Genomic DNA, 44167 nt, shown 5'->3' on the forward strand with positions numbered 1-44167 from the left:
CACCATGCGCCTGAGTTTGCTGAGGGTTCCCACGTCTATCACTCCTAATCACCCCTGCTCAAAAATGAAGCAAGAATTGTGGATAACGTGGCTCAGTTTTCGACTGGAATTCCTACTTTTTTGGCCCAACCTTCATTTGGAATCAACACACAGGCTCAATATACCGTGCAAATCGACAATGAACGCGTGGTCGTGACCGAATGGCGTTTTGCGCCGGGCGCCGAGACCGGCTGGCATCGCCATGGATACGACTATGTCGTTGTGCCTTTGAGGGACGGAAAATTACAGCTCGAAACCTCTGAAGGCCAGCGCATCAGCGAGTTGAAAACTGGCCAGTCTTACAGCCGCCTTGCTGGGGTGGAGCATAACGTGATCAATGTCAACGATTACGAGTTCGTATTCGTTGAGATTGAACTCAAACAAGCTACGTCTGACGTGCATGGAGTGCAGGCATGAGTACGAGTTGGCAATTTGAACGTAACGGCGGAATAAACCTGATTCAGCAATTGCGTAATCTCGGCGCCACATTAGTGTTTCTGGCACGGGGCAACAACAGCTACCCGCACTGCATCGACGTCCGCTGTGACCATCAGGATGACCTGAAACCCATCGTGTGCCGGCAGGTAAGCGGGCCGCCTACATGGCTGAAGCCTATGGCAAATCACCCGGTCTCAATCTGACTTGCAGATGTCACTTGGCACCCAGCAGATGTACCCCGAAACACTGAACATACCCCCGTCCATCCCTCCTGAAGGATCGCAGCAGACCCTCTGGTTCCAAGCGTGCGGCATTTTCATGTGTGCCCTGCTGGCGTTGGCCACCCTGGACGTGTTGGCCAAGGATCTGGTGCGGCGCAACCCCGCGCCGCTGGTCAACCTGTTTCGTTACGGTGTGGTGTTGATCATGGCCATGGGACTCATGCAGATCAAGCGTTGTCTATGGGTTTTGCAGCGTCAGCATCGGCGACTGGTGCTGTGGCGTAGCGTCATGCTGGGCGCGGTCGGCCTGAGCTTTATGCAGGCCTTGCACTCGATGCCCCTCGCGGAAGCCACCGCTATTTATTTCCTGTCGCCGCTGATCATCGTCGCACTTTCGCCCTGGCTGCTGGGGGAGCACTTCCGTCTGCGGCAAGGGATGGCCGTGGTGGCAGGATTCATCGGCATGCTGCTGATCGTACGTCCGGGCAGCCAGTTGCCCCTGACGGGTACCGTGCTGATGCTAGTTGCGGCCAGCTCCTACGCGATGCTGCAGATTCTCACGCGCAAACTGGCCGGGAAGGTGCAAATGGAGCAGCAGTTTTTCTGGGCAGCAGGGGTCTGCACTTTGATGACACTGATGTCACTACCGACCGCATGGCCCATATCGTGGCCCTCAGCAACCGACATGGCCTTGATGGTACTGGTGGGGATATTGAGTGGTTTGGGTCAGTACCTGCTGATCCAGGCATTTCAGAAAGTGCCGGCATCGTCGCTGGCGCCTTTCAATTACTTTCATCTCCTGCTGGCCGTGATGTTCAGCGTGGTGGTGTTTGGGCAGCGGCCCGACAATATCGCTTTGACTGGTATGGCCATCATTGCCTGTTCAGGATTGGCGCTGACGCTGCCGGTGTTCTGGACGTATTTTGCGGCGTTGGTGGCCAGGCGCAACTCGTCAGGTCTGCAAGGTAAGTAGGACGGAAACATGTCAACACTCATCGACGGGCTGGTACAGGTTTTGGGGAGCGCGCATGTCCTGACGGGCGCCGATATTCCCGACAAATACCAGACCGACTGGTTCAAGGCGCATGTGATCACGCCATTGGCCGTGGCGCGACCTGCCACGCCTGAACAGGTAGCGCAGGTGCTGACCATTTGCCATCAGCACCGACAAAGCGTAACCATCCAAGGCGGCATGACCGGGCTGGTCGGCGGTGGCATACCTCAGGCGAGCGATGTGGTTTTGTCCCTGGAGCGCTTGGTCGGCATCGAAGAAATCGACACCGCAGCGGCGACCATGACCGTGCTGGCCGGCACCCCCCTGCAAACGGTGCAGGAGGCCGCTCGCGAGGCTGGCTTGCTGTTTGCCGTAGACCTGGGAGCGCGCGGATCTTGCCAGATTGGCGGGAACATCGCCACCAATGCCGGTGGCAATCGGGTCATACGTTACGGCATGATGCGCGAGCAGGTGCTGGGCCTGGAGGTCGTGCTGGCCGATGGTACGCGGGTCAGCAGCCTGAACAAGATGCTGAAGAACAATGCCGGCTATGACCTCAAGCATCTGTTCATCGGATCCGAGGGTACGCTCGGGGTCGTGACCCGTGCGGTATTGCGCTTGCATCCATTGCCCGTTAGCACCTGCACAGCCTGGTGCACACTGCCTGGCTACGATGCGGTGGTTGCCTTCCTGCGGCACGCCCAGACGCAATTGGGGGGCATGTTGTCAGCCTTCGAGGTCATGTGGCCGGATTTCTACGATCTGGTTACCCAGCGCGTACCCGATAGACGTGCACCGATTCCACACGGCTCCAGTCTTTATGTTCTGCTGGAAGCCGAGGGCAATGACCAACAGGGGGACATGGAAAGATTTTCGGCCATGCTGGAGTCTGCGCTGGAGCGCGGCTGGGTTGAAGATGCCTCTATCGCGCAGTCCCTGAAGGAGCGGGAAGAATTCTGGCGCGTTCGGGACGCCGTATCCGAATTCCCGCTCATGTGGTCGCCCTATTGCGGGTACGACGTGAGTTTACCGATTGGACGGATCGGTGAGTTCGTTGAGCGACTGCAAGAGAAATTGCGCGCACGATTCCCCGGGTGCGAACATGTGCACTTTGGCCATATTGGCGACAGCAATCTCCATGTCGGCGTCCACCTGGCCGCAAAATGGGGACCTTTTCCCGAGCCTGAGTTCGATGCTTGTGTCTACACGTTGTTGCGTGAATACGGCGGCTCGGTATCGGCCGAGCATGGCATCGGCACGCACAAGATGGCCTACCTCGGATATTCGCGTACACCAGAGGAAATGGCGGTGATGACTAGCCTTAAGAATGCGTTGGATCCGCTGAAGCTTCTGAATCCCGGGAAGGTGTTGCCATGACCCCAAGCTGCGATCAACCGGGATATGCCGAACCAGCCACTGTTTACTTCCACAGCGAGCTCGACGACCCGCTTCAATGGCAGGCCACACTGAAAAATGCACTGCCAGACGTGCGCTTTGTGACGGGGTCTACATGCGACGCACCCGAAAGCGTGGACATCGCCCTAGTGTGGACGCCACCACCACAGGGCCTGAATGCCTTTCCAAACCTGAAAGCCGTGCTATCGCTGGGTGCTGGGGTGGATCAGTTGCAACTCGAAAAGCTCGATCCCCGGATTCCAGTGGCCCGCCTGATTGACCTAACTTTGACCGCACGCATGGTGGAATACTGCAAAGCGGCTGTTTTCTACTTCCACCGGAACTTCCACTTGCACCAGCGGCTTCAGGTTAGCCGGATATGGGAATTTATTCCACCCATGAGTGCGGCCGAGCGACATATTCTGGTGCTTGGGCAGGGCGAGTTGGGCGCAGCGGTCGCTGTGGGCCTGGCTGGCGAGGGCTTCGGTGTATCGGGCTGGAGCCGATCGATCAAGAGTCTGCCTGGCGTCAAGAGCCTGAGCGGTGCAGACCGGCTGGAGTCGGCCGTGGCCGCCAGCGACATCGTCATCAACCTGCTGCCTCTGACGTCACAAACGCGAGGCATCCTCAACCGGGAATTTTTTTCATGGTTCAAAACCGGCACCTGCCTGATCAACGTCGGTCGAGGTGCCCATCTGAACGAAGCAGACTTGCTGGACGCGCTACACCGGGGCAAGATTGATGCAGCTTTTCTTGACGTATTTGGACAAGAACCTTTGCCAGCAGAGCATCCGTTTTGGTCGCACACTCAGTTGCACCTGACGCCTCATGTGGCCTCGTTGAGCGATCCGGTGCACTCTGCCACAACAGTAATCGAGAACATCCGTCGCGCCATGCATGGAGTTCCTTTGCTTAACGCTGTAGACCGGTCTTGTGGATATTGATGGCGAAACAGGTAGCGAAATTATTTTTTAAGGCCCCAACGATGAAAACTTTTTTTCACCCCGAACAACTCTTGCATCATCCAAAAACTTATCTGTCACGTGGGCAGATGCGAGTTCCCCAGGAGGTTCCAGAAAGAGCGGTAAAAATTCTGCGCGCAGTCGAAAAACTGAAATTTCCTGTCTGTGAACCTGCGGACTTCGGTATGCAGCCGCTTAAGGATGTACATGGAGGCCCTTATCTGCATTTCCTTGAAGCGGCATTTGCGCGCTGGAAGGAGATGCCTGCCGACTGGGGCGATGAGGTTATGTCAAACATCTTCGTGCGCGAACCCAACGCCCTGCGCGGCATATTGGCAGAGGCCGCCCGTTATCTGGCGGATGGTAGTTGCCCGGTCGGAGAGTTCACATGGCGTTCCGCCTATTGGTCTGCGCAAAGTGCACTCGCGGGTGCGCACGAGCTTCTGGCGGGAAATCAACATGCCTATGCCTTATGCCGACCGCCAGGTCACCATGCCCGGCGAGAGGCTGCTGGTGGGTTCTGCTACCTGAACAACTCAGCGATCGCGGCCCAAGCCTTGCGCAAGCAGATGAAGCGCGTCGTGGTGCTGGATACGGACATGCACCATGGACAGGGCGTTCAGGAAATTTTCTACGACAGGTCGGATGTTTTCTATATTTCGATTCATGGGGACCCGACAAATTTTTATCCCGCGGTAGCTGGATTTGATGATGAGCAAGGGACTGGCGCTGGGGAGGGCTTCAACCTGAATCTGCCCATGCCCCATGGGTCTGATGAAGTAGCTTTTTTTGCGCGTCTGGACGAGGCTATTTTTGCGATTCGGAAATTCAATCCTGATGCCTTGGTTCTATCGTTGGGCTTTGATATTTACAAAGACGATCCGCAATCAAAAGTGGGGGTTTCCAATGAAGGATTTCGGCTTCTTGGCCGCAAGATACGAGAAATTGACTTGCCAACCTTGGTGGTACAGGAGGGTGGCTATCACCTGGAAAGCCTGGAATTGAACGTCAAGAGTTTCTTTGAAGGTATGCTGAGGACTGCATGACGTCAGGGGTTGATGCAGCCCCTGGTTTCGGCCATTCGAAGTGCAGCTTGTCAATTCAGGAGATGCCTACGCCGCATTCTGCGCTCGCAGGCATTCGACCAGAATCTCAAAAGGCGCACGCATTTCTTGCTCAGAAACGCACGCAAAACCCATCAACAAGCCAGATTCAGTCGGTTGGCCTGCGTAATACTTGGATAAGGGCCGCACAGCCACGGCGCGCTCAAGAGCTGCACGCGCTACCTGAACATCATTCATCTCGTTGGGCAAAGACAGGACCAGGTGCAAGCCCGCGTTGCTGTCATAGGGATGGAGCCAGCCAGAACCAAGCCATTTTTCGATGAAAGCGATCAGGGCTGTTCGACGCGACGCATAAATCAGTCGCATTCGTCTGATATGGGCGGCGTAATAACCTGCCTTGATGAATTCGGCCAGTGTGGCCTGCGTAAGCAGGTGCCCTTCACGGTACAACTCCGAATGAGCCTTGGAAAAAGAGGCCGCGAGCCCCTTGGGAAGCACCATGTAGGCGCTGCGCATACCGGGGTAAAGAGTCTTGCTGAAGGTACCGACATAAATCACGGGAGCGTCTGGCACGAGCCCCTGCAACGAGGGAATCGGATGGCCTGAAAAGCGAAATTCGCTGTCGTAGTCGTCCTCCACGATCCAGCTTGAATGCTGACTGGCATATTCCAGCAGCGCGAGTCGGCGGCGCAGACTCATTACCGATCCCAGTGGATATTGATGAGACGGCGTCACAAAGATCAGTTTGGGCGGGCGTCCATGGTGTCGGGCTTCAGGCGCCAGTCCTTCCTCATCCACTGGAACCGACTCAACACGCAAGCCGTTAATAGTAAGCACACTGCGTATTCCCCAGTAGCCTGGCTCCTCTACCCAAACCTTATCCTGGGGGTCGCCTAACAGGCGGGCAATCAAATCCACCGCCTGGTGAACCCCCTCAGTGATCACAATCTGATCGGGGTCGCAATTGACGGATCTGGCCTGACGAAGGTGAATGGCCAGCTCATGTCTAAGCTCGTAATATCCGCCGCCCGATGAATAACTCAGCAGTTCGGGTGGTGGCCTGCGCCACAATCGTGCCGAAATCTGCGTAAATTTGCGGTATGGGAACTCAGTCACATCCGGCACGCCAGGCACAAAGGCCCCCCATTGAATGCTTGAGGCGGATGCATCTTTTACTAATCCACGACCGCGCCCGGACAAGGGGATCGGAGGAGCCTGATCATCTCCTGTCTTAAGTCGTGACGCTGCCCCTGTTCGGGTCCAAAGAATATTGTCCGGCACCACATCCGCCACGAACGTGCCACTTCCAGTGAGTGTTCGCAGATAGCCTTCAGCCAGCAATTGTTCATAGGCATGCATCACCGTGTTGCGAGAGAGTTTGAGTTCGCTCGCCAGATCACGCGACGGTGGAAGTCTGGAGGATGCAGGCAAACTGCCATCCAGGATGGCCTGTCGCAAGCAGCCATAAAGTGCCCGATTGGCCGGCTGGCGAGGATCTGCTTTTCGCAGATCCATCCAGCGTTGCATTAAGAGGTCGCCAGTAATTGATCGCAAATTGGACCTATTAAATATGCAGGTGTGGCTCTATATTATAGGTCCGCCTCAAAGTGTAATCAGGACTTCTATTTACCACCAGCTTGAGGTCTCTATGAAGAATGTCGAAATCAACCAACGCCGAATTGACGCTGCGCCCCGCGGAGTCGGTGTGATGTGCAACTTTTACGCCGACCGTGCTGAGAACGCGACGCTGTGGGATGTGGAAGGCCGGATGTACACCGACTTTGCAGCCGGGATCGCGGTACTCAACACCGGGCACCGCCATCCTGCCGTGATTGCCGCAATCACCAAACAGCTTGAACGATTCACCCACACAGCCTACCAAATTGTTCCTTACGAAAGTTCTGTGGCCCTCGCAGAACGCATTAATGAGATGGCCCCCATTGCAGGCCCCAAAAAAACGGCCTTCTTCACCACAGGCGCGGAGGCGGTTGAAAACGCCATCAAGATTGCTCGGGCCTTTACCGGGCGTCCGGGCGTCATCGCGTTTTCCGGTGGCTTCCACGGACGGACCATGATGGGCATGGCTCTCACGGGCAAGGTCTCTCCCTACAAGATCGGGTTTGGTCCTTTTCCCGGCGATGTTCACCATATACCCTTCCCGAGCGAACTGCAGCACATCACTGTTGACGACAGCGTCAAGACGCTCGAGCGTTTGTTCAAGGCGGATATAGACCCACAGCGCGTCGCGGCAATCATCATTGAACCGGTGCAAGGAGAGGGTGGATTCAATGCCGCGCCGAATAAGTTGATGGTGCAGTTGCGCGACATCTGCGACAAACACGGTATCCTGCTGATCGCAGATGAGGTGCAAACCGGATTTGGCCGCACAGGCAAGATGTTTGCGATGGAGCACCACCCGGTCCAGGCCGACATCATCACCATGGCCAAGAGCCTGGCGGGAGGCATGCCGCTTTCTGCTGTATGTGGCCGTGCCAAGGTGATGGACGCGCCCGCACCCGGTGGTTTGGGGGGCACTTATGCCGGCAATCCGCTTGCGGTGGCCGCTGCCCATGCAGTGATCGATACGATTCAGAAAGAATCATTGCTTGATCGCTCGATCAGCCTGGGTGCCAAATTGCGCAAGTTTCTGGAAGCTGCCCGAACAGGCAACGCTTCAATCGCAGAGGTGCGCGGTGTCGGCTCCATGAACGCAGTGGAGTTTGTCGATCCGGCAAACGGCTGCCCTAGTCCCGAGATCGCCCAACGGGTTCAGCAACGTGCACTCGAAAAGGGCCTGGTGCTGCTGACCTGTGGGATGTACGGTAATGTGATCCGATTCCTTCATCCATTGACGATTCCAGATGCTCAGTTTGACCAAGCCCTCGCTACGATCGGGCAAGCCCTCAAAGAGGCTATCGAGTTTCCTGTTTCCGCCTGATTGGAGCTCAATATGAACATGAAAACCACAGGTTTCGATGAAACCTCCCCTCTTTTATTGCTCAAAGATCCCAGCCTCTTCAAAACCGACGCCCTGATCAATGGCCAGTGGGTCGCGGGTAAGGCGCGCTTTGACGTCAACAACCCTGCCAATGGCCGCAAACTCGCCGACGTCGCCAACCTGGGGCCGCAGGATGCCGATGTCGCGATTGCCGCCGCCAATGTTGCTTGGCCTGCTTGGCGCAGCAAGACTGGTAAGGAGCGCCATGCCATCTTGCTCAAGTGGTACCAGTTGCTCATGGCCAACCAGGAAGACTTGGGCCGCATCATGACGGCCGAACAAGGTAAACCATTTGCCGAAGCCAAGGGTGAAGTTGCCTACGGCGCCAGTTTTGTCGAGTGGTTCGCAGAGGAAGCCAAGCGCGTCAACGGCGAGACCCTACCTCAGTTTGACAACAACCGCCGCCTGATAGTACTCAAGCAACCGATCGGCGTGTGCGCAGCTATCACGCCCTGGAACTTCCCGCTGGCCATGATCACCCGCAAGGTCGCCCCTGCCCTCGCGGCGGGCTGCCCGGTGGTGATCAAACCAGCCGAACTCACGCCGCTGACCGCGTTGGCTGTGGCCGAACTGGCCATCCGCGCCGGCATTCCCGCTGGTGTGCTCAACGTGCTGACGGCCGACAGCGCCAACAGCATTGCCGTCGGCAAGGTGTTTTGCGCCAGCGATGTGGTGCGCCACATCAGCTTCACCGGCTCCACCGAAGTCGGTCGGATCCTGATGGCGCAAAGCGCCCCCTCAGTAAAGAAGCTGTCGCTGGAACTCGGCGGCAACGCCCCCTTCATCGTGTTCGACGATGCCGACATCGACTCAGCTGTCGAAGGCGCCATGGCCAGCAAGTACCGCAACGCCGGCCAGACCTGCGTCTGCGCCAACCGCATTTATGTGCAGGACGGCGTGTATGACCAGTTTCTTGAAAAGTTCGCAGCCAAAGTCAAAACCCTCAAAGTTGGCAACGGTTTTGAAGACGGTGTAATGCAAGGGCCAATGATTGAAAGCGCTGCCGTGGATAAGGTGCGGCGCCATGTGGCTGACGCCATTGCCAAGGGGGGCCAACTGGTGGTCGGCGGCCACCAGTTGGAGGGCCAGTTCTTCGAGCCGACGGTTATCTCCGAAGCCAGCGCCGACATGCTGTGCGCCAAAGAAGAAACCTTCGGTCCCTTTGCGCCGGTGTTCCGCTTCCAGACCGAGCAGGAAGCCATTGACGCTGCCAACAACACCGAGTTCGGCCTGGCCAGCTACTTCTACAGTCGCGACATCGGTCGCATCTACCGCGTGGCTGAGGCGCTGGAGTACGGCATGGTGGGCATCAACGCCGGTATCATCGCCACAGAGCATGTTCCCTTTGGCGGCGTCAAGCAGTCTGGTCTGGGCCGGGAAGGCTCTAGCCATGGCATGGAAGAGTATGTGGAGATGAAATACCTCTGCCTAGGTGATATCCAGAAATGAATCGTCGCAGGGACAGAAATCCGCAAGAAATCTCGTTTGCAGAACCGCGAAAACGGTTCCAACGGGGCACCCAAGGACGCCCCGTTTCTCAAATGGGAACCATCGATATAAATTTACTCAGCTGACTACGGGTTGATCATGTCGCCTAATGTTCGGCCGCCTAGACTCTCTGGACACTGCTTTGCCGGCAACGCCGTGGTCGAGCGAATCGTGGCTCTGATTGAACAACGCTGCGCCCTGACGATTCGACGGCTCAGCGGGCCTGCTGCCGATGCTGAGGATGTAGCCGAGCTATCCGTTTGCACCACTGGACGGACGCGGGTTCGATTCCGGATTGGGGTAATTGAACTGATCTTTCCAGGTCCTTCGTCACACGACCAGCGCGACTTCCACCAGACAGTCATAAAACGTCGGGCCACGACCCAGGTCGGTCAGATTCTGGCTGGTGAGCTGGTTCACATTGGTGCCATTGAGTCCCAGTTTGCGCCACCAGACTCCCAGGCCGTTGACCACGCCTGCCCTGGCCCGCGCACTGATGCGGGCGCGACACTGGTAGTCGCCGCGGCTGTTGAAAACACGTACCGTGTCACCGTCGGCAATGTGGCGCGCAGCGGCATCGTCCGGGTGTATTTCCAGCAGCGGCTCGCCTTCGCTGTCCTGCAGGCTCTTGACGTTGACGAAGCTCGAATTCAAGAAATTGCGCGCCGGCGGCGAGATCATGGCCAGCGGGTAGGCGCTGGAGCTGTGCGCGGCCTCGTGGTTGGGCACATGGTCGGGCAGGCCGTCCAGGCCTCGCGCGGCCAGCCGTTCACTGAAAAATTCGCATTTGCCGGACGGCGTCGGGAAGTGGCCTTGGGCAAATGGCGCGTCTGGCGTGGGCAGGGTGGCAAAACCCTGGGCGAGCAGCGTCTCGAAGTCCACCGCATCGCCATAGGCTTGGCGGCACAGGGCTTCGTCACTGTCCTGCAAGCAGGGATCGGTCAGGCCCATGTGTCGGGCCAGTTCCCGGAAAATCTGTGTGTTGGGTTTGGCTTTGCCAAGCGGTGCAATGGCCGGGCGGTTGAGCAGCGCGTCGGTGTGGCCATAAGCGCTGTGCACATCCCAATGCTCCAGTTGCGTGGTGGCGGGCAGGATGTAGTCGGCGTAGTCGGCCGTGTCGGTCTGAAAATGCTCCAGCACCACGGTAAACAAATCCTCGCGGGCGAAGCCCTGTACCACTTTGGCCGATTCGGGCGCGATGGCCACCGGGTTGCTGTTGTAAACCACCAGCGCTGCGATGGCCGGGCCAAAGTCGGGGCTGGCCGGTTGCAGCAGGGCGTTGCCGATGGTGGCCATGTTGATACTGCGTGGCTTGCGCCCGGCCAGCAGGTCTGGGCGCTGCAGGGCCGCGCGCTGCACCGGGAAAGCCCCCGAGCTTGACAGCAGCACGCCACCAGCCCGATGCCGCCAGGCGCCGATGAGCGCGGGCAGGCTGGCGATCAGGCGTACTGCGTTGCCGCCGCCGTGCACGCGTTGCAGGCCGTAGTTCATGCGGATGGCGGCCGCTTGGCCCTTGCGGGCGCAGGCGCCGTAGTCCCGGGCCAGGGCGCGGATCTGCTCAGGGCTGATGCCGCACACCGCTGCTGCGCGCTCGGGCGGCCATTGCAGGGCGCGCTCGCGCAAAGCCGCCCAGCCCAGCGTGTAGCGGGCCAGGTAGTCGTGGTCGAGCCAGTCGTTCTGGATCAATTCGTGCATCAGGCCCAGCGCCAGCGCGCCGTCGGTGCCGGGGAGCAGGGCGATGTGCTCGTGGCACTTGTCAGCCGTCTCACTCTTGCGCGGGTCGATGCAGACGAGTTTGGCGCCGCGCCCTTTGGCTTGGTTGGCATAGCGCCAGAAGTGCAGGTTGCTGCTGATCGAGTTGCTGCCCCAGATCAAAATGAGATCGGACTCGGCAAAAAACTCCACCCGCATGCCGACCTTGCCACCCAGCGTGTGCACCAGGCCTTCGCCACCCGCGGCGGCGCAAATGGTGCGCTCCAGCTGCGAGGCGCCGAGCGTGTTGAAAAACCGTGCCGCAATGCTTTCTCCCTGCACCAGGCCCATGGTGCCGGCGTAGCTGTAGGGCAGGATGGCCTGCGGGTCGCGTGCGGCTATGGCCGACAGGCGTGCGGCAATGTCGCTCAGCGCAGCGTCCCAGCTGACGCGTTCAAACTGCCTGCTGCCCTTGGGGCCAATGCGTTTGAGTGGATGCAGGATGCGCTCGGGGTGGTAAGTGCGCTCGGGGTAGCGCGACACCTTGGCGCACAGGCTGCCGGCAGTGTGCGGGTGCGCCGGGTTGCCCTGTACCTTGATGGCGACGCCGTTTTGCACCGTGGTCAGCAGCGAGCAGGTGTCGGGGCAGTCGTGCGGGCAGGCGCCCAGAATCTGGCTGCTGGGGGCCGGGTCAGATAAAGTTGTAGCGGTCATGGTGGCATTGCGAGTTGAGGCATGATTGTCACCCAGTCAGACCCGCAGGAGCAGCCATGCATTTGATCCCTGAAATTGTCCAGCAGCGCTCTGGTCTTGAAGCCTTGCGTCGCGATCTGCACGCCCACCCTGAGCTGTGCTTCAACGAGTTCCGCACCGCCGACCGGGTGGCCGACAAGCTTGCCGAATGGGGCATTCCGGTGCACCGTGGCCTGGGTACGACCGGTGTGGTGGGTATTGTCAAAAACGGCACGTCGGGCCGTGCCATTGGGTTGCGCGCCGATATGGATGCGCTGCCGATGCAGGAGGCCAATACCTTTGCCCACGCCAGCAGCCAACCCGGCAAGATGCACGCCTGCGGTCACGACGGCCACACCGCCATGCTGCTGGCCGCCGCCCAGTACCTCGCCACGCACCGCCATTTCGATGGCACGGTGTATCTGATTTTTCAGCCCGCCGAAGAAGGCGGCGGCGGTGCCCGCGAGATGATCAAGGACGGCCTGTTTGACAAGTTTCCGCTGGAAGCGGTGTTTGGCATGCACAACTGGCCTGGTTTGCCGTTCGGCCAGTTTGCCGCCAGCGCTGGCCCGGTGATGGCATCGAGCAACGAGTTCAGGATCACGGTTCACGGCAAGGGAGGGCATGCCGCCATGCCGCATAACGCACTGGATCCGGTGCCGGTGGCCTGCCAGCTGGTGCAGTCGTTCCAGACCATCATCAGCCGCAACCTGAAGCCGATCGATGCGGGCGTGATTTCTGTCACCATGATCCATGCCGGTGAGGCCACCAACGTCATACCCAATCGGTGTGAGTTGCAGGGCACGGTGCGCACCTTTTCTTTTGATGTGCTCGACCAGATCGAGCAGCGCATGCGCGTGATGACCGAGCACATTTGTGCGGCATCAGGCTTGCGTGCCGACTTTGAATTCAAGCGTAACTACCCGCCCACCATCAACAGCGCCGCCGAGGCCGAGTTTGCGCGCCAGGTGATGGCGGCGATTGTGGGCGCGGACAACGTCCAGGTGCAGGAACCCACCATGGGTGCAGAAGATTTTTCCTTCATGCTGCAAGCCAAGCCTGGTTGTTATGCCTTCATTGCCAATGGCGACGGCGACCACCGCGACTTCGGCCACGGTGGCGGGCCGTGCACCTTGCACAACCCCAGTTACGATTTCAACGACGATCTGTTGCCGATCGGCGCGACGTATTGGGTGCGTTTGGCCGAGGCCTGGCTAAAGCCCTTGTAGGCGTGGCGCCTTGTGGGAGCGGCGCCCTCACCACGATTGCCTCCGACCTTCAGGCCGCTCAGCCAAACCGGTGTGCCGCCATCTCCAGCAGCCCATCAAACAGCAGGTTGTCCACCAGCTCGAACGGTACCGACATGCTGGGCGCCATTTTCCAGCCAGCGCCTCCGGTCATGATGCAATGCGGTTCCATGCCGCAGTGCCGGCGCAGGTGCTGCACCATGCGCTCGACCGCACCCGCAATGGCGTAGGTGCCGCCGCTGGTCAGGGCGTCGCTGGTGTTGGTCGGAAATTCGCAGACGTTGCCGGTGGGCACATGCAGGCCGGCGGTGCCGGATTCGAGTGCGCGCAACATGATGCCGTGACCGGGCAGAATCAAGCCTCCCAAAAACTTGCCCTGAGGGTCGATGGCATCGACGGTCACCGCGGTGCCCACCATCACCACCACCAGCGGACGCGCCGGCCCCTGCGCCAGGCTGCGGTGCCAGGCCCCGATCATGGCCACCCAGCGGTCGGCCCCGAGACGTGCGGGGTAGTCGTAGCCATTGCTCACGCCGGCCTCGGCACTGCTGGCGACCACCCAGTTGGCGGACACGTCCCACAATTCCATTTGCTCTTCGACCCGCCGCTTGACGGCGTCGCCGGCCACGGTACAGCCCAGCATGCGCATCGGGTGGGGCAGGCCGCCCCAGTCGCCATTGGCCAGGCGGTCGATGTTTTCCAGAAACTCGACACCTCGTGCCAACAAAGGCGCGTTGCGCTGGGGTGCAGTGTGCAGCGCCCATTTCAAACGGGTATTGCCGACATCAATGGCCAGAAAAGTCATGGCGGTATTATCAGCTCTGACGCCATGGTAGGCCGTTCAGGCGCCAGCCGCCAAGGTGGCCGCGCTGGGCATGGCTGTCGGGGTCGCCTTCAAAACCTTCCAGAATGTTGTAAGCCTCCAGCTCGAGCTCGGTCGCTCGTTTGGCGGCAGCGATGGAGCGCACGCCGCTGCGGCACAGCAGCACCACTTTCTTGCCGGCCGGCACGGCGGCGCGCAGTTCGGCATCAAAACTGGGGTTGCTCACCATGCCGGGCCACTGTTTCCAGGCTACGGCCGGGGCTTCGGGCACAAAGCCAACCCAGGCGCGTTCGGCATCCGAGCGCACATCCACCAGCACGGCTTCGCCACTTTGCACCCAGCGCCAGGCCAGTGCGCCGCTGATGTCGCCTGCGTAGCCACTGGCAGGCTGCACCTGCAAACTGTTGGTGGCGTGCGCATCCTGGCGCAGGCCGCCATGCAGATTGGCGGGCACGGCCTCGGCGATGCGTTTGGGCGGCGGCAAATGGAGCGCGTCCATGATGGCGACAAATTCTTCCAGCGTTTTGCCTGCCACCCGGGCATTGCCGGCTTTCTCGATGCCGACGGTGGAGCTGGTTTTGCCGTTGTAGTCATGGCACGGCCACACCGTGGTGTCATCCGGCAGTTTGAACAGGACCTCGGTCAGACTGCGGAACATGGCCTCGGCGCTGCCACTTTGAAAATCGGTACGGCCACAGCCGTTGATCAGCAGCGTGTCGCCTGTGAAAACATGGTCGCGCCAAACAAAACACATGCTGCCCGCTGTGTGGCCGGGGGTGTGCAGGGCACGGATCTGCTCGGCCCCAAAGCGCAGGGTGTCACCGTCCTTGAGTTGCAGCGCTGCGGTGCTGATGCCGCAACCCGCCGGCGCTGTGGTTTGGGCGCCGGCCAGTTCGGCCAGTTGCCCGGCGCTGGTGATGTGGTCGGCGTGGGCATGGGTTTCCAGCGCCCACACCAGTTTCAGACCGTAGTCGCGCAACACCTGAAGATCGCGTTCAAGTTGCGTGTCCACCGGGTCGATGATGATGGCTTCCCGTGTGGCTGTGTCAAACAGCACGTAGGTGAAAGTGCTGGAGGCAGTGTCGAACAGTTGAATCGGCTTCATGGCGTGTGGTGGTCGAAATGAGTGTGGCGCCCTGGCTGACAGATCAAGGCTGAACTGTAACTGCTTGGCATGCCGTCCATGAAAATCCATGAAATCGGCGCAACATTTGTCATATCGGAGGCAGCGCACAAGTGCTTTTTATTTGTCATACAAGTTAAAAAAGTAAAAAGTCTTTTGTGAAGGTGACGCAATGAGACGGGTGAAAACCCTAATCTTTTGGCAGGACATCTGTGCTCAAAATAAGGGGCCCATTATTTATAACAGGAGACTCCCTTGACCGATAGCAAAACCCCCCGTCGTCGCAGTTTGCTCAAAGGCGCTGCCATTGCTGCAGGCGCCATGTCTGCACCCATGATTGCCAAGGCGCAAACCGGTCCTATTTCCATGCGCTGGCAGAGTACCTGGCCCGCCAAGGATATATTCCACGAATACGCGCTGGACTATGCCAAGAAGGTCAACGACATGACGGGTGGCGACCTCAAGATCGAGGTGTTGCCCGCCGGCTCTGTGGTGCCCGCATTTGGTTTGCTGGAAGCCGTGTCGAAAGGCACGCTGGACGGCGGTCATGGCGTGCTGGGTTACCACTATGGCAAACAAAACGCATTGGCCCTGTGGAACTCTGGCCCGGCCTTCGGCATGGATGCCAACATGATCCTGGCCTGGCACAAGTACGGCGGTGGCGCTGAGCTGTTGGCCAAACTTTATGCCTCCATTGGCGGCAACGTGCAGTCCTTCCTGTACGGCCCCATGGCCACGCAACCACTGGGCTGGTTCAAGAAGCCGATCACCAAGTCGGCCGATTTCAAGGGGTTGAAGTTCCGCACCAATGGTTTGGCCATTGACCTGTTCACCGCCATGGGTGCTGCTGTGAATGCTTTGCCCGGTGGCGAGATCGTGCCGGCCATGGACCGCGGCCTGCTCGACGGTGCCGAGTTCAACAACGCAACTTCCGACCGTCTGTTGGGCTTTCCGGATGTCTCCAAAGTTTGTATGCTGCAAAGCTATCACCAGAGCGCCGAGACCTTTGAGATCATGTTCAACAAGACCAAGTACGATGCCCTGCCCGCCAAGCTGAAAGCGATCATCGCCGGTGCCACCGAAGCTGCTTCGGCTGACATGTCGTGGAAGGCGATTGACCGCTATTCCAAGGACTACATTGAGCTGCAGGCCAAGGACAAGGTCAAGTTCTACAAGACGCCTGATTCCGTGCTGCAAGACCAGCTCAAGCTGTGGACGGAGATTGTCGAGAAGAAGTCCGCCGAAAACCCCTTGTTCAAGGAAATCGTTGCCTCCCAAAAGGCCTTTGCTGCCCGTGCAGTGAAGTGGGACCAGGACACCTATGTGAACCGCCGCATGGCAGTGAACCACTTCTTCGGAGCCAAGAAGGCATAAGCTTTTTTTGTGCCAGCTTTCAGCCATTCAGACCGAGTCTGAATGGCTGATTTACTTTGACGGTATAAAAATGCAAAAACTATTGCTTGCAGTTGACAAGCTCAGTACCTGGGTCGGGAAGGCGTTTTCCTGGCTGATTGTGGTGCTCACTCTGTTGATTACCTGGGAGGTGTTCTCGCGTTACGCGCTGGACAATCCGCACCCCTGGGCTTTTGATGTGATGAGCATGATGTACGGCACGCTGTTCATGACGGCGGGTGCCTATACGCTGTCACAAAACGGCCATGTGCGGGGTGACGTGCTTTACGGATTTTTCCCGCCACGCCTGCAAGCCGGGCTTGATCTGACCCTGTACATCCTGTTCTTTATTCCGGGGGTGGTGGCCCTGGCCTGGGCTGGTTATAACTTTGCCGCCGAATCCTGGGTCATCAATGAGCACTCCAACATCACCGCCAACGGCCCACCGGTGTACCCATTCAAAACGGTCATCCCCATTGCGGGTGCAATTTTGTTGGCTCAGGGGCTGGTTGAAATCGTGCGCTGCATCGTGTGTCTGAAAGAGGGCGATTGGCCCCCGCGCAGTGCTGACGTGGCAGAGGTGGACATCGCAAAACTGAAGGAAATGGTTCACGTGAAAGACGAAGATATTGCCAAGCTGGACGCGTTTGTGACCAAGCCCAACTGGAGTCATAAGTGAGAAAAGAAGTCTGGTTTGGTCTGACCATCATGGCCATGGTCGTGTTGGCCGCGTTTATCTTGTTACCCTCGCCCTCCCAAATGACCAACGGTCATCTGGGTTTGCTGATGCTTGCACTCGTGGTGGTGGCCATCATGCTGGGGTTTCCCACCGCCTTTACCCTGATGGGCATGGGCATGGTGTTTGCCTGGATTGCCTACCGAAGTCAAAACCCGGACCTGGCGGTGCAGCAGACGCTTGATCTGATGGTACAGCGCACCTATTCGGTGATGTCCAACGACGTGCTGATCTCCATCCCGCTGTTCGTGTTCATGGGTTATCTGATCGAGCGCGCCAACCTGATCGAGAAGCTGTTCAAGAGCCTGCACCTGGCGACCTCGCGCATTCCGGGGTCACTGGCCGTGGCGACCATCATCACCTGCGCCATCTTTGCCACGGCCACCGGCATTGTCGGTGCCGTGGTCACTCTGATGGGTTTGCTGGCTTTGCCGGCCATGTTGCGCGCCGGTTACAGCGTACAACTTTCGGCCGGTGCCATCACAGCGGGCGGCTGCCTGGGTATTCTGATCCCACCTTCGGTCATGTTGATCGTGTACGGTGCAACGGCGGGTGTCTCTGTGGTCAAGCTCTACGCGGGTGCCTTTTTTCCAGGCCTGATGCTGGCAGGGCTGTACATCGGCTACGTGATCATTCTGGCCAAGCTCAAGCCGCATATGGCGCCGCCCATGTCGGAAGAAGACCGGCGCGTGCCGCTGCCAGAATTTGCAGAAATTGTGTCCACCAGCGTGAGCAACAGGGCATTGCCTGGCCTGATTGGTGCCATCAAGGGCAAGCGCAATGCGGCGGTGCCGATGAAGACACTGCTGAACCATTTGCTGATCGCGCTGTTGCCAGCCATCATCGTGGTGCTTGTCATGGGTGGTGTTTACTTGAATGTGACGGCGCCGATTCAGCAGGAAGTGGCCGGCGAAGTCGTGGCCATGGGCGGCTCAACGTTTGATGCCCCTGCTGAAGAAGGTGATGGGGGTCTGGCTGAACCCGAGTCGGAAGACGGTTTGCAGCCGCCCCCGACCGGGGGCGAGGCACCCGCCGCGCTGGGTGCCGTGGCCGAGGCGCCAGCCGCCGCCAGCGAACCTGCTGCAACCGAACCGGTGGTGGCCGCAGCAGCCGAGGCTGCGACCGCTCAGGAACGCCTGCCTGCGCCGATGACATTCTGGATTGGTTTGGCCAGCTGTGTTGTGGCGCTTGCCATTTTCTATGCCATCTTCAGTTTCGCCAGGCTGGAGATATTCAAGATGCTGCTGGGCTCCTTTTTCCCGCTGGCCATCATGATCCTGGCGGTACTGGGCACCATTGTTTTTGGTCTGGCAACACCCACCGAAGCCGCAGCGATGGGCTCCATGGGCGGCTTGTTGCTGGCTGGAGCCTACCGGCGGCTCAACATGACGGTGATGCGGGAGTCGGTTTTCCTCACGGCCAAGACCAGCGCCATGGTGTGCTGGCTGTTTGTCGGCTCCAGTATTTTCTCGGCCGCCTTTGCGTTGCTGGGCGGTCAGGAGCTGATCAATACCTGGGTGCTGGGGATGGAATTGACGCCAGTGCAGTTCATGATCCTGGCGCAGGTCGTCATCTTCTTGCTGGGCTGGCCGCTGGAGTGGACCGAGATCATCGTCATTTTCATGCCGATCTTTATTCCGCTCTTGCCTCACTTCAACATTGACCCGCTGTTCTTTGGTCTTCTGGTGGCGCTGAATCTGCAGACCGCATTTTTGAGCCCGCCTGTCGCCATGGCCGCTTTTTACCTGAAAGGGGTGAGTCCGCCGCATGTCACGCTGAATCAGATTTTCGCCGGCATGTTGCCTTTCATGGGCATCCAGGTGTTCGCCATCTTTTTGTTGTACCAGTTTCCCGCCATTGGCATGTGGCTGCCGCAGGTACTTTACAAATGATCCGATGGCATGGCGAATGAAAGATGAAAGGGGCGCGCAGGCGCCCCTTTTTATTTGAAAACCCGCTAAGATTGACGTTTACGTCAACGTCAAGTCAGCGTTTTATTGTCTGATCGTTGGTTTTGAAATTTATAAATTGCCCCCTGGAGACATCCCATGACCGACCTGTCCGCCGACTTCAAGGCCCTAGCCAACTACCGCCCTGTCAACAAGGTGCGTTTTGTCACCGCTGCCAGCCTGTTTGACGGCCATGATGCGGCCATCAACATCATGCGCCGCATTTTGCAAAGCATGGGCGCCGAGGTGATTCACCTGGGGCACAACCGCAGCGTTGAGGAAGTTGTCACGGCGGCCTTGCAGGAAGATGCGCAGGGTATTGCCTTGAGCTCCTACCAGGGCGGCCACGTGGAGTATTTCAAATACATGGTTGATTTGCTCAAAAGCCGGGGCGGCGCGCACATCCAGGTGTTTGGTGGCGGTGGCGGTGTGATCGTGCCTGCTGAGATCAAGGAGCTGATGGACTACGGCGTGGCCCGCATTTACAGCCCCGAAGACGGCCAGCGCATGGGCCTGGCCGGCATGATCGGTGACATGGTCAGGCGCTGCGACAAGGACCTGACGCAATACGCGCCCCAATCCATTGAGGCCATCCAGGGCCACACCGAGCTGGCCTGGCGTGCGCTGGCGCAACTCATCACCGGGCTCGAGAACGAAGTCGCTGGCGGCCAGGCCAAAGCCGCGCTGTCCGGGCCGGTCCAGGCGCTTACCCAGAACATCAAGGCCCTCGCGGCCACCAAAAAAATCCCGGTGCTGGGCATTACTGGCACGGGTGGCGCGGGCAAGTCCAGCCTGACCGACGAGCTGATCCGCCGCCTGCGCCTCGACCAGAACGACAGCCTGCGCGTGGCCGTGATCTCGATCGACCCGTCGCGGCGCAAGAGCGGTGGTGCTTTACTGGGCGACCGCATCCGCATGAACGCCATCAACCCCTGGCGATCCACGGCCGCCGCGCTACCCGGCGGCGATACCGGCCAGCGCGTCTTCATGCGCAGCCTGGCCACACGCGACTTCGGTTCGGAAATCAGCGCAGCGCTGCCCGACGTGATTGCGGCCTGCAAGGTGGCCAATTTTGATCTCATCATCGTCGAGACCTCGGGCATTGGCCAGGGGGATGCGGCCATCGTGCCGCATGTGGATGTGCCCATGTACGTCATGACACCCGAATTTGGCGCCGCCAGCCAGCTCGAAAAAATCGACATGCTGGACTTTGCCGAGTTTGTGGCCATCAACAAGTTTGACCGCAAAGGTGCCAGCGACGCCCTGCGCGACGTGGCCAAGCAGGTGCAGCGCAACAAGGAAGCCTGGACCACGCCCACCGAACAGATGCCGGTGTTTGGCACCATGGCCGCACGTTTCAACGACGACGGCGTCACCGCGCTCTACCAGGCACTGAAAGTGCGTCTGGCCGAGCTTGGCCTGCCGGTGAACGAAGGCAGCCTGCCCAAAGTGGCCGTGCGCCACAGCACCAACCAGACCCCGGTGCTGCCCGCCGCGCGCACCCGCTACCTGGCCGAAATTAGCGACACCGTGCGTGGCTACAAGACCAGGGCACGCGCCCAGGCGCGACTGGCGCGGGAAATCCAGCAGCTCACCGAGTCGGCACGCATGCTGCTGGCGCACGACCCATGCAAGGACGGTACCAGCAAGCCGGGTGCTTACGGCACCGTGATGCAACTCGCGCAGGAACGGCAAGGTACGCAAGACCCCGCGTGCGCCAAGTTGCTGGCACAGTGGCCCGCCATGCAGGCCGCCTACGCCGGTGACGAATACGTGGTCAAGATCCGCGACAAGGAACTGCGCACCGCGCTCACCACCAAAAGCCTGAGCGGCACCACCATTCGTAAGGTTTGCCTGCCGCAATACGAGGATCACGGTGAAATTCTCAAGTGGTTGATGCTCGACAACGTGCCTGGCAGCTACCCCTATACCGCCGGCACCTTTGCCTTCAAGCGTGAAGGCGAAGACCCGACGCGCATGTTCGCCGGCGAGGGCGACCCGTTTCGTACCAACAAACGCTTCAAACTGCTCAGCTCGGGCATGGCGGCCAAGCGCCTCTCGACCGCCTTTGATTCGGTCACGCTGTACGGCAACGACCCCGACCCGCGGCCCGACATTTACGGCAAGGTCGGCAACAGCGGTGTCTCGATAGCCACGCTGGACGACCTGAAAGTGCTCTACGACGGCTTTGATTTGTGCAACCCGGCCACCAGCGTGAGCATGACCATCAACGGCCCGGCACCGAGCATTCTGGCCATGTTCATGAACGCCGCCATTGACCAGAACCTGGCAAAGTTTGTGGCCGACAACGGCCGCGAACCGACCGATACCGAAGCCCAGAAAATCCGTGAATGGGTGTTGGCCAACGTGCGCGGCACGGTGCAGGCCGACATCCTGAAAGAAGACCAGGGCCAGAACACCTGCATCTTCTCCACCGAATTCAGCCTCAAGGTGATGGGCGACATCGCCAGCTACTTCGTGCACCACAACGTGCGCAACTTCTACAGTGTGTCCATTTCCGGCTACCACATTGCCGAAGCCGGCGCCAACCCGATCAGCCAGCTGGCGTTCACGCTGTCCAACGGCTTCACCTTTGTTGAAGCCTATCTGGCGCGCGGCATGCACATCGACGACTTTGCGCCCAACCTGAGCTTCTTCTTCAGCAATGGCATGGACCCCGAGTACACCGTGATGGGCCGGGTGGCGCGGCGCATCTGGGCGGTGGCGATGAAGGAAAAATACGGTGCCAACGAGCGCAGCCAGAAGCTGAAATACCACATCCAGACATCGGGGCGCAGCCTGCACGCGCAGGAGATCCAGTTCAACGACATCCGCACCACGCTGCAGGCACTGATCGCCATTTACGACAACTGCAACAGCCTGCACACCAACGCCTTTGACGAAGCCATCACCACGCCCACCGAAGACTCGGTGCGCCGCGCCATGGCGATCCAGCTCATCATCAACCGCGAGTGGGGTCTGGCCAAGAACGAAAACCCGTCACAGGGTGCCTTCGTCATCGAAGAACTGACCGAACTGGTCGAAGAAGCCGTGTTGCTGGAGTTTGAGCGCATCACCGAGCGCGGCGGCGTGCTGGGCGCCATGGAAACCGGCTACCAGCGCGGCAAGATCCAGGACGAATCGATGCACTATGAAATGCTCAAGCACACGGGTGAGCTGCCCATCATCGGCGTCAACACCTTCCGCAACCCGCATGGTGATGCGGTACTTGACAAGCTGGAGCTGGCGCGCAGCACCGAAGAAGAAAAGCAGAGCCAGCTGGCACGCCTGGCCGATTTCCATGCCCGCCACGCAGATCAAGCGCCAGCCATGCTCAAACGCCTGCAACAGGCGGTGATCGACAACCAGAATGTGTTTGAGGTGCTGATGGACGCGGTGCGCGTGTGTTCGCTGGGCCAGATCACCAATGCGCTGTTTGAGGTCGGGGGGCAGTATCGGCGCAATATGTAAACAGTGTGTCACCGCGAGCCGCGGCAGTTTTGTATGAGCGGCACCCTGTGGGAGCGGGCGCCCTGTGGGAGCGGCGCCCTCGCCGTGAATGCCCCCAGGCCCGCCTTCGGCTCGAAGGCTGTCCTCCCACAGAGGCAGGGCCAGAATGAGAAAACGGCCCATCTGGGCCGTTTTCTCATGGTGCCGTCAAAGCGGCCACGCGGGATCAACCGCCTTTTTTGCAGCGCTTGCCGGGGTTCTTTTTGTTGTTGGTGGCCACGCCACGCTCCAGGCTGCGCATCTGGCCGTGCGGGGCGGTAAAACAAACGCCTTTGGGGGCGACGGGACGGGGGGTGGCTTTGCGGTCGGCTTCGGTGCGGAATTCTTTGGCCATGAGTGGACTCCAGTGGGTGAATGTAAAAAAGGAAAGATTATCCCGCACTTGGCGCTAGATCAGCCGCACCCTGACACTTTTGCCCTTGACCTTGCCGGCATTGAGCTTTTGCAGGGCTTCTTTGGCAATGTCGCGTTGCACCGCGACGAAGGTGGTGAACTCGGTCACCACAATCTTGCCGATCTGTTCCCGGCTGAAGCCGGCATCGGCCGTCAGGGCGCCCAGCACGTCGCCAGGACGGATTTTTTCCTTGCGGCCCCCCAGGATCTGCAGGGTCACCATGGGCGGCTGCAGCGGACCGGAGCCGGTCGGGGTGAGTTCGTCGAGCTTGTGCCAGGTGGACGGCTGCTGCTGGTATTGCTCGATCTTGCCGACGGCGCCCATTTCATACATGGCAGCCAGGCTCAGTGCCAGGCCCGACTCGCCAGCGCGTCCGGTGCGCCCGATGCGGTGCACATGGACTTCGGGGTCGGGCGTGATGTCGACATTGATCACCGCACTGAGTTCCTTGATGTCGATGCCGCGTGAAGCCACGTCGGTGGCCACCAGCACGGATGTGCTGCGGTTGGCAAACTGCGCCAGCACCTGGTCGCGCTCGCGCTGCTCCAGTTCGCCGTACAGCGCCAGCGCGCTGAAACCCTGGTCTTGCAGGTAGCTCACGAGGTCCTTGCATTGCTGTTTGGTGTTGCAGAACGCCAGCGTGCTGACCGGGCGAAAGTGGTTCAGCAGCTTGGCCACCACCTCAAACCGGGTGGGTCGGGTGACCTCGTAAAAGCGTTGCTCGATCAGGCTTTTTTCGGCACGGTCGGCCACAGTGATCTGCTCGGGCGTGCGCATGAACTGCTTGGCCAGCTTCTCGATGCCCTCGGGGTAAGTGGCAGAAAACAGCAGCGTCTGGCGCTCGGGCGGACACTGTTTGGTGACGGTGACGATGTCGTCGAGAAAGCCCATGTCGAGCATGCGGTCGGCTTCATCAAGTACCAGCGTGCTGAGCGCGTCCAGCGTCAGGTAGCCACGCGCCAGATGGTCCATCACGCGTCCGGGCGTACCGACCACAATGTGGGCGCCGTTTTCAAGAGAAGCACGCTGGCCGCGCAGCGCCACGCCACCGCACAAGGTGACCACCTTGATGTTGTCCAGTGCGCGCGCCAGTCGGCGCACTTCCACCGCTACCTGGTCGGCCAGCTCGCGCGTGGGGCACAGCACCAGCGCCTGCACGGCAAAGCGGCGCGGGTTCAGCCGCTCCAGCAAGGCCAGGCCAAAGGCGGCGGTCTTGCCGCTGCCGGTCTGGGCCTGGGCGATCAGGTCTCGTCCGGCCAGCGCGGTCGGCAGGCTGGCTGCCTGAATCGGGGTCATGGCCAGGTAGCCCAGTTGTTGCAGGTTGTCCAGCGTGGCGGGGTTGAGCGGCAGGGTGTTGAAAGCCAGGGAGGTGGTGTTTGTCATGGCAGGATTATCGTGATTGCGAGCGAAGCGCGGAAATCCAGGGAATCCAAATGCATGGACTGCCACGCCGCTGGCGCGCCTCGCAGTGACGGTTTTATCTGCGGCAATCAGGCAAAGTAAGCCGCGACAAAATTCTCAAACGGCTCTTGCGGCGCGGCGTCCAGCTGCTGCTGCGCGCCCAAGGACTGCTGCACGCTGGTCTTGAACTCGGCCAGGGTGTTGGCGGGCAGGGCGCTGGCTTGCAGGCTTTGGGTGTGGGTTTTTGACATCTCGAAGGCAAAGTTGAAGTAGCCGCCGTGCCGTTTGATGGCATCCAGCACCTGGGCCGACGGCGTGCGTTCGGGCTCGTCAATGCGCAGGCGCAGGTCTTGCATGGCCTGCTGGTAGCGCTGGCCACCGTAAGCTGTGTCAAGCATGGCGGCAAACGGCGCCATGTCGTCAAACAACTCATGTGCCAGGGCGCGCAGCGGCTGCTCGCGGTTGTGCACCAGCAGTTGCAGGCCGGGTTGTCGGCCGCGCGTGACCACGCGGCGCTTGTTTTCGTCGTTTTCACTTTGCTCGCGGCTGGTGATGGGCGGGCTGGCGCGAAACAGGCACATCAGCATCAGCACGTCGGCAAACAGGCTTTGCTCGGGCGCAATGCCGATGTCAATGAACGGGTTCAGGTCAAATAGCCGCATTTCAAGGTATTGCACGCCCAGCGTGCGCAGCGCCTTGGCCGGGCGCTCGCCGTTGGGGGCGATGCGCTTGGGCCGCATGGGCGCATAAAACTCGGCTTCCAGCTGCAGCAGGCTGTCGCTGAGCTGCTTCCAGTGGGCACCATCACGCACGCCGAGCTCGGCGTAGTAGGGGTCTGGCGTGCGAATGGCCGCTTCCAGGCCGTCGGTGTATTCGGCCAGCGAGTTGAAGTGGATGTTGAGCTTGTCTTGCGCGTGGTTCTGGTAACCCAGGTCGCTCATGCGCAGGCTGGTGGCATAGGCGCCGTGCAGGGTGCCGGCCACCAGTTCGGTCAAATCACTGGGGTGTCCTTGCAGGAACGACCGGCACAGCGCTGGCGAGGCGCCAAACAGGTAGGGCACCAGCCAGCCATAGCGCAAAAAGTTGCGGATCAGACCAAAGCTGCGCTGGTCGATGAAGTCCTGCAAGTCGGGCGCGCCGCCGCAGCAGTCGCGCAGGCTGAGCCAAAATTCCTGCGGCAGCGACCAGTTGTAGTGCGCCCCGGCAATGGTTTGCATGGCGCGGCCATAGCGCAGCCCCAGGCCTTCGCGGTACACCATCTTGAAGCGCGCGGCATTGGTGCTGCCGTAGTCGGCAATGGCAATGTCGGCGTCAAGACCAATCTTGCAGGGCATGGAGCCGGCCCAGAGCAACTCGCCTTCGAGCTGCTGGGCGCTGAAACGGTGGATATCGGTCAAAAATTCCAGCGGAAAGCCAGGCGCGCTGGACGGCGGAGTGATGAACTCCAGCAGCGCCTCGGCGTAGTCGGTGGTGATCCAGGGGTGGGTCAGTTTGGAGCCCAGCGCCAGAGGGTGGGGTGATTTGGCGAGCTGACCATGGCGGTCAATGCGCAGGCATTCGCGCTCATAACCGCGCTGAATCCCGCGCAGCAACTGAGCTTGGGAGACATCGGAAAACTGGCGGACTTCATTGCAACAGGTAAATTTCAGCATGACGGGGTTCTGATCGGATTCTTGGGCACAGAGTATGGCAGTTTTGAAAAATGCCCAGTCGCATCCGTGTCACCGAGGCGTGGAACAATCAGCACATGTCCTATCTGCCCGCCTTCATCGCGCCCATGCGCTTTACCGACCCGGCCGCTGCCCTGGCGCAGGCCCGGCTGATTTACGACAACAGCATTGCCCACTTGCGCCAGGCCATGCAGCGCTATGTGGCGGGTGAAGACTTGCCGGGTCACGTGCGCGCCTGTTACCCATTTGTGCGGGTGCAGACCGACACCGTGAGGCGACAGGCATCCAGCCAGTCGGCGCGCCTGAGCTATGGTTTTGTGGCCGGAGCCGGCCGCTTCGAGACCACCCTGACCCGTCCCGACCTTTATGCCCGCTACTACCTGGAGCAGTTCACCCTGCTGCTGGACAACCATGGCGTTGAATTGGAGGTGGGTACCAGCAACCAGCCGATACCGGTGCATTTTTCTTTTGCTGAGGACGGCCATGTGGAAGGCAGCCTGAGTCCGCAGCGGCGCCAGCTGATGCGCGATGTGTTTGACCTGCCCGACCTGGCCGCCATGGACGACGGCATTGCCAACGGCACCTTTGAGCCCAAGCCCGGCGAGCCGCAACCGCTGTCACTGTTCACTGCGCCCCGGGTGGACTATTCACTGCAGCGCCTGCGCCATTACACCGGCACCGGGCCCGAGCATTTCCAGAATTTTGTGCTGTTCACCAACTACCAGTTCTACATTGACGAATTTGTCCGTCTGGGCCATGCAGCGATGCAGGACCCCGCCAGCGACTATGTGGCCTTTGTCGAACCGGGCAATGTTGTCACGCCCAAGGTGTCTGGCCTGGGAAAACTGGGGTCAGGCGCCAAGCCTTTACCCCGGCTGCCGCAAATGCCCGCCTACCACCTGGTGCGCGCTGATGGCAGCGGCATCAGCATGGTCAACATTGGCGTTGGCCCGGCCAATGCCAAAACCATCACCGACCACATCGCCGTGCTGCGGCCACACGCCTGGATCATGCTGGGCCATTGCGCCGGCCTGCGCAGCAGCCAGCAGCTGGGCGACTACGTGCTGGCGCATGGTTATGTGCGCGAAGACCATGTGCTGGACGAAGAGCTGCCGCTGTGGGTGCCGGTCCCGGCATTGGCTGAAATCCAGGTGGCGCTGGCGTCTGCCGTGTCGCAGGTGACGCAGCTCAAGGGGCAGGAGCTCAAACACATCATGCGTACCGGCACCGTGGCCAGCACCGACAACCGCAACTGGGAGCTGCTGCCCGATAACGGCCCGCAACGCCGTTTCAGTCAGAGCCGCGCGGTGGCGCTCGACATGGAGAGCGCCACCATCGCCGCCAACGGCTTCCGGTTTCGCGTGCCTTATGGCACCCTGCTGTGTGTCAGCGACAAGCCGCTGCACGGCGAGATCAAGCTGCCCGGCATGGCCAACCATTTTTACCGTGAGCGCGTGGACCAGCACCTGCGCATCGGTATCCGGGCGCTGGAGTTGCTGCGCGAACAAGGCATCGATCAGCTCCATAGCCGCAAGTTGCGCAGCTTTGCCGAGGTGGCGTTCCAGTAGATTTTGCTATTTATCTTTGCAAATTCTCCATGCCATGGTGAATCTGCATCAATGTTAGCCCGAAAAGCCTTTCAAACTGTAGATCAAGCCCTGTCGCGGCAAGCGTCCGTGGCGCTCATTGGCCCGCGTCAGGTGGGCAAAACAACCTTGGCTCTGCAACTGGGTGAGGCGCAAAACGCGCTGTACCTGGACCTGGAAGATAGCCAGGACCGTGACAAGCTGAGCAATGCGGCGGTCTTTTTGGGTGCGTATGAAGACCGGTTGGTGATTCTGGACGAAATCCACCGGGTACCTGACCTGTTTTTGACGCTTCGTGGCCTGATCGACCAGGGCCGCCGCCGTGGGGTACGCACCGGCCGGTTTTTGTTGTTGGGCTCTGCCTAGCTTGACTTGATGCGCCAAAGCGGCGAGAGCCTGGCCGAGCGCATCAGTTATGTCGATATGACGCCGCTTCGTGTGCTGGAAGTGCCCGTCCAATCGCTGGAAGCCTTGTGGGTGCGCGGTGGCTTTCCTGACAGTTTTTTGGCCCCCGATGATCAGGGCAGCCTGGGCTGGCGCAAAGACCTGGTGCGGACCTACCTTGAGCATGATGTGCCCATGTTTGGCGCGCGTGTTCCGGCTGAAACCTTGCGCCGCTTCTGGACCATGTTGGCGCACAACCAGGGCGGTTTGATCAGCGCATCACGCCTGGCTGCGGGGCTGGAGGTCAGCAGTCAGACAGTCGGCCGGTACACCGATTTGCAGGTTGATTTGTTGCTGGTGCGCCGCTTGCAGCCGTACCACATCAATGTAGGCAAACGCCTGGTGAAATCGCCCAAGGTGTACATCCGCGACAGCGGGCTGCTGCATGCCTTGCTCAACATTGAAGACCGCAACGCATTGCTCGGGCACCCGGTGGTGGGGGCCAGCTGGGAGGGCTTTGTGATCGAAAACCTGATCAACGCTGCGCCACCCTTTACCGTGCCGGGGTTTTACCGCACCGCGGGCGGCGCGGAAATTGATTTGCTGCTGGAACTGCCAGGTGGTGAAAGGTGGGCGATCGAAGTCAAGCGCAGCCATGCGGCCAGGCCAGGCCGGGGCTTTTACGAGGCCTGCGACGATCTGAAGCCCGTCAAGCGCTTTGTTGTTCACTCTGGTCAGGATCGTTTTCCAGTGAGTGAGGGGGTGGAAGCCATTGGCGTGCTGGCGTTGGCCGAGTTGCTGTCGAAGTGACCTTATGGACAGCTTCGCCCAAGCTGTTTGCGTGCGTGTGGTTCAGGTCAGGCCACGCGCGGCTTGACCTTGGATGCCGCCAGCTTGGCGTTGACGCGCGCCTGTTCCATGTTGGCGTGTGCCGCCAGCGCCACGCCCATGCGGCGCTTGACGAAGCTCTCGGGTTTTCCAAACAGGCGGATGTCGGTGCCGGGCACGCGCAGCGCCTCATCGACACCGTCAAAGACGATGCCCGTGGCGTCGATGTCACCATAAATCACGGCGCTGGCGCCGGGGTTGCGCAAGGCGGTGTTGACCGGCAGGCCCAGGATGGCGCGGGCATGCAGCTCGAACTCGCTTTGCCATTGGGTGGTGAGCGTGACCAGACCGGTGTCGTGCGGGCGCGGCGAGACCTCGCTGAACCAGACCTGGTCACCCTTGACGAACAGTTCGACCCCGAAAATTCCCAGTCCCGAGGCCTGGCCATCCAACTCAATGCCGAGGTTGCCGGTGACGGTTTTGGCAATTTGCTGCGCTTTGGCCAGCGCCGCCGGGTGCATCGGGTGCGGCTGCCAGCTTTCCACATAGTCGCCCTGGACCTGCACGTGGCCCACGGGCTCGCAAAAATGGGTTTCAATCTGGCCGTCGGCGCCCTTGGCGCGCACCGTGAGCAGGGTGATCTCGTAGTCGAAGTCGATGAAGCCCTCCACAATCACGCGGCCATGGCTGACGCGGCCACCGGCCATGGCGTGGTCCCAGGCGGGCTGCACGTCGGCCGGACGCTCAAGTTTGCTCTGGCCTTTGCCCGATGAACTCATCACCGGCTTGACGATGCAGGGGTAGCCAATGCCGTCGTGGATGGCGGCCTGCAACTCGGCCAGCGAATCGCAAAACCGGTAGGGGCTGGTCGGCAGGCCCAGGGTTTCGGCGGCGAGGCGGCGGATGCCTTCGCGGTCCATGGTCAGGCGCGCGGCGCGGGCGGTGGGGATCACGCGCACCAGTCCGGTGGCCTCCAGCACTTCAAGCATGGGGGTGGCGATGGCTTCAATTTCGGGCACCACCAGGTCGGGTTTTTCCTCTTCGATCAGTTCCCTCAGCAAGGCCGGATCGCTCATCACCACGGTGCGCGCGTGGTGCGCCACCTGCTGGCCCGGTGCGTTGTCATAACGGTCCACGGCAATGGTTTCCACGCCCAGGCGCTGCAGCGCAATGATGACTTCCTTGCCCAGTTCGCCGCTGCCCAGCAGCATGACGCGGGTGGCGTTGGGGGACAGGGGGGTGCCGATGGTGGTCATGGGATTTACGCGTGGTCGCGTCCAGGTGGGTTGAGTAAAAGGCGTTTTTTTGATTCTATTCAAACCGTCTATCTGGCGAGATGATCGTCAAATTGCAGGTCTTCGGTCTTGATCATTGTCATAGCGCGTTCCGCTCGGCGACAATTCTGCCCATGCCTGAATCCATTCTCTCTGTTCAAAACCTGGTCAAACGCTACGGCGATGCCACGGTGGTCAGCGACCTGTCTTTTGCCATTGCACCCGGCGAATGCCTGGGCGTGATCGGCCCCAACGGCGCTGGCAAAACCACCACCATCCGCATGTGCTTAGGGCTAACGGCGCCCGATGAGGGCACGGTGACGGCTTTTGGCCGGCAAATGCCGCGCGACGCGCTGGCCATCAAGGCGCAGCTGGGGGTGGTGAGCCAGATGGACACGCTGGACCCGGACTTCAATTGCGCCGAAAACCTGCTGGTGTACGGGCGCTATTTCGGCCTGAAAGACGCGCAGATTCGGGAGCGCATCCCGTCCTTGCTGGAGTTTGCGTCGTTGACCAGCAAAGCCAATGCCAAACCTGGCGAGTTGTCGGGCGGCATGAAACGCCGCTTGAGCCTGGCGCGCGCACTGGTTAACAACCCGCGCCTGTTGTTGCTTGATGAGCCCACCACCGGCCTCGACCCGCAGGCGCGCCATCTGATGTGGGAGCGCCTGCAACTGCTGCTGCAGCAAGGCAAGTCGATTTTGCTGACCACCCACTTCATGGACGAGGCCGAGCGCCTGTGCCACCGCTTGCTGGTGGTGGACCACGGCAAAAAAATTGCCGAAGGCGCGCCGCGTGAGCTTATCAGGCAGTACCTGGAACCCGATGTGGTCGAGGTCTATGGCAGTGGCGCGCTGGCGCTGGCGGATGCACCGCTCAAGACCATGGCGGCGCGGGTCGAGGTGAGTGGCGAAACCGTGTTTTTCTACACCCAGGATGCCAAGCCGCTGCTGCAGGCGCTGGCCGCCTATCCGCAGTTGCGCACGCTGCACCGCCCGGCCAACCTGGAGGATTTGTTCCTCAAGTTGACCGGTCGCCAAATTCGGGAGGACGCATGAGCACCACCATCAATCCATCGCCTTGGCGTGCACCTGCGCTTTCCATGCGCTGGTGGCCGGTGTTCCGGCGCAATTGGCTGGTCTGGAAAAAGCTGGCCATTCCGAGCCTGGTTGGCAACATTGCCGAACCGCTGATGTGGCTGGTGGCCTTTGGTTACGGCATGGGCGCGCTGGTGGGCAGCATTTCGGTGGACGGCGTGCAGGTGCCCTACATTTTGTTTCTGGCCAGCGGCTCGATCTGCATGAGCGCCATGAATGCCGCCAGTTTTGAGGCGCTGTACTCGGCGTTTTCGCGCATGCATGTGCAAAAGACCTGGGACGGCATCATGAATGCGCCGGTCAATCTGGACGACATCGTGATGGCCGAAATGCTTTGGGCCGCTTTCAAGGCGGTCTTTACCGTGACCGCCATCCTGGGCGTGATGCTGGGCCTGGGCATCAGCTACAGCCCCAAACTGCTGGTGGCCTGGCCGGTGCTGCTGGGCGTGGGCATCACCTTCAGTTGCGTGGCGCTGATCTTCAACGCACTGGCCAAGGGCTATGACTTTTTCACCTATTACTTCACGCTGTTTTTGACGCCGATGATGTTCCTGAGCGGCATCTTCTTTCCGCTGGAACAGTTGCCCGCCGTGGTGCGAGAGATTTCACATTGGCTGCCCCTGACCAATGCGGTGGCGCTGGTGCGCCCGCTGTTCATGGACCAGTGGCCTGCCGACTGGCTGCGCCCGCTGCTGGTGCTGTCGCTGTATGCTGTCGGTGGTTTTTGGGTCGCTCTGGCGCTCACGCGCAAGCGTTTTCGGGCATGACCGAATTTGCTGAAAAAATCCAGGAACCGCGCTTGTGGCGAGGTGACGGCTGGACCGCCCGGGTCATCAAAAACGAAGACGACGACGGTTGGGCCGTGGCCATGTTCAAGGGCGCCGAAGCTGAACCGGCGCTGGTCGGCCCCTGGACCATGGGGCGCGACAAGAAGAACCCCAAACCGCTGGACGGCAACGCCTTCAGCACGCTGGTTAAAACCGCCCGTGAGTTCGTCCGCCGCAGCGAGCAGCAATTACACGCAGCCCTGCACCAGAGCATTACCGTCAGCGCCGGAGCGACCCGGGTTACCGTGTGTCTGGACATCGTGCCCGATGAAGACAACCCCTACGCCATGCTGAGCGCCAAAGACGAGGGCGATGAACTGCTGGCCGAAGTGCGCGTGGCGGCTTCGTTCAAGCTCAAGCGCAACAGCGCGGTGGCGTGGGTTGAGGCTGGTTTTGCCCGACCTGCGCAAAACCCATAAAAAAGCGCCCTCGTTTGACGGAGGGCGCTGTGAAGGACCCTGGCGGGTCCGAGTGCTTATTCAGCGGTTCGGTTGGTGGCAAGCAGCGCTTGGGCGCCCATTCCGAGCAACATGGCAATTCCAACGAGTGGCATGATCACCGCATAAGCCAGGCCGATGAAGGGGGCCGCGACCAGCTTGCCTGCGGGGGCCAGGGTAGTCAGTAGCTTGCGCCCTTTCGGGTTGGCCATCATGGCCTTGCCTGCCGACCAGGCCAGCATCGAGAAGCCAACCAAAGGAAGCGACACGGCATAAACCAAGCCGATGAACGGGGCCGCAAAGAACAGCGCCACATTCTTCAGGTAGGTGGGGGCATGTTTTGCAGCCTGCGATTGCACCAGGGCCTTGCCGCCAAACCAGGCCAGCATGGCCAAGCCGAACAGGGGCAGCAACACCGCATAAGCCAGACCGATGAACGGTGCTGCCAAGGCCAGTGCCAGGCGCTTGAAGCCATGTTGCTCTTCAATAGCTACAACTGGCTGTGCTGCACTGGAACCGGGTTCTGGTGTTTCAACGATTGACAGCCCCGGGGCTGACATCGCCTTGGCGGCACTGGCCTCGATCATCTCGGGCGACAAGGGCTTGCGCATGAAATCCGAGACGCCTGCCGCCTTGGCGCGCGATTCGTTTTCGCTCGTGCCAAAGCCGGTGATGATGACCACCGGTGTCCAGGGGCGGCTGGACTTGACCCGTTCAGCCAGTTCAACACCATCCATACCGGGCATCTTGATGTCGGTGAAGACGACATCAAACTCCTGCTCACGAATCTGTTTCAGGGCTTCGTGGGCATTCTGGGCAGTCGTGACAACATAACCTTTGCTCGACAAAACACGGTTGAAGCTTTTGCCGACTACAGCGTCATCATCGACGACCAGGACTTTACGCAGTGCACTCATGATATTTCTCCTTTAAGTTCAATTGGGTTCAGACTGCTTAGCTTTAAGCATAGGTCGTGCCAACTTGAAAATATTGAAAAAAATCCTTGTTTATCAATGAGTTGCGTAAATTTCCAGGCGGTTCTTGAAATCTGAAGCGTGCTCAAAAAGTCGGAAAGTACATTGGTTTTATACAGATGGGCGGCTGTTTCTGCCATAAAACCAGGAAACTCTTTTGAAATCAATAGGTTATGGGAAAAATAGATTAGTATATTTTTTTTGTACAAGTCATGGCTTGTCTGACGACCGTGAGGGGGTTCACGTCGACAGTGGCTTGAGCAGTTCCGCCAGATCGGCCTCGGAAAACAGCGGCTGCTTGCGCCCGACCGCGCCGCTGTACATGTTCTCGGCTAGGGCGGCCTTGCGTTCCTGCAGCGCCAGAATGCGTTCTTCGATGGTACCTTGCGCCACCAGCTTCACCACCCACACACTGTTGGCCTGGCCGATGCGGTGGGCGCGGCCTGTGGCCTGGGCCTCAACCGCCGGGTTCCACCAGGGGTCGTAGTGGATCACGGTGTCGGCCTGCGGCAGGTTCAGCCCCGTGCCACCCGCCTTCAGGCTGATCAGGAACAGCGGCACCGCGCCGCTGGTGAACTGGTCGATGAGTTCGTCGCGTTTCTGGCTTTGGCCGGTGAGCTTGGCCCACTTGATGCCGCGCTTTTGCAGCTCGGCCTCGATCAGGGTCAGCATGCTGGTGAATTGGGAAAACAGCAGGATGCGCCGCCCTTCGCTCAGCATTTCGGGCAGCATTTCCATGAGCTGCTCCAGCTTGGCAGAGGTCTTGACCTTTTTGGCCGCGTCGAGCTTGAGCAAATGCGGGTCGCAGCAGACCTGGCGCAGTTTCAGCAGCGCATCCAGAATGGTGATCTGCGACTTGGCCAGGCCCTTGGCGTCGAGCGCTTCGCGCACGGTCTTTTCCATGCCCAGACGGATGGTCTCGTAAAGATCCGCCTGCTTGCCCAAGAGTTCGACGCGCATCACGGTTTCCACCTTGGGCGGCAGTTCATGGGCCACCAGCGCCTTGGTACGGCGCAGCATGAACGGCGTGACGCGAGCACGCAGTCGCTGCAGCGCCTCGGGGTCGCCCTGCTTTTCGATGGGATGGCGAAACAGTTCGGCAAAGTGTTTCTGGCTGCCCAGGAAACCGGGCATCAAAAAGTGGAACAGGCTCCAGATCTCACCCAGGTGGTTTTCCATCGGCGTGCCCGACAGGCACAGGCGGTGCCTGCTTTTGAGCTCGCTCGCCACCTGGGCGGCGTTGGTGCTGGCGTTCTTGATGTTTTGCGCCTCGTCCAGCACCACCAGGTGCCAGTGGGCGCCCAACCAGTGCTTGCGGTCACGGTGCAGCAATGAATAGGGGGCGATGACGATGTCGTGATCGGCCATGCTGTCGATGACCTCGTGGCGGTCCTTGCCGTGAATGACCAGGCTGCGCAGCCCGGGACAAAAACGCTCGGCTTCGCGCTGCCAGTTGCCCATCAGGCTCACCGGCGCAATGATCAGCGCCGGCTGGGTCAGGCGGCCGGCGTCTTTTTCGATCTGGATGTGCACCAGCGTTTGCAGCGTTTTGCCCAGGCCCATGTCGTCGGCCAGAATGCCGGCCAGGCCGTATTCGCGCAAAAACTGCAGCCAGTTCACCCCCTGCTGCTGGTAGGGGCGCAGTGAGGCGTTGACGCTCTGCGGCGGCAGCACTTCGGGCAATTCAGCACGGCCGCTGAGGCGCTGCACCATTTCGCGCAGGTGGTGCGCGCCCTGCCAGACCGCGCCTTCGCCTAAAGCGGCGGTGGTGCGCATGGCATCCAGGCGCGAGAGTTTCAGGCTCTCGCCCGCAAAGTCATGGTCGCGATCGCCCACCAGCTCCAGCAAGGCGCCCAACCAGGGTTTCAGGTGGTCGGTGGGCAGGCGGATGAAGCCGCCCGCGGGCGCGGGCAGGTAAACGAAGGGCGGAAGTGCGGGCAGGCCGGTGGCTGCATCGCGCGGGCTGCGCGCTGCGACCTGGAGCAGTTCAGGCAAAAAAGGCAGGATGTTGTGGCGTTCGCCGTTGATCTCCATGCCCAGTGACAAATCGAACCAAGGCGAGCTGGCTTCATCTTCCCCCTGTGCTTGCAGGCGCACGTCCAGTGCCTCGCCGTGCTGGATCCAGCCGTTAAGCGCCGCGTCCAGTGTCACCTCAAAGCCGGCCTCGCGCAGCGGTGCGTAGCCGGAATCGGCCCAATGCAGCCAGGTTTGCTGGGACGCCTGGCCGGTAATGCCAAACACGCCAGGGCCCGTGGCCTTGAGGCCCAGTTGCAGCAAGCTGGTGATCGCTTCCAGCTCGGCCGGCGGGTCGCGCTGCAGCAGCTTGCGCCCGCCCGCGTCGTCAAGCATCACCGTGGCACCCTGGCCCACCCACCAGCCGCGGTGGCCGGCGTAGTCAAAGCGCAGCGTGGCCTGCACCAGACCCAATTCGGCTAGCTCGGCTGGTGCCACGGGGGCCAGGTGCAGACAGGCTTGGGGGGTGATGCCGGTCAGGGTTTCCAGCGGCTCCAGCATGGGTGGCAAGGGCACCGGCCCGAGCCGCTCGGCCAGCGCTACCTGGTGCTTTTTCAGCGCCGAGGCCTTCAACGGTGGGCTTTTCATCAGCACGGCCAGCTGGCCCATGCGCATGTTCTTGACTTCGGCCAGGCCGCAGACACCGCGTTGGCTGTCCAGGTAGAGCGGCGGCTTATTCAGGCACAGCTGGGCCGTGGCGGGGTCGAGTCTGGCGCGCAAGGCCCAGGCGCTGTCGCTGGCTTGGCTGGCGTCGACTTCATGCCAGTGCCAGTGCACTTGCAGCGCTGGCCCCCACTGCACGGCACCGGCCGGTTGCCCTTGCTTGTCACCCATGAACAGGCGCCCGGTGCTGGCGGCCAATTCAAGTGCCTGGACGCCGTATTTCCCGTCCAGCGTCACGCGTGCGGTGAAGCCGTAGTTGTAAAAGTAGCTGCTGTTCGCACCCGGCATGGTGCGCATCAGCTGCAGCACGTCGTGGTCGGTCTCGGTGGCAGCGTCGTACACCGGCTGGCCGCTGCTGGGCAGGGTCTTGACGGGCTTGGCCCTGGCCCAGCCGCCATGGAGCTTTGGGTAGGACACCACCGCTTCCAGTGTCAGCAGCGGCATGGGGCCTTGCGGCGACATCACCCTCAGCAGATACAGAAACTGCTCGTGGCGTTCGCTGTGTTCACCACGCCCGGCGGTCAGGGGGGCTTTGGTGCCGCCACGCTCCAGCTCGTCGAGCCAGTGGATCACCTGGTTTTCGGCCTCAAGTTGGGCGGCAGCCTGGCGTCTCGCCAGGTCGGCCTGGCGCTGGGCCGCCAGTTCTTGTTCTGTTTGCGGCTTGAAGCTCGGCGTGAAGGTGCTGTTGCCCAGAATTTGCTGGCCTTTGTAGGCGGCCTTGATCATCAGCGCCACGCCGTGCTTGCACTGTTCGCCCACCGGGCAGGTGCAGTCACTGTCCCACGCCAGCACCTGGCCGTAGGGGCCGAGCTTGACTTCGATGGAGACTTGGTACGGCAGATGTGCGCTGCCCTGAACCTCGCCCAGCAGCAGCCACTCTTCAGCCAGGGGTTCGATCGACAGACAGAGTACCCGCTGGTGGCGGTAGAGCTCCATGCCACGCGCGTAGGTGGCGGTGTCGCAACGCTGCGCCAGCGAGGCCAGGTCCAGCCAGAGGCTGGAGGTGTGCCAGTGACTTTGCATGGGAGAGGGCTCGGCGTCGGAATGTCAGAGCGTGAACGGCAAAGTCATCGCGGCGAGGGCGCCGCTCCCACAGGGCGCCGCCGCCGGTATCTTGTGGAGGCCCGCCCCCGGGCCGATGGCTGCGCCGAGAGGTTCATGTCGGGTGTTCAGGCAGCCGTATGGCCCATGGCGTGGCCCGCCTGAACGTCCGCGTGGTAGCTGCTGCGCACCATGGCGCCGACGGCGGCATGGCTGAAGCCCATTTCATAAGCCTTGGCCTCGAACATCTTGAACACGTCGGGGTGCACATAGCGCTTGACCGTGAGGTGGGAGGCCGATGGTGCCAGATACTGGCCAATGGTGAGCATGTTGATGCCGTGGGCGCGCATGTCGCGCATGACCTCCAGAATCTCGTCGTCGGTTTCGCCCAGACCCACCATCAGGCCGCTTTTGGTCGGCACGTCGGGAAACAGCGCCTTGAACTTCTTCAGCAGGTTGAGGCTGAACTGGTAGTCGGAGCCGGGGCGGGCTTCCTTGTACAGGCGTGGAATGGTTTCCAGGTTGTGGTTCATCACGTCCGGCGGTGCGGCCTTGAGGATGTCGAGCGCGCGGTCATCGCGGCCGCGAAAGTCGGGCACCAGCACCTCGATTTGCGTCTGTGGCGACTTGTCGCGGATGTTCTGGATACAGGCCACAAAATGCCCGGCACCACCGTCGCGCAGGTCGTCGCGGTCGACGCTGGTGATCACCACGTATTTCAGCTTGAGCTGGGCAATGGTGTTGGCCAGGTTGACCGGCTCATTGACATCGAGCGGGTCGGGCCGGCCGTGGCCGACGTCGCAAAACGGGCAGCGCCGGGTGCATTTGTCGCCCATGATCATGAAGGTGGCCGTGCCCTTGCCAAAACATTCGCCAATGTTGGGGCAACTGGCTTCCTCGCACACAGTGACCAGCTTGTTGCTGCGCAGGACGTCCTTGATTTCATAAAAACGGGTGGTGGGTGAGCCCGCCTTGACGCGAATCCATTCGGGTTTGCGCAAAATTTCGCCCTGCACCACCTTCACCGGGATACGCGACAGCTTGGCCGCTGATTTTTGCTTGGCGCTTGCGTCGTAGTTTTCGGCGCTTTGGGGTTCGCGCACCGTGATGGTTTCTTTGGGTGTGTTCATGTCTTTGTAGGAGTCGCGCCCTCGCGACGAAGGTGCTTGGTTTTCAACGGATCTGGCTCGGCGCTTCAAGGAGCCAAATAACTTGTCAATTTCTGGCTGAATACCTCAGCCACTTCCTGCCAGCTCGCAAAAGCACCCATTGTAGAAAGGTCGACCGTTTGCAGCCCGGCGTAGCCGCAGGGGTTGATACGCGAGTAGGGTTCCAGGTCCATGGCGACGTTGAGCGCCACGCCGTGGTAAGTGCAGTTGCGGCTGACCTTGATGCCCAACGCGGCGATCTTGCCGAGGCCGGAGAAATTGGGGCCAGAGCCGTTCCGCTGCGCGGCCGGATCCGACCCCAATTTAACGGGCCGCTGCGGCAGCAGCGCATGACCGGCCGGGTCGTCCAGCCGGACGTAAATACCTGGCGCGCCGGCGACCCGGTGACCCGTCACGCCGAAGTGCAGCAGCGTTCGGATCACGGCTTCCTCGATGCGGTAAACGTACTCTTTGACAAAGTAGCCCGCACGCTTCAGGTCCAGCAGCGGGTAGGCCACCACCTGCCCCGGGCCGTGGTAGGTCACCTGGCCCCCCCGGTTGGTGGCCACCACGGGAATATCGCCAGGGTTGAAGATGTGTTCCTTTTTGCCAGCCAGGCCCTGGGTGTAAACCGGCGCGTGCTCGCAAATCCATATGGTGTCGGGCGTGCTTTCGGTCCGCTCGGCGGTGAATTTCTGCATCGCGGCGTAGGTCGGCTCGTAGTCCACGCGGGCCAAAAAATCCACCTTGATCGGCATGACTACAGCACCACCTTGACCATCGGATGGGTGGACAGCGTGCGGTAAATCTCGTCAAGCTGTTCGCGGCTGGTGGCGTTGACCGTGATGGTGACGCCCAGGTATTTGCCGCCCTTGCTTTCGCGCAACTCAATCGTGGCAGCATCAAACTGGGGGTCAAACTGCCGGGCGATGTGGGTGATGGCGTGCACCAGGCCATCGACTTTGGCGCCCATGACCTTGATCGGAAAAAGTGAGGGATAGGTAATCAGCGACTCAGGTTGTGGCGAATCAGGAGAGGGGGGCAGATGGCTCATGAGACAATTATCGTTCTGGCTTGTGAAATTTTGCTCGTGTTTCTAAGTAAAATGACGGACTTTGCTACAAGTGTCGGCGTAACCTGCTTGTAATTATTTGAGGAAACAATCCTTGCTTAAGTCTTGGGAGCCGATCGAAGATGATGCCGAAGAAGAAGACTTCAAGAGGCTGAGTGCAGAAGAAGCCAAGGCGCTGCAGCAAGCCATGCCCAAGGTGTCGCCCTGGCGGGTGCTTGGTGCTCAGGTTCTGGTTGGTGTGCTGGTGTCCTTGTTGGCCTGGCTGGTCACTGGCTTGATTGTTGCGGCTTGGTCGGCGGCTTATGGTGCGCTGGCTGTGGTGGTTCCCGCGCTTGTTTTTTTGCGTGGTCTGAAGCGTCAGCAAGGTGTGCAAAATGCGAGCGCCGCGCTGGGTGGATTTTTTGTTTGGGAAATGGTTAAGGTGGTCTTGACGGTGGCAATGTTGTTTGCTGCGCCAAGGCTGATTCTGGAATTGAACTGGCTGGCCTTGTTGGCTGGTTTTGTGGTGACGATGAAGGTGTACTGGGTGGCCATGTGGTTGCATTCGGGGCGCAAAAAATCGGTTGCAAAGCTTTAATGATTGATTAATTGGTGACATATGGCTGCTGCTGAAAACACTGGAACACATGGTCCGAATGCTGGGGAGTACATCCAGCACCATTTGCAGCATTTGCAGATGGACTTTTCATTTCAGGGTGCGAAACAGACCGGTTTGGTTGACTTCAGTCTGTTCAATCTTGACTCCCTGTTTTATTCCGTCATCTTGGGTGTGCTGGCCTGTTTTTTATTGTGGCGCGCGGCCTCCAGGGCTACTTCGGGCGTGCCCGGGCGCTTCCAGGCGGCGGTTGAAATTCTGGCTGAACTGGTGGACAAACAGGCCAGGGGTGTGATTCACAATGCCAATAGCCGCAAGCTCGTGTCGCCCCTGGCTCTGACGGTGTTTGTCTGGATTTTCCTGATGAATGCCATGGACATGCTTCCGGTCGATGCCCTGCCGGCCATTTGGCACAGTGCGGGTCCGGCCATGGGGTACAAGGATTACATGCGTGTGGTGCCCACGGCTGATTTGTCCACGACGCTGGGCATGTCCTGCAGTGTGCTCCTGGTTTGCCTGTTTTACAACATCAAGATCAAGGGTCTGGGTGGTTGGACGCATGAACTGGTGGCGGCACCCTTTGGTGACAAGGTTTACCTTTATCCTGTCAACTTCCTGATGCAGTTGATTGAGTTTGCCGCCAAGACCGTGTCGCACGGCATGCGGTTGTTCGGCAACATGTTTGCCGGTGAGTTGATTTTCATGTTGATCGCCCTGATGGGTGGCGCGTGGGCCTGGCAATTCAATCCTGCTCAGGGAATGTTTTGGCTGGGTGTCGGGCAAGTGATTGCTGGAACTGCCTGGAGCATTTTCCACATTCTGGTGATTACGCTGCAAGCCTTCATCTTCATGATGTTGACGCTGATTTACGTGGGGCAGGCCCACGATTCACACTGATCGTTTTTTCTTTTTCTTTTTTTCTTTTCCGTACTTTTTAGGAGCAATCATGGAAAACATTCTCGGCCTCGTGGCACTGGCTTGCGGCATCATCGTTGGTTTGGGCGCTTTGGGTGCCTCGATCGGCATCGCGCTCATGGGTGGCAAGTTTCTCGAATCTTCGGCACGCCAGCCTGAGCTCATGAATGAACTGCAAACCAAGATGTTCATCTTGGCTGGTCTGATTGACGCCGCCTTCCTGATCGGTGTGGCCATTGCCCTGCTGTTTGCATTTGCCAAGCCTTTCGCTATCTAATTTTGGCCAATCCTTCACGCTTGAAAGGGAGTAAGTTGTGAATATCAACGCATCCCTGTTCCTGCAGGCGGTTGTTTTTGCGATTCTGGTGTGGTTCACAATGAAATATGTGTGGCCGCCCATAGCAAAAGCACTGGACGAGCGGGCACAGAAAATAGCCGATGGTCTCGCTGCCGCCGACAAGGCCAAGTCCGAGCTTTCTTCCGCCAATCAGCGTGTTGAAGCCGAACTGGTCGCCTCGCGCAACGAAACGGCCGCACGATTGGCTGATGCCGAGCGTCGTGCCACACTCATCATTGAAGAGGCCAAAGCCAAAGCTGCAGACGAAGGCAACAAGATTGTTGCTAACGCCAAAGCCGAAGCCGAGCAGCAGGCTGTCAAGGCGCGTGAATCCCTGCGTGAGCAGGTCGCGGCTCTGGCTGTCAAGGGCGCCGAGCAGATTCTCCGCAAGGAAGTCAATGCGGGCGTGCATGCGGACCTCTTGTCTCGTCTGAAGACTGAGCTTTAAGAGAACGACATGGCTGAACTTGCCACTATTGCCCGTCCCTACGCTGAAGCCCTGTTCAAAGCCAGTGCAGCCGACTCCAAAGCCGTGTTGACATGGCTGGACGAGCTGGCCTCCGTGGCGCAGCAAGCCCAGTTGCAGCAGTTTGCTGACAGCCCCAAGGCCACCCACGCGCAGGTGTATGAGGTCATTACGGGGGTCTTGAAGTCTGTGCTGGACAGCCGTGCGCAAAACTTCATCCGCACCGTGATTGCCAACGACCGCCTGGCCTTCGTGCCGGAAATTGCTGCGCAGTTTCGGGCACTGGTGAATGCCCAGAGCGGCTCCAGCGACGCAGTGATCTACAGCGCCTTCCCGATTGAGGGTGCCGCGCTGGCCGAAGTGTCGCAAATGCTTGAAAAGCGTTTTGCACGTCAGCTCAATGTGTCTGTTGAGTTGCAGCCTGAGCTCATTGGCGGCATCAGGGTGGTCGTGGGTGACGAAGTTCTTGACACCTCTGTCAAGGCGCGTCTGGAACAAATGAAAATGGCTTTGACGGTTTGAGGCTTTGCCTTAACTGTTGGCCTCACTAATGAAAGAAGGAAAGAGTCATGCAACTCAATCCCGCAGAAATTTCTGAACTGATCAAAAGCCGCATTGAAGGCTTGTCTGCCACGGCAGACATCCGCAACCAGGGCACAGTTGTTTCCGTCACCGACGGTATTTGCCGCATCCACGGCCTCTCCGACGTGATGCAGGGCGAAATGCTTGAATTCCCGGCCGACGCCGAAGGCCAGCCCAGTTACGGCCTGGCGCTGAACCTTGAGCGCGACTCGGTTGGCGCCGTGATTTTGGGCTCATATGAGCACATTTCCGAAGGCGACACGGTCAAGTGCACCGGCCGTATTCTGGAAGTGCCGGTCGGCCCCGAGCTCAAGGGCCGCGTGGTCAACGCCCTGGGCCAGCCCATTGACGGCAAAGGCCCGATCAACGCCAAGATGACCGACGTGATCGAAAAAGTCGCACCCGGCGTGATTGCCCGCGAATCGGTCAGCCAGCCCATGCAGACCGGTCTCAAGTCCATTGACTCCATGGTTCCCGTGGGTCGTGGTCAGCGCGAGTTGATCATTGGTGACCGCCAGACCGGTAAAACGGCTGTGGCCATCGACGCCATCATCAACCAGAAGGGTCAGAACATGACCTGCGTTTACGTTGCGATTGGCCAAAAGGCTTCCAGCGTGAAAAACGTGGTGCGTTCACTGGAGCAAGCTGGCGCCATGGAGTACACCATTGTGGTGGCCGCCACGGCCTCCGAGTCTGCCGCCATGCAGTACGTGGCAGCCTACTCGGGTTGCTCCATGGGTGAATACTTCCGCGACCGCGGTGAAGACGCGCTGATCGTTTATGACGACCTCTCCAAGCAGGCCGTGGCTTATCGCCAGGTGTCCCTGTTGTTGCGTCGTCCGCCAGGCCGCGAAGCCTACCCCGGCGACGTGTTCTACCTCCACAGCCGTCTGCTGGAGCGTGCTGCTCGTGTCAACGCCAAGTATGTCGAAGACTTCACCAAGGGTGCAGTCACAGGCAAGACCGGTTCCCTGACGGCGCTGCCGATCATTGAAACCCAGGCTGGCGACGTGTCTGCGTTTGTGCCGACCAACGTGATTTCCATCACCGACGGCCAGATCTTCCTGGAAACCAGCCTGTTCAACGCCGGTATCCGTCCCGCCATCAACGCCGGTATCTCGGTGTCCCGCGTCGGTGGTGCAGCGCAAACCAAGCTCATCAAGAACCTGTCCGGCGGTATCCGTACCGACCTCGCCCAGTACCGTGAGCTGGCTGCCTTTGCGCAGTTCGCATCCGACCTGGACGAAGCCACCCGCAAGCAGCTCGACCGCGGTGCCCGCGTGACCGAACTGCTCAAGCAGGCCCAATACAGCCCGCTGCCGATCTCGCTGATGGGTGCCACGCTGTTTGCCGTCAACAAAGGTTACCTTGATGACGTCGCCGTCAACAAGGTGCTGGCTTTCGAGCACGGCCTGCATGGCTACCTCAAGGACAAAAACGCCGCCTTGCTGGCCAAGCTGGAAGCGGCACGCGCCATGGACAAGGACGCTGAAGCAGAGTTGAACACCGCTATTGCCGACTTCAAAAAGTCGTTTGCTTGAGGTCACCTCGTAACAGACAAGGAGACTGATATGGCAACTGGCAAGGAAATACGCGGCAAGATCAAAAACTTCGAAAGCACGAAGAAGATCACCAAAGCCATGGAGATGATTTCCGTCTC

37 protein-coding genes and 2 pseudogenes are annotated in these 44167 nt (G+C 60.0%); 25 read left to right on the top strand and 14 right to left on the bottom strand.

The window, feature by feature from the left end; translation table 11 throughout:
• Positions 1–120: 120 nt before the first annotated feature.
• The 5 genes from NDJ10_RS13675 (at position 121) to NDJ10_RS13700 (ending at position 5095) form a co-directional block, all read left to right on the top strand.
• A complete protein-coding gene (locus tag NDJ10_RS13675; protein ID WP_296163226.1) occupies positions 121–456 on the top strand; it encodes a cupin domain-containing protein in 336 nt (111 codons plus the stop codon).
• 231 nt (positions 457–687) lie between these two features.
• Positions 688–1671 carry a DMT family transporter gene (locus tag NDJ10_RS13685; protein WP_296163313.1) on the top strand — a complete coding sequence of 328 codons (984 nt, stop codon included), beginning with the start codon at positions 688–690 and terminating at the stop codon, positions 1669–1671.
• Positions 1672–1680: 9 nt separating this feature from the next.
• Complete coding sequence (locus tag NDJ10_RS13690) at positions 1681–3069, top strand: FAD-binding oxidoreductase (protein WP_296163228.1); 1389 nt, start codon at positions 1681–1683, stop codon at positions 3067–3069.
• Positions 3066–4031, top strand: a complete 966-nt coding sequence (locus tag NDJ10_RS13695; protein WP_296163230.1) for a glyoxylate/hydroxypyruvate reductase A — start codon at positions 3066–3068, stop codon at positions 4029–4031. Before NDJ10_RS13690 ends, NDJ10_RS13695 begins: the two co-directional genes overlap by 4 nt.
• 41 nt (positions 4032–4072) lie before the next feature.
• Entirely contained in the window at positions 4073–5095 is a 1023-nt protein-coding gene (locus NDJ10_RS13700; protein ID WP_296163233.1) for a histone deacetylase family protein, read from the top strand.
• A gap of 66 nt (positions 5096–5161) precedes the next feature.
• Here NDJ10_RS13700 and NDJ10_RS13705 read toward each other — a convergent pair whose 3' ends face one another.
• Entirely contained in the window at positions 5162–6640 is a 1479-nt protein-coding gene (locus NDJ10_RS13705; protein WP_296163236.1) for a PLP-dependent aminotransferase family protein, read from the bottom strand.
• 121 nt (positions 6641–6761) lie between these two features.
• On the opposite strand from NDJ10_RS13705, the gene NDJ10_RS13710 reads away from it, so the two are divergent.
• Entirely contained in the window at positions 6762–8051 is a 1290-nt protein-coding gene (locus NDJ10_RS13710) for a 4-aminobutyrate--2-oxoglutarate transaminase (RefSeq protein ID WP_296163239.1), read from the top strand.
• Positions 8052–8063: 12 nt separating this feature from the next.
• The gene (locus NDJ10_RS13715; protein ID WP_296163241.1) at positions 8064–9560 is read left to right on the top strand and encodes an NAD-dependent succinate-semialdehyde dehydrogenase; all 1497 of its coding nucleotides are present in this window, start codon (positions 8064–8066) and stop codon (positions 9558–9560) included.
• A gap of 369 nt (positions 9561–9929) precedes the next feature.
• Here the strand turns inward: NDJ10_RS13715 and NDJ10_RS13720 are convergent, their stop codons facing one another.
• Positions 9930–12005, bottom strand: a complete 2076-nt coding sequence (locus NDJ10_RS13720; protein WP_296163245.1) for a molybdopterin oxidoreductase family protein — start codon at positions 12003–12005, stop codon at positions 9930–9932.
• 56 nt (positions 12006–12061) lie between these two features.
• Between NDJ10_RS13720 and NDJ10_RS13725 the strand changes: the two genes are divergently transcribed.
• Positions 12062–13252, top strand: coding sequence for a M20 aminoacylase family protein (locus tag NDJ10_RS13725; protein WP_296163249.1), 1191 nt, complete (start codon positions 12062–12064; stop codon positions 13250–13252).
• A 58-nt stretch (positions 13253–13310) separates the two neighbouring features.
• Here NDJ10_RS13725 and NDJ10_RS13730 read toward each other — a convergent pair whose 3' ends face one another.
• The 3 genes and pseudogenes from NDJ10_RS13730 to NDJ10_RS15285 form a co-directional block, all read right to left on the bottom strand.
• Positions 13311–14075: a type III pantothenate kinase gene (locus NDJ10_RS13730; RefSeq protein WP_296163253.1), complete on the bottom strand. Its 765-nt coding sequence runs from the start codon at positions 14073–14075 to the stop codon at positions 13311–13313.
• Positions 14076–14085: 10 nt separating this feature from the next.
• Complete coding sequence (locus tag NDJ10_RS15280; RefSeq protein WP_363318723.1) at positions 14086–14523, bottom strand: rhodanese-like domain-containing protein; 438 nt, start codon at positions 14521–14523, stop codon at positions 14086–14088.
• A gap of 174 nt (positions 14524–14697) precedes the next feature.
• Positions 14698–15288: pseudogene (locus tag NDJ10_RS15285) on the bottom strand (MBL fold metallo-hydrolase); the annotation flags it as partial.
• 183 nt (positions 15289–15471) lie between these two features.
• Between NDJ10_RS15285 and NDJ10_RS13740 the strand changes: the two are divergent.
• The 4 genes from NDJ10_RS13740 to icmF all read left to right on the top strand — a co-directional run bounded on the left by NDJ10_RS13740 (position 15472) and on the right by icmF (position 22764).
• Positions 15472–16590: a C4-dicarboxylate ABC transporter gene (locus NDJ10_RS13740; RefSeq protein WP_296163257.1), complete on the top strand. Its 1119-nt coding sequence runs from the start codon at positions 15472–15474 to the stop codon at positions 16588–16590.
• 70 nt (positions 16591–16660) lie between these two features.
• Positions 16661–17287 carry a TRAP transporter small permease subunit gene (locus NDJ10_RS13745; RefSeq protein ID WP_296163259.1) on the top strand — a complete coding sequence of 209 codons (627 nt, stop codon included), beginning with the start codon at positions 16661–16663 and terminating at the stop codon, positions 17285–17287.
• A complete protein-coding gene (locus tag NDJ10_RS13750) occupies positions 17284–19236 on the top strand; it encodes a TRAP transporter large permease subunit (RefSeq protein WP_296163261.1) in 1953 nt (650 codons plus the stop codon). Before NDJ10_RS13745 ends, NDJ10_RS13750 begins: the two co-directional genes overlap by 4 nt.
• A 156-nt stretch (positions 19237–19392) precedes the next feature.
• Positions 19393–22764 (top strand): fused isobutyryl-CoA mutase/GTPase IcmF, encoded by a 3372-nt coding sequence (icmF, locus tag NDJ10_RS13755; protein ID WP_296163263.1) that lies wholly within the window; start codon positions 19393–19395, stop codon positions 22762–22764.
• 205 nt (positions 22765–22969) lie between these two features.
• Here icmF and NDJ10_RS13760 read toward each other — a convergent pair whose 3' ends face one another.
• The 3 genes from NDJ10_RS13760 to gshA all read right to left on the bottom strand — a co-directional run bounded on the left by NDJ10_RS13760 (position 22970) and on the right by gshA (position 26250).
• Positions 22970–23137 carry a hypothetical protein gene (locus NDJ10_RS13760; RefSeq protein ID WP_296163265.1) on the bottom strand — a complete coding sequence of 56 codons (168 nt, stop codon included), beginning with the start codon at positions 23135–23137 and terminating at the stop codon, positions 22970–22972.
• A 54-nt stretch (positions 23138–23191) separates the two neighbouring features.
• A complete protein-coding gene (gene dbpA, locus NDJ10_RS13765) occupies positions 23192–24580 on the bottom strand; it encodes an ATP-dependent RNA helicase DbpA (RefSeq protein WP_296163268.1) in 1389 nt (462 codons plus the stop codon).
• Between the two features lie 107 nt (positions 24581–24687).
• Positions 24688–26250 (bottom strand): glutamate--cysteine ligase, encoded by a 1563-nt coding sequence (gene gshA, locus NDJ10_RS13770; RefSeq protein WP_296163270.1) that lies wholly within the window; start codon positions 26248–26250, stop codon positions 24688–24690.
• Between the two features lie 95 nt (positions 26251–26345).
• Between gshA and NDJ10_RS13775 the strand changes: the two genes are divergently transcribed.
• Genes NDJ10_RS13775 through NDJ10_RS13785 form a run of 3 tightly spaced genes read left to right on the top strand, consistent with a single transcriptional unit; the run spans position 26346 to position 29048 of the window.
• Positions 26346–27836 carry an AMP nucleosidase gene (locus NDJ10_RS13775; RefSeq protein ID WP_296163315.1) on the top strand — a complete coding sequence of 497 codons (1491 nt, stop codon included), beginning with the start codon at positions 26346–26348 and terminating at the stop codon, positions 27834–27836.
• A 51-nt stretch (positions 27837–27887) separates the two neighbouring features.
• Entirely contained in the window at positions 27888–28220 is a 333-nt protein-coding gene (locus NDJ10_RS13780; protein WP_296163272.1) for an AAA family ATPase, read from the top strand.
• Positions 28221–28229: 9 nt separating this feature from the next.
• A complete protein-coding gene (locus tag NDJ10_RS13785; RefSeq protein WP_296163274.1) occupies positions 28230–29048 on the top strand; it encodes a DUF4143 domain-containing protein in 819 nt (272 codons plus the stop codon).
• 47 nt (positions 29049–29095) lie between these two features.
• On the opposite strand, the gene purT is transcribed toward NDJ10_RS13785, so the two are convergent.
• On the bottom strand, positions 29096–30322 hold the full coding sequence (gene purT / locus NDJ10_RS13790; protein WP_296163276.1) for a formate-dependent phosphoribosylglycinamide formyltransferase: 1227 nt from the start codon (positions 30320–30322) through the stop codon (positions 29096–29098).
• Between the two features lie 152 nt (positions 30323–30474).
• Here purT and NDJ10_RS13795 point away from each other — a divergent pair, with 152 nt between their 5' ends.
• The 3 genes from NDJ10_RS13795 to NDJ10_RS13805 are packed head-to-tail and all read left to right on the top strand — an operon-like array spanning position 30475 to position 32683.
• A complete protein-coding gene (locus tag NDJ10_RS13795; protein WP_296163278.1) occupies positions 30475–31398 on the top strand; it encodes an ATP-binding cassette domain-containing protein in 924 nt (307 codons plus the stop codon).
• Positions 31395–32204, top strand: a complete 810-nt coding sequence (locus NDJ10_RS13800) for an ABC transporter permease (RefSeq protein ID WP_296163281.1) — start codon at positions 31395–31397, stop codon at positions 32202–32204. The genes NDJ10_RS13795 and NDJ10_RS13800 overlap by 4 nt, the downstream gene beginning before the upstream one ends.
• Entirely contained in the window at positions 32201–32683 is a 483-nt protein-coding gene (locus NDJ10_RS13805; protein WP_296163284.1) for a hypothetical protein, read from the top strand. Before NDJ10_RS13800 ends, NDJ10_RS13805 begins: the two co-directional genes overlap by 4 nt.
• Before the next feature lie 56 nt (positions 32684–32739).
• Here NDJ10_RS13805 and NDJ10_RS13810 read toward each other — a convergent pair whose 3' ends face one another.
• The 5 genes from NDJ10_RS13810 to NDJ10_RS13830 form a co-directional block, all read right to left on the bottom strand.
• Positions 32740–33618 (bottom strand): response regulator, encoded by an 879-nt coding sequence (locus NDJ10_RS13810; protein WP_296163285.1) that lies wholly within the window; start codon positions 33616–33618, stop codon positions 32740–32742.
• A 297-nt stretch (positions 33619–33915) separates the two neighbouring features.
• Positions 33916–37374 (bottom strand): DEAD/DEAH box helicase, encoded by a 3459-nt coding sequence (locus NDJ10_RS13815; RefSeq protein WP_296163287.1) that lies wholly within the window; start codon positions 37372–37374, stop codon positions 33916–33918.
• Positions 37375–37520: 146 nt separating this feature from the next.
• Positions 37521–38522 carry a lipoyl synthase gene (gene lipA, locus NDJ10_RS13820; RefSeq protein ID WP_296163289.1) on the bottom strand — a complete coding sequence of 334 codons (1002 nt, stop codon included), beginning with the start codon at positions 38520–38522 and terminating at the stop codon, positions 37521–37523.
• A gap of 65 nt (positions 38523–38587) precedes the next feature.
• Entirely contained in the window at positions 38588–39298 is a 711-nt protein-coding gene (lipB, locus tag NDJ10_RS13825; RefSeq protein ID WP_296163291.1) for a lipoyl(octanoyl) transferase LipB, read from the bottom strand.
• Positions 39299–39300: 2 nt separating this feature from the next.
• Positions 39301–39594: a DUF493 family protein gene (locus NDJ10_RS13830; RefSeq protein WP_296163294.1), complete on the bottom strand. Its 294-nt coding sequence runs from the start codon at positions 39592–39594 to the stop codon at positions 39301–39303.
• 112 nt (positions 39595–39706) lie between these two features.
• On the opposite strand from NDJ10_RS13830, the gene NDJ10_RS13835 reads away from it, so the two are divergent.
• The 7 genes and pseudogenes from NDJ10_RS13835 to NDJ10_RS13865 all read left to right on the top strand — a co-directional run.
• The gene (locus tag NDJ10_RS13835) at positions 39707–40189 is read left to right on the top strand and encodes an ATP synthase subunit I (protein ID WP_296163297.1); all 483 of its coding nucleotides are present in this window, start codon (positions 39707–39709) and stop codon (positions 40187–40189) included.
• A 21-nt stretch (positions 40190–40210) separates the two neighbouring features.
• Entirely contained in the window at positions 40211–41104 is an 894-nt protein-coding gene (gene atpB, locus NDJ10_RS13840) for a F0F1 ATP synthase subunit A (RefSeq protein WP_296163299.1), read from the top strand.
• 49 nt (positions 41105–41153) lie between these two features.
• Positions 41154–41399: a F0F1 ATP synthase subunit C gene (gene atpE, locus NDJ10_RS13845; RefSeq protein ID WP_011462445.1), complete on the top strand. Its 246-nt coding sequence runs from the start codon at positions 41154–41156 to the stop codon at positions 41397–41399.
• Positions 41400–41436: 37 nt separating this feature from the next.
• Positions 41437–41907 carry a F0F1 ATP synthase subunit B gene (locus NDJ10_RS13850; protein WP_296163307.1) on the top strand — a complete coding sequence of 157 codons (471 nt, stop codon included), beginning with the start codon at positions 41437–41439 and terminating at the stop codon, positions 41905–41907.
• Between the two features lie 9 nt (positions 41908–41916).
• Positions 41917–42447 carry a F0F1 ATP synthase subunit delta gene (locus NDJ10_RS13855; RefSeq protein WP_296163309.1) on the top strand — a complete coding sequence of 177 codons (531 nt, stop codon included), beginning with the start codon at positions 41917–41919 and terminating at the stop codon, positions 42445–42447.
• A 47-nt stretch (positions 42448–42494) separates the two neighbouring features.
• Positions 42495–44048 carry a F0F1 ATP synthase subunit alpha gene (atpA, locus tag NDJ10_RS13860; RefSeq protein ID WP_296163311.1) on the top strand — a complete coding sequence of 518 codons (1554 nt, stop codon included), beginning with the start codon at positions 42495–42497 and terminating at the stop codon, positions 44046–44048.
• Positions 44049–44078: 30 nt separating this feature from the next.
• Positions 44079–44167 (top strand): annotated as a pseudogene (locus tag NDJ10_RS13865) (F0F1 ATP synthase subunit gamma); the annotation flags it as partial.

The organism is Rhodoferax sp. (assembly GCF_023700745.1).
Taxonomy (GTDB): Bacteria; Pseudomonadota; Gammaproteobacteria; order Burkholderiales; family Burkholderiaceae_C; genus Rhodoferax.

What these genes read in the sequence shown, in the direction of transcription:
- NDJ10_RS13715 (WP_296163241.1), top strand. Translation starts at nt 8,064, where the DNA reads ATGAACATGAAAACCACAGGTTTCGATGAAACCTCCCCTCTTTTATTG.
- lipB (WP_296163291.1), bottom strand. Translation starts at nt 39,298, where the DNA reads ATGCCGATCAAGGTGGATTTTTTGGCCCGCGTGGACTACGAGCCGACC.
- NDJ10_RS13830 (WP_296163294.1), bottom strand. Translation starts at nt 39,594, where the DNA reads ATGAGCCATCTGCCCCCCTCTCCTGATTCGCCACAACCTGAGTCGCTG.
- NDJ10_RS13805 (WP_296163284.1), top strand. Translation starts at nt 32,201, where the DNA reads ATGACCGAATTTGCTGAAAAAATCCAGGAACCGCGCTTGTGGCGAGGT.
- purT (WP_296163276.1), bottom strand. Translation starts at nt 30,322, where the DNA reads ATGACCACCATCGGCACCCCCCTGTCCCCCAACGCCACCCGCGTCATG.
- atpB (WP_296163299.1), top strand. Translation starts at nt 40,211, where the DNA reads ATGGCTGCTGCTGAAAACACTGGAACACATGGTCCGAATGCTGGGGAG.
- NDJ10_RS13745 (WP_296163259.1), top strand. Translation starts at nt 16,661, where the DNA reads ATGCAAAAACTATTGCTTGCAGTTGACAAGCTCAGTACCTGGGTCGGG.
- icmF (WP_296163263.1), top strand. Translation starts at nt 19,393, where the DNA reads ATGACCGACCTGTCCGCCGACTTCAAGGCCCTAGCCAACTACCGCCCT.
- atpE (WP_011462445.1), top strand. Translation starts at nt 41,154, where the DNA reads ATGGAAAACATTCTCGGCCTCGTGGCACTGGCTTGCGGCATCATCGTT.
- atpA (WP_296163311.1), top strand. Translation starts at nt 42,495, where the DNA reads ATGCAACTCAATCCCGCAGAAATTTCTGAACTGATCAAAAGCCGCATT.
- NDJ10_RS13855 (WP_296163309.1), top strand. Translation starts at nt 41,917, where the DNA reads ATGGCTGAACTTGCCACTATTGCCCGTCCCTACGCTGAAGCCCTGTTC.
- NDJ10_RS13705 (WP_296163236.1), bottom strand. Translation starts at nt 6,640, where the DNA reads ATGCAACGCTGGATGGATCTGCGAAAAGCAGATCCTCGCCAGCCGGCC.
- NDJ10_RS13810 (WP_296163285.1), bottom strand. Translation starts at nt 33,618, where the DNA reads ATGAGTGCACTGCGTAAAGTCCTGGTCGTCGATGATGACGCTGTAGTC.
- NDJ10_RS13720 (WP_296163245.1), bottom strand. Translation starts at nt 12,005, where the DNA reads ATGACCGCTACAACTTTATCTGACCCGGCCCCCAGCAGCCAGATTCTG.
- dbpA (WP_296163268.1), bottom strand. Translation starts at nt 24,580, where the DNA reads ATGACAAACACCACCTCCCTGGCTTTCAACACCCTGCCGCTCAACCCC.
- NDJ10_RS13760 (WP_296163265.1), bottom strand. Translation starts at nt 23,137, where the DNA reads ATGGCCAAAGAATTCCGCACCGAAGCCGACCGCAAAGCCACCCCCCGT.
- NDJ10_RS13725 (WP_296163249.1), top strand. Translation starts at nt 12,062, where the DNA reads ATGCATTTGATCCCTGAAATTGTCCAGCAGCGCTCTGGTCTTGAAGCC.
- NDJ10_RS13795 (WP_296163278.1), top strand. Translation starts at nt 30,475, where the DNA reads ATGCCTGAATCCATTCTCTCTGTTCAAAACCTGGTCAAACGCTACGGC.
- NDJ10_RS13690 (WP_296163228.1), top strand. Translation starts at nt 1,681, where the DNA reads ATGTCAACACTCATCGACGGGCTGGTACAGGTTTTGGGGAGCGCGCAT.
- NDJ10_RS13710 (WP_296163239.1), top strand. Translation starts at nt 6,762, where the DNA reads ATGAAGAATGTCGAAATCAACCAACGCCGAATTGACGCTGCGCCCCGC.
- NDJ10_RS13695 (WP_296163230.1), top strand. Translation starts at nt 3,066, where the DNA reads ATGACCCCAAGCTGCGATCAACCGGGATATGCCGAACCAGCCACTGTT.
- NDJ10_RS13800 (WP_296163281.1), top strand. Translation starts at nt 31,395, where the DNA reads ATGAGCACCACCATCAATCCATCGCCTTGGCGTGCACCTGCGCTTTCC.
- lipA (WP_296163289.1), bottom strand. Translation starts at nt 38,522, where the DNA reads ATGAACACACCCAAAGAAACCATCACGGTGCGCGAACCCCAAAGCGCC.
- NDJ10_RS13775 (WP_296163315.1), top strand. Translation starts at nt 26,346, where the DNA reads ATGTCCTATCTGCCCGCCTTCATCGCGCCCATGCGCTTTACCGACCCG.
- NDJ10_RS13685 (WP_296163313.1), top strand. Translation starts at nt 688, where the DNA reads ATGTCACTTGGCACCCAGCAGATGTACCCCGAAACACTGAACATACCC.
- NDJ10_RS13780 (WP_296163272.1), top strand. Translation starts at nt 27,888, where the DNA reads ATGTTAGCCCGAAAAGCCTTTCAAACTGTAGATCAAGCCCTGTCGCGG.
- gshA (WP_296163270.1), bottom strand. Translation starts at nt 26,250, where the DNA reads ATGCTGAAATTTACCTGTTGCAATGAAGTCCGCCAGTTTTCCGATGTC.
- NDJ10_RS13785 (WP_296163274.1), top strand. Translation starts at nt 28,230, where the DNA reads ATGCGCCAAAGCGGCGAGAGCCTGGCCGAGCGCATCAGTTATGTCGAT.
- NDJ10_RS13730 (WP_296163253.1), bottom strand. Translation starts at nt 14,075, where the DNA reads ATGACTTTTCTGGCCATTGATGTCGGCAATACCCGTTTGAAATGGGCG.
- NDJ10_RS13815 (WP_296163287.1), bottom strand. Translation starts at nt 37,374, where the DNA reads ATGCAAAGTCACTGGCACACCTCCAGCCTCTGGCTGGACCTGGCCTCG.
- NDJ10_RS13700 (WP_296163233.1), top strand. Translation starts at nt 4,073, where the DNA reads ATGAAAACTTTTTTTCACCCCGAACAACTCTTGCATCATCCAAAAACT.